This window comes from Planomicrobium sp. MB-3u-38 (assembly GCF_002836425.1).
Taxonomy (GTDB): Bacteria; Bacillota; Bacilli; order Bacillales_A; family Planococcaceae; genus Planococcus; species Planococcus okeanokoites.
Genome location: NZ_PJBO01000004.1, coordinates 1 through 57,671, shown reverse-complemented (window position 1 = coordinate 57,671; position 57,671 = coordinate 1). Strand labels below are relative to the sequence as shown.

At 44.3% G+C, this 57,671-nt stretch carries 55 protein-coding genes and 1 tRNA gene (1 of these 56 running past the window's edge); 13 read left to right on the top strand and 43 right to left on the bottom strand.

Going from position 1 to position 57,671, the window contains the following annotated elements; all coding sequences use genetic code 11:
* The 8 genes from CXF70_RS03025 to fadH all read right to left on the bottom strand — a co-directional run.
* On the bottom strand, positions 1 to 336 hold the start of the coding sequence (locus CXF70_RS03025) for an ABC transporter ATP-binding protein (protein ID WP_101801488.1). The gene continues 600 nt to the left of window position 1, outside the view; 336 of the gene's 936 nt are visible here — the first part of the coding sequence; it begins with the start codon at positions 334 to 336; its stop codon lies beyond the left edge, outside the window.
* On the bottom strand, positions 333 to 2,696 hold the full coding sequence (locus tag CXF70_RS03020; RefSeq protein ID WP_101801487.1) for a hypothetical protein: 2,364 nt from the start codon (positions 2,694 to 2,696) through the stop codon (positions 333 to 335). The genes CXF70_RS03025 and CXF70_RS03020 overlap by 4 nt, the downstream gene beginning before the upstream one ends.
* Before the next feature lie 101 nt (positions 2,697 to 2,797).
* The gene (locus CXF70_RS03015) at positions 2,798 to 3,913 is read right to left on the bottom strand and encodes an N-acetyldiaminopimelate deacetylase (RefSeq protein WP_101801486.1); all 1,116 of its coding nucleotides are present in this window, start codon (positions 3,911 to 3,913) and stop codon (positions 2,798 to 2,800) included.
* Between the two features lie 10 nt (positions 3,914 to 3,923).
* The gene (gene dapD, locus CXF70_RS03010) at positions 3,924 to 4,637 is read right to left on the bottom strand and encodes a 2,3,4,5-tetrahydropyridine-2,6-dicarboxylate N-acetyltransferase (RefSeq protein ID WP_101801485.1); all 714 of its coding nucleotides are present in this window, start codon (positions 4,635 to 4,637) and stop codon (positions 3,924 to 3,926) included.
* Positions 4,638 to 4,703: 66 nt separating this feature from the next.
* The gene (locus CXF70_RS03005) at positions 4,704 to 5,579 is read right to left on the bottom strand and encodes a transcriptional regulator CcpC (protein WP_084244837.1); all 876 of its coding nucleotides are present in this window, start codon (positions 5,577 to 5,579) and stop codon (positions 4,704 to 4,706) included.
* A complete protein-coding gene (locus CXF70_RS03000) occupies positions 5,569 to 7,047 on the bottom strand; it encodes an MDR family MFS transporter (protein ID WP_101801484.1) in 1,479 nt (492 codons plus the stop codon). The genes CXF70_RS03005 and CXF70_RS03000 overlap by 11 nt, the downstream gene beginning before the upstream one ends.
* Positions 7,048 to 7,109: 62 nt before the next feature.
* On the bottom strand, positions 7,110 to 7,559 hold the full coding sequence (cbpB, locus tag CXF70_RS02995) for a cyclic-di-AMP-binding protein CbpB (RefSeq protein ID WP_084244833.1): 450 nt from the start codon (positions 7,557 to 7,559) through the stop codon (positions 7,110 to 7,112).
* Positions 7,560 to 7,659: 100 nt separating this feature from the next.
* Positions 7,660 to 8,427, bottom strand: a complete 768-nt coding sequence (gene fadH, locus CXF70_RS02990) for a 2,4-dienoyl-CoA reductase (RefSeq protein WP_101801483.1) — start codon at positions 8,425 to 8,427, stop codon at positions 7,660 to 7,662.
* Positions 8,428 to 8,596: 169 nt separating this feature from the next.
* Here fadH and CXF70_RS02985 point away from each other — a divergent pair, with 169 nt between their 5' ends.
* The gene (locus tag CXF70_RS02985) at positions 8,597 to 9,058 is read left to right on the top strand and encodes a YkyB family protein (RefSeq protein ID WP_084244828.1); all 462 of its coding nucleotides are present in this window, start codon (positions 8,597 to 8,599) and stop codon (positions 9,056 to 9,058) included.
* Positions 9,059 to 9,073: 15 nt separating this feature from the next.
* Here CXF70_RS02985 and CXF70_RS02980 read toward each other — a convergent pair whose 3' ends face one another.
* The 5 genes from CXF70_RS02980 to CXF70_RS02960 form a co-directional block, all read right to left on the bottom strand.
* Positions 9,074 to 9,961 carry an NAD(P)-dependent oxidoreductase gene (locus CXF70_RS02980; RefSeq protein WP_101801482.1) on the bottom strand — a complete coding sequence of 296 codons (888 nt, stop codon included), beginning with the start codon at positions 9,959 to 9,961 and terminating at the stop codon, positions 9,074 to 9,076.
* Positions 9,962 to 10,392: 431 nt separating this feature from the next.
* Positions 10,393 to 11,604, bottom strand: coding sequence for a hypothetical protein (locus CXF70_RS02975; protein ID WP_101801481.1), 1,212 nt, complete (start codon positions 11,602 to 11,604; stop codon positions 10,393 to 10,395).
* On the bottom strand, positions 11,601 to 12,755 hold the full coding sequence (locus tag CXF70_RS02970) for a DUF58 domain-containing protein (protein ID WP_101801480.1): 1,155 nt from the start codon (positions 12,753 to 12,755) through the stop codon (positions 11,601 to 11,603). The genes CXF70_RS02975 and CXF70_RS02970 overlap by 4 nt, the downstream gene beginning before the upstream one ends.
* A gap of 1 nt (position 12,756) precedes the next feature.
* On the bottom strand, positions 12,757 to 13,692 hold the full coding sequence (locus CXF70_RS02965) for an AAA family ATPase (RefSeq protein WP_101801479.1): 936 nt from the start codon (positions 13,690 to 13,692) through the stop codon (positions 12,757 to 12,759).
* A 31-nt stretch (positions 13,693 to 13,723) separates the two neighbouring features.
* Positions 13,724 to 13,912: a type 2 periplasmic-binding domain-containing protein gene (locus CXF70_RS02960; RefSeq protein WP_101801478.1), complete on the bottom strand. Its 189-nt coding sequence runs from the start codon at positions 13,910 to 13,912 to the stop codon at positions 13,724 to 13,726.
* A gap of 185 nt (positions 13,913 to 14,097) precedes the next feature.
* Between CXF70_RS02960 and CXF70_RS02955 the strand changes: the two genes are divergently transcribed.
* Both CXF70_RS02955 and CXF70_RS02950 read left to right on the top strand, forming a co-directional pair.
* Positions 14,098 to 14,706 (top strand): CPBP family intramembrane glutamic endopeptidase, encoded by a 609-nt coding sequence (locus tag CXF70_RS02955; RefSeq protein ID WP_101801477.1) that lies wholly within the window; start codon positions 14,098 to 14,100, stop codon positions 14,704 to 14,706.
* 279 nt (positions 14,707 to 14,985) lie between these two features.
* A complete protein-coding gene (locus CXF70_RS02950; protein WP_101801476.1) occupies positions 14,986 to 15,669 on the top strand; it encodes a hypothetical protein in 684 nt (227 codons plus the stop codon).
* 81 nt (positions 15,670 to 15,750) lie between these two features.
* Here the strand turns inward: CXF70_RS02950 and CXF70_RS02945 are convergent, their stop codons facing one another.
* The 10 genes from CXF70_RS02945 to CXF70_RS02900 form a co-directional block, all read right to left on the bottom strand.
* Positions 15,751 to 16,194: a MarR family winged helix-turn-helix transcriptional regulator gene (locus CXF70_RS02945; protein WP_084244812.1), complete on the bottom strand. Its 444-nt coding sequence runs from the start codon at positions 16,192 to 16,194 to the stop codon at positions 15,751 to 15,753.
* A gap of 90 nt (positions 16,195 to 16,284) precedes the next feature.
* On the bottom strand, positions 16,285 to 17,634 hold the full coding sequence (locus tag CXF70_RS02940) for a TrkH family potassium uptake protein (RefSeq protein ID WP_101801475.1): 1,350 nt from the start codon (positions 17,632 to 17,634) through the stop codon (positions 16,285 to 16,287).
* Positions 17,635 to 17,765: 131 nt separating this feature from the next.
* Positions 17,766 to 18,989 (bottom strand): anti-sigma-I factor RsgI family protein, encoded by a 1,224-nt coding sequence (locus CXF70_RS02935; RefSeq protein ID WP_101801474.1) that lies wholly within the window; start codon positions 18,987 to 18,989, stop codon positions 17,766 to 17,768.
* On the bottom strand, positions 18,989 to 19,738 hold the full coding sequence (gene sigI / locus CXF70_RS02930) for an RNA polymerase sigma-I factor (protein WP_101801473.1): 750 nt from the start codon (positions 19,736 to 19,738) through the stop codon (positions 18,989 to 18,991). The genes CXF70_RS02935 and sigI overlap by 1 nt, the downstream gene beginning before the upstream one ends.
* A 218-nt stretch (positions 19,739 to 19,956) precedes the next feature.
* Positions 19,957 to 20,730 (bottom strand): TerC family protein, encoded by a 774-nt coding sequence (locus tag CXF70_RS02925; protein ID WP_101801472.1) that lies wholly within the window; start codon positions 20,728 to 20,730, stop codon positions 19,957 to 19,959.
* Between the two features lie 216 nt (positions 20,731 to 20,946).
* Positions 20,947 to 22,032 (bottom strand): SDR family oxidoreductase, encoded by a 1,086-nt coding sequence (locus tag CXF70_RS02920; protein ID WP_101801471.1) that lies wholly within the window; start codon positions 22,030 to 22,032, stop codon positions 20,947 to 20,949.
* A 137-nt stretch (positions 22,033 to 22,169) separates the two neighbouring features.
* Positions 22,170 to 25,229 (bottom strand): efflux RND transporter permease subunit, encoded by a 3,060-nt coding sequence (locus tag CXF70_RS02915; RefSeq protein ID WP_101801470.1) that lies wholly within the window; start codon positions 25,227 to 25,229, stop codon positions 22,170 to 22,172.
* Positions 25,230 to 25,436: 207 nt separating this feature from the next.
* Positions 25,437 to 27,005 carry a peptide chain release factor 3 gene (locus tag CXF70_RS02910; protein WP_084244798.1) on the bottom strand — a complete coding sequence of 523 codons (1,569 nt, stop codon included), beginning with the start codon at positions 27,003 to 27,005 and terminating at the stop codon, positions 25,437 to 25,439.
* A 106-nt stretch (positions 27,006 to 27,111) separates the two neighbouring features.
* Entirely contained in the window at positions 27,112 to 28,572 is a 1,461-nt protein-coding gene (locus tag CXF70_RS02905) for a UDP-N-acetylmuramoyl-L-alanyl-D-glutamate--2,6-diaminopimelate ligase (protein ID WP_101801469.1), read from the bottom strand.
* A 14-nt stretch (positions 28,573 to 28,586) separates the two neighbouring features.
* Positions 28,587 to 29,639, bottom strand: coding sequence for a M42 family metallopeptidase (locus CXF70_RS02900; RefSeq protein ID WP_101801468.1), 1,053 nt, complete (start codon positions 29,637 to 29,639; stop codon positions 28,587 to 28,589).
* A 103-nt stretch (positions 29,640 to 29,742) separates the two neighbouring features.
* Here CXF70_RS02900 and CXF70_RS02895 point away from each other — a divergent pair, with 103 nt between their 5' ends.
* A complete protein-coding gene (locus tag CXF70_RS02895) occupies positions 29,743 to 31,311 on the top strand; it encodes an ATP-binding protein (protein ID WP_101801467.1) in 1,569 nt (522 codons plus the stop codon).
* A gap of 39 nt (positions 31,312 to 31,350) precedes the next feature.
* Here CXF70_RS02895 and CXF70_RS02890 read toward each other — a convergent pair whose 3' ends face one another.
* From CXF70_RS02890 to CXF70_RS02860, 6 genes are all read right to left on the bottom strand, one after another.
* A complete protein-coding gene (locus CXF70_RS02890; RefSeq protein ID WP_101801466.1) occupies positions 31,351 to 31,995 on the bottom strand; it encodes a PepSY domain-containing protein in 645 nt (214 codons plus the stop codon).
* A gap of 449 nt (positions 31,996 to 32,444) precedes the next feature.
* Positions 32,445 to 33,158: a PepSY domain-containing protein gene (locus tag CXF70_RS02880; RefSeq protein ID WP_101801464.1), complete on the bottom strand. Its 714-nt coding sequence runs from the start codon at positions 33,156 to 33,158 to the stop codon at positions 32,445 to 32,447.
* On the bottom strand, positions 33,155 to 34,528 hold the full coding sequence (locus CXF70_RS02875; protein ID WP_101801463.1) for a sensor histidine kinase: 1,374 nt from the start codon (positions 34,526 to 34,528) through the stop codon (positions 33,155 to 33,157). The genes CXF70_RS02880 and CXF70_RS02875 overlap by 4 nt, the downstream gene beginning before the upstream one ends.
* A complete protein-coding gene (locus tag CXF70_RS02870) occupies positions 34,512 to 35,207 on the bottom strand; it encodes a response regulator transcription factor (RefSeq protein ID WP_101801462.1) in 696 nt (231 codons plus the stop codon). The genes CXF70_RS02875 and CXF70_RS02870 overlap by 17 nt, the downstream gene beginning before the upstream one ends.
* A gap of 62 nt (positions 35,208 to 35,269) precedes the next feature.
* Positions 35,270 to 36,658 (bottom strand): aldehyde dehydrogenase, encoded by a 1,389-nt coding sequence (locus CXF70_RS02865; RefSeq protein ID WP_101801461.1) that lies wholly within the window; start codon positions 36,656 to 36,658, stop codon positions 35,270 to 35,272.
* 25 nt (positions 36,659 to 36,683) lie between these two features.
* The gene (locus tag CXF70_RS02860; RefSeq protein WP_101801460.1) at positions 36,684 to 37,607 is read right to left on the bottom strand and encodes a Gfo/Idh/MocA family protein; all 924 of its coding nucleotides are present in this window, start codon (positions 37,605 to 37,607) and stop codon (positions 36,684 to 36,686) included.
* A gap of 122 nt (positions 37,608 to 37,729) precedes the next feature.
* Here CXF70_RS02860 and CXF70_RS18305 point away from each other — a divergent pair, with 122 nt between their 5' ends.
* Together CXF70_RS18305 and CXF70_RS02855 are read left to right on the top strand one after the other, a co-directional pair.
* The gene (locus CXF70_RS18305; RefSeq protein ID WP_199172780.1) at positions 37,730 to 37,867 is read left to right on the top strand and encodes a hypothetical protein; all 138 of its coding nucleotides are present in this window, start codon (positions 37,730 to 37,732) and stop codon (positions 37,865 to 37,867) included.
* Positions 37,868 to 38,069: 202 nt separating this feature from the next.
* Entirely contained in the window at positions 38,070 to 38,786 is a 717-nt protein-coding gene (locus tag CXF70_RS02855) for a thermonuclease family protein (RefSeq protein ID WP_101801459.1), read from the top strand.
* Positions 38,787 to 38,910: 124 nt separating this feature from the next.
* Here the strand turns inward: CXF70_RS02855 and CXF70_RS02850 are convergent.
* The 5 genes from CXF70_RS02850 to CXF70_RS02830 form a co-directional block, all read right to left on the bottom strand.
* Positions 38,911 to 38,983: transfer RNA gene (locus CXF70_RS02850), tRNA-Val, on the bottom strand.
* A gap of 127 nt (positions 38,984 to 39,110) precedes the next feature.
* Positions 39,111 to 41,144 (bottom strand): TRAP transporter permease, encoded by a 2,034-nt coding sequence (locus CXF70_RS02845; protein WP_101801458.1) that lies wholly within the window; start codon positions 41,142 to 41,144, stop codon positions 39,111 to 39,113.
* Positions 41,134 to 41,658, bottom strand: coding sequence for a DUF1850 domain-containing protein (locus CXF70_RS02840; RefSeq protein ID WP_101801457.1), 525 nt, complete (start codon positions 41,656 to 41,658; stop codon positions 41,134 to 41,136). The genes CXF70_RS02845 and CXF70_RS02840 overlap by 11 nt, the downstream gene beginning before the upstream one ends.
* A 77-nt stretch (positions 41,659 to 41,735) precedes the next feature.
* Complete coding sequence (locus CXF70_RS02835) at positions 41,736 to 42,728, bottom strand: TAXI family TRAP transporter solute-binding subunit (RefSeq protein WP_101801456.1); 993 nt, start codon at positions 42,726 to 42,728, stop codon at positions 41,736 to 41,738.
* Between the two features lie 121 nt (positions 42,729 to 42,849).
* Entirely contained in the window at positions 42,850 to 43,443 is a 594-nt protein-coding gene (locus CXF70_RS02830) for a phosphatidylglycerophosphatase A family protein (protein WP_101801455.1), read from the bottom strand.
* Between the two features lie 103 nt (positions 43,444 to 43,546).
* Between CXF70_RS02830 and CXF70_RS02825 the strand changes: the two genes are divergently transcribed.
* The 3 genes from CXF70_RS02825 (at position 43,547) to CXF70_RS02815 (ending at position 45,300) form a co-directional block, all read left to right on the top strand.
* Positions 43,547 to 44,269, top strand: a complete 723-nt coding sequence (locus tag CXF70_RS02825) for an alpha/beta hydrolase (protein ID WP_101801454.1) — start codon at positions 43,547 to 43,549, stop codon at positions 44,267 to 44,269.
* A 77-nt stretch (positions 44,270 to 44,346) separates the two neighbouring features.
* Positions 44,347 to 44,865: a YjcG family protein gene (locus CXF70_RS02820; protein WP_084244763.1), complete on the top strand. Its 519-nt coding sequence runs from the start codon at positions 44,347 to 44,349 to the stop codon at positions 44,863 to 44,865.
* Entirely contained in the window at positions 44,866 to 45,300 is a 435-nt protein-coding gene (locus tag CXF70_RS02815) for a GNAT family N-acetyltransferase (protein ID WP_101801453.1), read from the top strand.
* Positions 45,301 to 45,365: 65 nt separating this feature from the next.
* Here CXF70_RS02815 and fabI read toward each other — a convergent pair whose 3' ends face one another.
* Positions 45,366 to 46,136: an enoyl-ACP reductase FabI gene (fabI, locus tag CXF70_RS02810; protein WP_101801452.1), complete on the bottom strand. Its 771-nt coding sequence runs from the start codon at positions 46,134 to 46,136 to the stop codon at positions 45,366 to 45,368.
* A 77-nt stretch (positions 46,137 to 46,213) separates the two neighbouring features.
* Entirely contained in the window at positions 46,214 to 47,584 is a 1,371-nt protein-coding gene (gene mgtE, locus CXF70_RS02805; RefSeq protein WP_084244756.1) for a magnesium transporter, read from the bottom strand.
* 100 nt (positions 47,585 to 47,684) lie between these two features.
* Here mgtE and prpE point away from each other — a divergent pair, with 100 nt between their 5' ends.
* Complete coding sequence (gene prpE, locus CXF70_RS02800; protein ID WP_101801451.1) at positions 47,685 to 48,422, top strand: bis(5'-nucleosyl)-tetraphosphatase PrpE; 738 nt, start codon at positions 47,685 to 47,687, stop codon at positions 48,420 to 48,422.
* Here prpE and CXF70_RS02795 read toward each other — a convergent pair.
* From CXF70_RS02795 to yjbM, 3 genes are read right to left on the bottom strand one after another with little or no spacing between them, the layout of a single operon-like run.
* Positions 48,415 to 49,293, bottom strand: a complete 879-nt coding sequence (locus tag CXF70_RS02795) for an RluA family pseudouridine synthase (protein WP_101801450.1) — start codon at positions 49,291 to 49,293, stop codon at positions 48,415 to 48,417. The two genes, prpE and CXF70_RS02795, sit on opposite strands and share 8 nt — an antisense overlap.
* On the bottom strand, positions 49,290 to 50,096 hold the full coding sequence (locus CXF70_RS02790; protein WP_101801449.1) for an NAD kinase: 807 nt from the start codon (positions 50,094 to 50,096) through the stop codon (positions 49,290 to 49,292). The genes CXF70_RS02795 and CXF70_RS02790 overlap by 4 nt, the downstream gene beginning before the upstream one ends.
* Positions 50,093 to 50,770, bottom strand: coding sequence for a GTP diphosphokinase (gene yjbM, locus CXF70_RS02785; protein WP_084244748.1), 678 nt, complete (start codon positions 50,768 to 50,770; stop codon positions 50,093 to 50,095). The genes CXF70_RS02790 and yjbM overlap by 4 nt, the downstream gene beginning before the upstream one ends.
* 155 nt (positions 50,771 to 50,925) lie before the next feature.
* Here yjbM and CXF70_RS02780 point away from each other — a divergent pair, with 155 nt between their 5' ends.
* From CXF70_RS02780 to CXF70_RS02770, 3 genes are all read left to right on the top strand, one after another.
* Positions 50,926 to 51,504, top strand: coding sequence for a CYTH domain-containing protein (locus tag CXF70_RS02780; protein WP_101801448.1), 579 nt, complete (start codon positions 50,926 to 50,928; stop codon positions 51,502 to 51,504).
* Between the two features lie 128 nt (positions 51,505 to 51,632).
* Entirely contained in the window at positions 51,633 to 52,031 is a 399-nt protein-coding gene (locus CXF70_RS02775) for a globin domain-containing protein (RefSeq protein ID WP_084244744.1), read from the top strand.
* Complete coding sequence (locus tag CXF70_RS02770; protein WP_101801447.1) at positions 52,028 to 52,825, top strand: ClpXP adapter SpxH family protein; 798 nt, start codon at positions 52,028 to 52,030, stop codon at positions 52,823 to 52,825. The genes CXF70_RS02775 and CXF70_RS02770 overlap by 4 nt, the downstream gene beginning before the upstream one ends.
* 302 nt (positions 52,826 to 53,127) lie before the next feature.
* Here the strand turns inward: CXF70_RS02770 and pepF are convergent, their stop codons facing one another.
* From pepF to spxA, 4 genes are all read right to left on the bottom strand, one after another.
* Entirely contained in the window at positions 53,128 to 54,936 is a 1,809-nt protein-coding gene (gene pepF, locus CXF70_RS02765; protein WP_084244740.1) for an oligoendopeptidase F, read from the bottom strand.
* Positions 54,937 to 54,996: 60 nt separating this feature from the next.
* Positions 54,997 to 56,085 (bottom strand): competence protein CoiA, encoded by a 1,089-nt coding sequence (locus tag CXF70_RS02760; RefSeq protein ID WP_101801446.1) that lies wholly within the window; start codon positions 56,083 to 56,085, stop codon positions 54,997 to 54,999.
* 146 nt (positions 56,086 to 56,231) lie between these two features.
* Positions 56,232 to 56,891 carry an adaptor protein MecA gene (gene mecA / locus CXF70_RS02755; RefSeq protein WP_101801445.1) on the bottom strand — a complete coding sequence of 220 codons (660 nt, stop codon included), beginning with the start codon at positions 56,889 to 56,891 and terminating at the stop codon, positions 56,232 to 56,234.
* A gap of 257 nt (positions 56,892 to 57,148) precedes the next feature.
* Positions 57,149 to 57,544: a transcriptional regulator SpxA gene (spxA, locus tag CXF70_RS02750; protein WP_008429739.1), complete on the bottom strand. Its 396-nt coding sequence runs from the start codon at positions 57,542 to 57,544 to the stop codon at positions 57,149 to 57,151.
* Positions 57,545 to 57,671: the final 127 nt, after the last annotated feature.

Sequence of the window (57,671 nt, the reverse complement as noted above, 5' to 3'; positions counted from 1 at the left end):
CAATACTGCTCTTTGCGCAGCGTCCAAGCCATAGCTCGCCCCATAAAAATCGAGGTATTCTTCTGTCTTAAGCTGATCATAAACTCCAAAGAAATCCGGCATATAGCCGATTTGCTTCCGTACTTCATGAGGATGAAGTGAAATGTTGATGCCATTGATCCAAGCTTCTCCGGAAGTAGGCTGCAGCAGGGTCGCCAAAATTGAAAAAGTTGTGGATTTTCCTGCGCCATTGGCGCCTACAAAACCGAACACAGTTCCTTCTTCGATTGACAGATTCAAATCTTTCAGCGCATAGAAGGAGCCATATTTTTTAGTCAATCCCTTTATTTCGATCATTGGCCGATCACTCCTTCCAGTTCAATTTTCGGTACAGTGATTTCCGAGTAACCGGTCAGCTCATTTTTGATAATCCGTATTTCAATGTTTCCATCCGCTGAAATATATTCACCGCTGTTTTCTGATAAATCATTGGCACCTGCAGCCAAAGATTCATATTCTCCGGTATCTGTCCGTAAAATTGAAAATTCCACATCTGTCGCACTTGATTGCGTTACGAAACGTGACCATTCAGCATCCTGTTCGGCTAAAGCATCCGGCAACTTGTATAAAACCCGATATTCCCCGGGTTCCAAGCCATAAAAATGAGGATTATCCGGATATTTTTCTACATGTCCCATTGTGCTTTGAGGCTGAACGTCAATTCGGAAATTATCAGAACTGATTGCAACTTCGCCACCAAAATTCATTTTCGGTTCAAAACTCTGCGCAAGCAGATGGACCGCAGATATGTTCGCCTCCTGATCTTCCAAGCTCACGGGGGCAATTGCCGTGTCAGCATAAGCGATTAAATATGGTGTAGAAGCGTCTTTGCCAAAATGCTCGTATGACATCGCCAAAGCACTCTGTTTTCTCGCTTCGATCAATTCTTCTCCGCTTCCGGAGATGTTTTGCGGCATCTGATATTGGGCAATCGGTGAAATGGGCTGCAGTAATTCTGACTGGATGGTTTCAGCAATCTGCTTTTCTTCATCAGGATTGAAATCACCTAATGAGATCAGTCTCGTGCCCGTCCAGACCGCTGCATCTTTAACAGAGAAAGGGAATGAATTTTTTATCGTGCCAGTCAGATTTCCGTTTTCCATTGCCAACTGGATATCGAACTGACCGCTTCCGCTTATATAGGATTCTCCTAATACTGATGCCACCGACCAATATCGCATATCTCTTACCGTCAAGGTGGAGGCGGCCGCCCCTTTTTCCAAAATCGCATTTTGATGGGTGTTGGCCGATGAAAATTGGTCACCGGTTGTAGCAGTCATTGTCGTATTGGCGGGTGCGGTGAATCGGTAATCTCCGCTGCGGTTCGATAATAAAGTGCTCATGTAATATCCATTCAGACCGCCATCGCCATCCACTTCAAAAAATCCGGTTTGCTGGATTTGCGGATTTGCGATTCTGTCTTTGGCGCCTGCTGCAAAAATCCCTATTGACGCAAGAACAGCGATCACCGGGATTGCCAGCCAAGCATATTCCCTTTTGTCTTTTTTAATAAGAAAGATATATAGTACTGGAACAACTATAATGATATACAAAAGAATAATCAGGAACATCGCCGTTTTTGATACAGCGAAACTTTCAAATAACTCATTGACCATTCCGATTTCATAAGACATTCTTTCTTTGATCGACTGATCCTGCTGAAATGCAGATGAATTCTGGCCAGCGTCAACTAAATTCACCAGTACCCCTTCATATCCATCCTGTGAGACGACTGGCTCATCACCCAGTGAAAATGCAGTTTGAATAATCGCTCCTGCACCAACATCTTTTTTTACTGCCAGAATCTGCCCATCACCCTCAAGCAACACACGGGCATCCTCGTCGACTTCGGCCTGATAAACCGGAATGGGATTCTTGAATCCTGGAACGTCCGTCTCTTCTGACGAATTGAGCTGCATTGGCAACAGTTCAGTTAAATTGCCTGCAGCAGCCGTTAAATTGCTGTCAGCGCCTACAAGGATTTCTCCTCCCTGCTCGAGCCACACCATAACGGCTTGCTGCGTTTCTGCGGAAAGATCACTATACGGAAATTCATCAATGATTAAATAATCCAAGGTGTCCAAGGCAAGCGGGTCAGAAGGCAGAGTATTTTCACCATCCGAGTTAAAATGGAATACTTGTGCATCCGCACCGTTCACCGGTAAATATTCACCTATGCCGCGCAACCGGTCAGCGTTTTCAGTCAATGTTGCGACAAATGGGATCTCCGGCATGAAATAATTGGGACGCAAGGACTTACTTCCCTGAAAATCGATTGCGTCCCCTTTTTCCCAGCCGCCTTCATAAACATAGATAGTTTGATTTGTCACTCCGCCGGAATAACTGTTGTCCATCATACCCGGCAGCGACAGGCTGAATGTTTTGGTTTCCCCAGCCGCTAAATCAAGGGGCACAGTTAATCCTGCTCCAATGTTATAGCTTTCGGAATAATCAATGACAAGGTCTCCTGAAAACGCCGTGCCGTTATTGGAAGCTGTTATCTGCAACGGGACGCCCCTGTTGTATTTAACTTTATTTTCGAATCCTGCTTCCGCATCAATCGTAATATCAGCTTCGGCCGATGCGAGTGTCGGATAAGCGCTGAACAGCAACCATGCAGATAAAATCATGAATGAAATTGATATTGGTCTTTTCATTCCGTCCCCCCTTTTCTCTCTATTAATTAGTACGCATCAACTGTAAAATAGTTCCTTAGTCTGGAAAAAGAAAAAGCGGACAGCATAATGCTGTCCGCTTTCTACTGTTCACTGAAATAACGGTGTATGAAACCAGGCATGAAATCAAGGATTTTTTCATCAGGATTAATTTTTGAATGATGAAGCCCGAATTCCGAATTCACTCCCGCCCAAAACATCAAACCTGGTATCTGCTCAGTGAAATAGCCAAAATCTTCCCCGGTCATCGCGGCATCTGCGCGGACAGCTGTGATGCCATCGGCCGATGAGGCAAACTCCAGAAATTGTTCAGCCAATCGCCCGTAATTATCAACTTCCCGATAAGAAGCTCCGTAATCAATTGAAATATGGCAATTATAACCCGTTTCCATCGCTTTACAAATGGCTTCTATGCGTTCTTTCATTTTCAGCATAGATGTATTATTCAACGTTCTGATAGTGCCTTCCAATCGTGCATTTTCAGCGATGATATTCTGGACGGTGCCGGCTGTGAATTTGCCGACCGTCAAAACCGCCGAATCCATCGGGTTGATATTGCGGCTGACAATCGTCTGGAGCTGCATTAACAGTGATGCGCCCGCCACTGCCATATCTTCCGTCAAATGCGGAAATGCTGCATGGCCGCCTTTCCCATGTAAATCTATAAAAAGTTCAGATGTATTGGCGAATAACATTCCCGGTTTTGTTGAAACCGTCCCCACAGGCAGTTCAGGTGCGATATGCATCGCGTAGATTTCATCCGGCCACAAATCCGGCCGCTCGTTTTTCAGCCATTCCCTGAAAGGCAAAGCACCGCCCGGCCCTTCCTCCGCTGGCTGGAAAAGCACAAGCACATCCTGCTTTATCGGGTCTTCGATAAGCCGCTTAAGCAAACCGATTGCATTCGCCATATGGATATCATGGCCACAGGCATGCATATAGCCTTCATGTGTGGAACGGAAGTCAAGCCCCGTATTTTCTTCTATCGGCAAGCCATCGATATCAGTTCGCCACGCGATGAGCTTGTCTGCATCCAGTCCGTTCACTTTCACTGCAATGCCTGTTTGCCATTCGGTAATTTCCATTCTATCTTGTGGCATTGAACGAATTTGTTCGAGCAGGTATTGCTGCGTTTTAAATTCACGGAAACCGATTTCCGGTATTTTATGCAAATCTCTTCTGATTTGTATAAGATCCATATCCAGATCCTTATAATTGACGTAGTTCTTGTTTGATTTCCGTTTTCGAGCGCGTCTTCTCATCCATCAATTTCAATACCCGGGCCGGCGTGCCGCCAACTACTGAATTTTCCGGAACGTCTTCGATAACAATTGCCCCAGCGGCAACCACCGCACCTTGTCCGATTCGAACGCCTTCCAGAACTACTGCGTTCGCGCCGATCATTACATTGTCTTCCACAATTACCGGAGTGGCGGAAGCCGGTTCGATCACCCCTGCAAGCACAGCGCCTGCGCCGATGTGGCAATTCTTGCCGACAGTAGCACGGCCGCCCATGATAACGCCCATATCGATCATCGTGCCATCGCCGATTACCGATCCGATATTGATGACTGCACCCATCATGATGATGCAATTATTGCCAATTTCCACATTTTCACGGATAAATGCGCCTGGTTCGATGCGGCTGTTGATGTTTTTCAAGTCCAGCATCGGAATTGCCGAGTTGCGGCGATCATTCTCAACCACATAATCTTCAATTGCCCCTTCGTGTTCCGCTAAAGCTTTTTCAATATCTGACCACTCACCGAATACAGTCGCATGCCCGCCTTCACCGAAAACTTTCGCAGACTCTCCATAATTCAGCGAAGCCACGTTTTTACCCTTAACATAAACTTTCACAGGTGTTGATTTTTTTGCATTCTGTATGTACGAAATAATTTCATTGGCATCCATTTGTTTCATCGATAAAAACCTCTTTCTATAGTTAATGGTGTAATTATAACGGAAAATGCAAGATAATTCATCATTCTAGTCCAATAAAGCGGCGTGTTTTTGCACAATTTCAACAAAAGCTGAAACCTGACGCAATTCAAAAGCGGAATCATAGCCGATAAGCCATGTATCCCGGGTCAATTCGAGCTCTTCCGCGTTGCTTGCCAATGCGACCGTGTGCACATCTTCCGTTCCGTTTAATGTTATTGAAGGAAGGATGGCGTAGCCGATCCCATTCACCGCCATCTGCTTGCATGTCTCGATTTGGTCCACTGTAATCTGCCTTTTCGGATTGGAAGCAAAGTGTTTCTGCCACCATTGCTGAATTTCTTCGTAATAATTGGAATCGCTTTTAAATTGGATGAAAGGCCGTTCCGTCTCCATCACCTGCTCGAGAGAATCGATTTCTTTATCGACCAGATACAAGGTATCCCGGAACAAATGAATTTTCTTCCCTTTCCAATCTGTGTGCCCCCTCACAATGCCAATGTGGGCTTCTCCTTCATATAATGCTCTTGTGATTTCTGAACTCCAACCCGTAATCAGCTGGATTTTAGCCTGCGGATACAGAGTTACAAAATCCTTCAGGACTTTCGGCAGCCAATTCTGACCGATGATGGATGCACAGGCTATCTTCAAAGTGCCATGCACTTTTGACGTCAGCGTATGCAGCACTTCAAATACTTCTTCCTTGCGCTGCAGCATTTCATTGGCGTAGCTGATGACCAGTTCACCTGCAGGCGTTGGAGTCAGCCCTTTCTGCGAACGGATGAATAATTGCTGGCCCCATTCTTTTTCTATGGATTGCAGTCTTTGAGATAAAGCTGGCTGAGAAAGGAAGAGGCGTTCCGACGCTTTTCTCATATTGCCTTCTTCAGCCAGTATTTTGATGATCATTTCTTCATTCGACATTTTTCTTCACTCCTTTATCCCTCGGCAGACCGAAGATCAGCAACAGGCTGACAACGGCAAAAACAGCCATAAAAGCATAGACATTCTGAAGCGCCAGGGATAATCCCCCTTGCAGGAAACGCAGTTCTTCTAGCGGCATATCCGCCCTGCTGTCCACCGTAAGCAATGAATTAATTGAATCCAGACCATAATTTTTATTACTGGACTCAAAATATTTCAGCAGCGATGTATTAAGTACAGTACCGAGCAGCGCCACCCCGATCGTACTTCCGAGATTACGCATGAACATATTGGATGCTGTCGCAACTCCCCGCTTTTCGTAAGTGACAGCACTTTGGATCGAGACGATAAACGCAGTGCTCGTCAACCCCATACCGATGCCGATGACAAAGCTCGATAATGCAGCCCACCACGGACCTGCCTCTGGCCGCATAAGGACAAACAACAAAGCACCGGCCACCAAAAATAATCCTCCCGCAAGCGACGTCCGGAAATAACCGATTCTGATCAATAGCCTTCCGGACAAAGTCGAAGCAATCGGCCAGCCGATCGACATGGCAGTCAGGGTAAAACCGGCGATGGCGGCAGGCTGTTCCATGACACCCGTCACATAGGTCGGCAGATAACTTGAAACAGAGATTAAAATGATGCCCGTTGTAAGAGAAACAAGATTAGCATATAAGATTGTTTTATTTCTCCATATTTCAAACGGCATGATGGGTTCTTTCACTTTTCGTTCAACCAGGACGAATAAGATGAACGCCGTTGCTGACAGTGAAATGAGTAATGCCGCAGTAGCGGAAAACCACTCAAAACCGACCCCGCCTTCAACCAGGACATATAATAAACTCACTAAACCGATGGTCAATAAAATCGCTCCGGCATAGTCGATGGAAGGTTTGCCGGTTCTTTTAGGTTCCTGCAGGAAAATCAGTACACCTGCAAGCGCCAGGATGCCTAATGGGATATTCACCCAAAATACATACTCCCAACCTACAGTTGCAACCAGGATCCCTCCGATAGCAGGCCCTGAAACTGCGGAAATGCCCCAGACGCTCGAAAGGTAACCCTGTATTTTCGCACGTTCTTCTGCGGAATAGATATCACCGACGATGGTAGTGGCAATCGGCAATACCGCTCCTGCTCCCATCCCTTGAATCAGCCTGTAGAGAATTAATTGATCCATTGAGTCGGCAAGACCGCACATAAGTGAACCGAACAGGAACAACAGTATGCCGAAAGTGAAAATCGGTTTACGTCCGAAAATATCCGATAATTTACCGTAAATCAGGACTGTTACAGTATTCATCAGAAGATAGGCGGAAAACACCCAGCTGTATTTAGCAAAGCCACCCAAGTCCGCCGCAATACTCGGCATTGCCGTAGCAACGATGGTAGCCTCCACCGCTCCAACAAACATCGCCAGCATCACCGAGATCAAAACAAGTGGACGATTTGTCGTCTTCATATCTCTGAGCCCTCATTTCAAATTGAACAACAAAAAAGGCCTCTTACTTCGAGGCCCTCCATTCATTGATTATTTCGGATTTGATAAATCTGTTTCTTCAATTGTTTCAATACGACCCGTCTTGTCAAAATACCCATGAACAATCCGTCGTCATCAACCACACAAAGGAAATTCTGATCAATCAGCAGGTCCAGCGCCTTTTGAAAACGTTCAGTTATTTTGATCAATGGAATATCCGTCTGCATAATTTCCTGCACTTTGATTTCCGGTAATTTTTCATATTCAATATGGTCCAGACCGAGTATGGATTCCGTAATACGCTGAGTATTGATCAGCCCCTGGAAACGGTATTTCATATCCAGGACAGGGATTGCCGAGTAACCCGTTTTCGTCAGAACCAGCAATGCATGTTCTGCGCTATTGCCCAGTTGAACGTGGGCGACTTTTTCAGATGAAATAATATAATCTTCTATTTGAGTTTCAAGAAAGTCTTTGCTTGGTAATGAAATCATGCGCTCTACTCCTTTTGCATCATAAACTGATGCTAATCACTCCGATTTCATCATAACACATCACCAAACATGAAACTATTTAAAAGAGAGTATTATTTACTTAAAAAGGAAATTTATTCAGCCATTGTCCGCCATCCAGCGTCACAATCTCCCCATTCATATAGGAAGCTTTATCCGACATGATGAAAGCAGCCAATTCCGCAATTTCTTCCGGTTTGCCCAATCGGCCGAGAGGAATCGATTCCAGTGTGCGTTTCGCCGCTTTTTCTGATTCCCATAGTTTATCAGCGCCGCCAGTACGTTCAATAGGTCCCGGTGCAATGCCATTTACACGGATTCCGAACTGAGTTCCCCACTCTACAGCAAGCGTGCGTGTCAGCGACATGACTCCCGCTTTTGCTGCAGCTGAATGCGCCACACCTGCTCCGGCATTCCACGCATAAGTAGCGAGCATATTCAGGATATTTCCTTTTGTTTCATTTTCAATCCAATAATTTCCGACCGCGTGGGAACAGAAAAATGTACCATTCAATACGATATCCACAACTGATTTCCATCCGTTCGGAGATAGTTTTTCCGCATGGACAATGAAATTACCGGCTGCATTATTTACCAGTCCATCAATACGGCCGAATTTTTCATGGGCAAATTTAACCATCGCTTTTGCATGTTCCGGCTCCCTGACATCCATTTGAAAAACTTCAACGGTGCCTTTAGCGTCTGCCATATTTTTAACGGCATCGTTCAATTTTTCCATATCACGTCCTGTAATGACGACGTTTGCTCCCTCAGCAGCAAATCTTTCCGCCATATGGTATCCCATCCCGCTTGAACCACCAGTAATAATAATTGTCTGATCTTGAAACATATCAAATTCCTCCTTTTGGCCTCATATGATTTTGTATGTAAAAATGACAAATTACGCCTATTTCCTCAAATGAACCAATATTCCTGATACTTGTTATACACATTGCAAGAAAATTTTGATATAATGAAGTTGTTTTTAGAATATAATCCTCTTAGAAAGGAATGAGCCTATGTCTAACTCCCGAATGGATTCTGAAATTGCCCAGGCTATTTTCACAGTCAACAGGCACGCAAAGACCGCTTCAGATAATCACTATTTATATGCCTTGAAAAAAGAGGCGTTAAATAAAATGATTCTCCAGGATCGCGCTCAGAAAATAGGGCTGCACTTCAGTAAAAACCCCCGTAAAAGCCAACAGCAATCTTCTGTCCTCGTAAAATGTGGAGACTATTATTTTCACATGCTGCCGAAAAAAGAAGACTTTGAGAATCTTGAACACCTCGGCCACCTCGATGAGTCTTATCGGAATCCCGCAAGCAGGATGAACTTGCGTTCTGCCAAAGAGATCCTGAGTGAGCTGACCGGCCTGCAGCCGGTGAAAAAGGACACAGCCGCAGCAAATCCCGGAAAAGCTTATCAGCCGAGGGAAATGAACAGATTCTATTCACCTAAAAAATCATATTTCGATTGATGAAGAGAGCCGGGACTAAATTGTCTTCGGCTCTTTATTATTAGTATCTTCATATTGGACAATCAATGCCTGAGTCCCTTTATCCTGATAGCCTTTTTCAGCCAGATTCTCGAAGAGGCGGAGCGACAGGCGGAGGGCAGGAAGATCAAGTCCCATCAAATCCGCTTCTTCCAATGCAATCTTCATATCTTTGATGAAGTGTTTGATATAGAATCCGGGTTCGAAATTACGTGAAATCATTTTTGGCGCTAGGTTCGATAAAGACCAGGAGCCCGCTGCACCTGAAGAAATGGACAGAAGTACAGTTTCCGGATCAAGATCCGCTTTCAGCGCATAAATCAACGATTCGCTCACTCCCATCATATTGGAAGCAATGATAATCTGATTGCACATTTTTGTATGCTGCCCTGAACCAGCCGGCCCTTGATAAACAATATTTCCGCCAAAGAGATCCAGCAAAGGCTGCACCTGCTTAAAACTGCTTTCTTCCCCACCGACCATAATCGACAATAAACCATTTCTCGCACCGATGTCTCCACCCGAAACAGGTGCATCCAAAGCTGAAAGGCCCTTCTGGAGTGCGGCTTTAAAAATTTCACGGGCAAGTTCCGGTTTTGATGTAGTCATATCGACCAGCACAGTTCCTTCTTTGGCATTGTTGATGATGCCTTCTTCCCCGAAATAAATTTCTTCGACATCTGAAGGGTAGCCGACCATCGTAAAAATAACTTCGGCATCCATTGCCACCATTTTCGGAGATTCCTGCCATTCAGCCCCAGCTTCCACTAAATTCTGAGCTTTAGAGGCCGTTCGTGTATAGACGGAAACTTCGTGCCCTTCATCGAGAAGGTGCTTCACCAGGCTGTTTCCCATGACTCCCGTTCCGATAAATCCTACCTTCATATGTATCCTCCTTTTTCAAGCTATCTTCAGTTTAGCAAAAATCTTCTGTATATTCATTAAATAGTGTAGAAAAGCGGAAACGGCCGTTCAGCTCCGGCAGGATTAAGATGAACTTCCGAAGCGGCGCTCTTTGCCGCACAGGAAGGGCAGCTTAAGACCGAGGAGTTGGCCGTTGGAGTCTGGACAGTAGAAAAGCGGAAGTGCCTGACCAGCTCTGAAAGGTATAAGGCGAATCAGCGTAGTGGCGTCCTTTGCCACGCAGCTGGTTTGACTTATATCCCGAAGAGCTAGGCACTGGAGTCTGGACAATAGAAAAGCGAGTGGGGGAAATGGGCAAAAAAAAGAAGCCGATCCAGTTAAGGACCGACCACAAAAGGGGGAAATGAGAATGTTGCTGTGTTCTTTATTAGTATGCCCAGATAAATGTGGCTTTAAACATTTTCCCTAAAAAAATTTTCATTTATTTTTTCCAGCTCTTCTACAAAAGGAGAAGCTTCCCTGTTTTCTATAAGTCCGTTGCTGTATCGCACTTTATCGTACGTTTTAAAAAAGGATTCAGTAAACGGCAATGCTTCACGATTCGCCCATTCCCTGACGGTTTCATGTTCCAACCGTCCCTTTTCGGCAATAAGCGCTTTTTGTTCAAATTCCCTGAAGGCTTTTCGGATTTCGTGGATATTGACCAGATTATACCCTCTGGCTGGTTCAGGTTCTTCTAATTTTTCGGCAATCTCAGAGAAACGGCTGATTTCAGCCACGGATTCCTCTTTTTGATTGGCAACATCAGGCTTGATCTTCCGAATCAGCAGAATTCCGATGATTACCGCAAGCACAATGCCAACACCTGCAATGATTGTATAATCAAATTCCAGCCCTCCCGAATAAGGAAGGTCTTCCGGCTGCTCTGCTTGTTCTTCCATATTGCTCAGATTATCCAGCTTCTCTTCCTCAGTGGAAAGTCCATTTATAAAATTCACCAGCCAATTCAGCACACCGGCGAACGGCCATAAGACAATGGTCAGGATTCCACCCAGAACGGAACCAGCCAAATGCCGTATTTCATCGGCAAGTATATGGAAGATGAATGCAGCCGAACTGGCTATTGCGATGATGCCGGTTGAAGCGGCAATTGCCTGCCATAGTTTTGCGCCTTCCTTCCGTGCATTCAGGTAGCGGTAAAATAATCGCGACACGGTGTAAAATATAATCGCAGCTGCCGCTGTCGGAAACAACAGAAGCTGTGAACTGCCCAGCGGATTAAATATACTTAAAACCAGTGAGATGGTGAAGATCACCAAAAACATGATTAAAAAGAAACTTTCTCCGCTGTTTTTATCTTCGAGCTCAGAAAACCTTGCATGCAGCCGGTACAAGGAAATTATTGTTAAGACAATGAAAGTTCCGGCAGTCACACCGGCAAGCAGCGCTAATGCCATAACCAAACTTGCGGCAATCAGCACAGGGGTCGGATTGTAAGGTTTCCGCCAGCTGACAGCTGCTGCTGTCAGGGCTGTAGCCATAGCCAATCCCAGCCAGATTAATACCAAAGGGAACCTGGCACCGGCATCGATAAACAGAAATACAAACGAGATGAGGAAAGCGTCCTGAATATATGCGGTGACTGATGAAAATCTGGCAGTCATGCAATCACCCGCCCTTCGCTTGTGCGCAGAATTTTCAATTCTGTTTTCCTGCTCCACTTCGGAATATACTTGCGGATACTCTCAACATTGTCTGTCATAAGATAAGTCGTGTAAGGCAGCTCCGTATGAAGGTCGAGATGTGCAATCATCGAAGCGAATGGCATGGTTGAATTGTTTTTTGAGATAACCGACAGAAGCTCCAGGGCATGCTGCCTTTGCCTGCCGCCTTCCCCCGGCGCTAAATAAAGATAAGGGATCTTGCCTGCGGACCGTACATTTATCGCAATGGCATAAGGCACCCCTTCGCTGAAGCAATTTTCGATATAAGAAGCCAACTCTTCTATTCTTTCTTCCAGATTGGAAATTGCCGCATAGCGGTCGGCGACATTCAACACAAAAAGCATCGCTTCATTCGCTACGTGATTATAGACCTTCGTTTGGTAGGTCTGCATCCTGGCGCTTGCTTTCCAGTGGATTTGATTGAATTGGTCTGTCGGGACATAGTCCCTTGTGCCGATCGGCTGGAATAAATCTTCGAAAAGCGAATGCTTCAAATTGAATTGCCCGGGTTTCTGTTTTGATGGCGCGTATCGAAATTGATATTTGCGGAGTTTCGGGTAAACAAGCTGTTCCTGCAGGATCATCCCCCCATATTCGAGCATCAGGCTGCCCTGACCGAATGGATGCGGAATCGATAGCTCCATTTTCTTAATGCGGGACAACCCCCGGCGTTTGCCTGTTACCGGAACTTTTAAAACCACCGATTCTTTATGACCTGCCGTAAAAGGGATATCGAGCTCAACCAGTTCTGTATAGCTGCCGGCTTCCTGCCCTGCCGGAACGACTGTATCGATGAACCAGATTTTCAGGTTCCCTCCCCAAATTGGCAGCCCTTTATTTTCAAAAGACAACTCCCAATTCGAGTCTCCGCCATTCAATACTCTTTTTCTGATTTTAGGATTATTGAAAATAAGCTTGTCTCCCAGCTTTGAAAAATAAGCCAATTGCAGTGCTACAATAAATCCGATGAATGCCGTAATGGCAGCAGCTGTAAATTGAAGAAATACCATAGACATAAAGAACAGGACGATTATGAAGCCAAAAGCCCATTTAGTGTTTTTTATACCGTAATCATGGCGGATCCAAGTCATTTCAATAAGCCTCGACCGGCGATGCCACTGATGAGGAAATTTCTTTCAGCAATGTCTCCGGATCCTGGACAAGCATTCCTTCAACAGTCAAAAGAAGCCGATGGACAGCAACTGGTTCAAGTATGTATTTGACGTCATCAGGTGTTACGAAATCGCGTCCATCCAAATACGCTTTACCTTGGGCAGCGTGGACCAGGGCAAGCGCCGCTCTGGAACTTAGCCCCAGTTCGATTGAAGGATGTTCACGGGTTGCACGCACCAAATTCAAAATGTATTTTTCAATATCCTCATGGACACTGACTTCACTTGCGCCATTAGACCATGCTGCCACATCATCCACCGATGCAATGCTCATTATTTCTTTTTTATGGGAAACATTGTCGCGGAAGTTTCGGATGATCGACATTTCTTCATCGTAATCGGGATATCCAATTTCCAGACGGAAAAGGAAACGGTCCAATTGAGCGGCCGGCAATGGGAAAGTGCCTTGCTGGGATTCTACTGGATTCTGTGTAGCAATGACCATGAATGGCTGTGGCAGCTGCAAAGTTTCCCCGTCGATTGTCGCTTGTTTCTCTTCCATTGATTCCAGCAGACTTGACTGTGTGCGAGGAGTTGCCCGATTTATTTCATCAGCCAATAAGATATTGGCCATTACGGCGCCGGGACGAAGCTCGAACTCCTGATTTTTCGGATTGAAGAAACGGATGCCCGTCACGTCTGAAGGCAACACATCCGGGGTAAATTGAAGACGGCGGAACAAGCCGCTGAAAGATCCCGCAAAAGCTTTCGCCATCCATGTCTTACCCGAACCCGGTACACTTTCGAGCAATACATGACCTTGCTGGATCAGAGCAATCAGCATAAAATCGATCTCTTTTTCGCGACCCACAACCAAATCATTCAAATGCTCTTTTACTCGTTTTAAATTCCCCATTCAACGCACCCCTTTTGTTTTATGTAAATTATTATTTACTCGGTTCCTGTGTGTATTTATAAACTGTCTTGCCGTGATGAAACGCTTCGCCTCGAAAATGCTTGAAGTCCTGTCGGGCAATCAATACGGTGCGGAAATTGAGAAAGTCTTCTTTTTCAACTGTAATGGATTCGATTTCACCGGATTTCAGCCGGTCTAATAATTCATTGTAATCTGTCATTTTTTAATTCTCCTTTTTCATTATTTCCTGTGCTTCAAGTCTGTTATAATACATAGCGGACAAAGAGTTTGCCTGAGTTCGGCAACAGCTCTTCCATTTATTATACAACAAGGACTGTTTCCGGACAGTGTTAGTTTTACCATAAAACGGCAAAACTTGTCTTTTAGATTATAGGAGGATATTTTATGCTGCGCTTTTTAACAAAACACAAATTATTGTACATACTTCCCATCGCTTATGGTTTATACAACCTGGCCTTCGATGATATTTCCATTTTTTGGTATATGTATACTTTCGCTTTACTGATTTTAATGTCCGTTGCTGTTTTATTCGGTGAAATCCATGAAGAAATGCGTACATGGAAGTCATTTGCTTATGGAATTTCAGCAGCAGCAGCAATGTATCTGATCCTGTTTGCGGGTTACCATCTGCTCCAGCTGCTGGGTGTCGGTTCAGTTGCTTCCACTGCTGACTTCCTCGCAATATTCACGCCAGCATCAATTTGGCATCTGCTCTTATTGATGTTTATAGTTGTTCCTGGCGAAGAACTATTCTGGCGCGGATTTGTTCAGCATCAGCTTAAGCAATATGTGCCGGCATACGCTGTTGTGCCGATAGCTGCCGTCCTTTTCGGCTTGACCCTATGGCTGGCGGATTTTTGGCCGGGAATATTTGCAGGAACCGCAGTCGGTTTAATCCTTGGCTATCTTTATGAAAAGAAAAAAAGCATGCCGGCGCTTATCATAGCCCACCTTCTGTTAATGGTGTTGATTTTTATTGTTTTCCCTTTTTAGAAAGAAAAGCGGAAAAGCCCGTTTAGCCCTGACAAGCGCTGGAAGCCTTGACGATAATGGCGTTCTTTGCCATTAATGGCATGGCTGAAGCGACTCGAGGGGCTGGGCGCTGGAGTCTGGACAATTAGAAAAGCGGAAACGCAGATCGGGAAACAATTTAACAAAGCATTTTTTTAAATTCTTTGTTACAATCAAAAGGCAATATTTACTTATTTTTTTTATTAATAGTGAAACGATTTCCAGATTCATGCGTCTACTTTACAAAAGGAGTGAAATTATATGAGTAAAAAATTATTCTTTGCAGCATCAGTATTGGCACTTAGTGGTTTAATGGCCGCTTGTGGTTCGGACGAATCGACCGAAGAGACAAACGGTACTGCAACCACTAATACCGAACAAAATGAAACAACAACTTCAGAGGAAACTGCAACAGAAGAAGATGCTGAAGAAACAACAGAAGAAACTGCAGAAGAAGCGGATGAGTCAGCTGAAGAAGAACCAGCTGAAGAAAGTACAGAAGCTCAGGAAGAAAACCCTGCAGCCAGTGAAGGTACACCTACAGTAAGCGAATCGCAAGCCTACGAAATTCACTTGCTTCCGGGATATGAGCTTACTGCTGAAGAGCCAAACAAAGATGTTGTCTTTTCCAGTGAAAATGATGAATTATTCATGCGTGTAGAGACTTTCAAACCGGAGGAAGCGGATTTTGCTTTTGCGGATGATTCCATCCAACAAATATTGAAAGCATCCAACGAAGATGCTGAATTGACAGAGCTGCCGGCTTTTGAAGACTCTAAGTTCACAAACTCCGCTGTTTATGAAATTCCGACGGATAACGGTAAAGTGACTGGTGCAGTCTTTGAGAAAGAAGGATTGATTGTTAAACTTACAATATTCGATCTGACAGATGCTGGAGTCACTGAAGAATTTTTAAACATGGGCAAGACGATCACACCCAAATAAGCGAGCGGTTCTCCAGCTCCATTGCAATAATAATCAAAAAAGAGGCTATCCTGAATTTTCAGGATAGCCTCTTTTTTTCCATCAGTAGGACAAATCCTTAATGGAAAGTCCCAGTTTTTTCATCAATTCAATTGCAGTGTCTTTTTCTTCAGGTGACAGTGCATCCGTCAGCTCATGAAGATTTTTTTCATGTTCAGGAAAAATGCGCGCCATGAACTCTTTTCCTTCTTCGGAAATTTCAGCATAGGTCACACGGCGGTCAGTTGGACAATTAACCCGTGTAATATAGCCGCGTTTTTCCAACTTATCGATTACATACGTAATGGAGCCACTAGCCAGAAGAATTTTTCCGCCTATTTTCTGAAGCGGCTGTTTTCCTTTATGATAGAGCAATTCCATTACGGCAAATTCGGTCGGATTGACGCCATTGGCCTGAAAAAACTGATTGGCTTGTTCAGAAATCGCTTTATGTGCCCGCGACATGACAATAAATAATTTTAAAGATCTTCGTATTTCTTCATTCATACTATCCACTCTTTTCCACTTATTAAACACTATAAATAAGATTATAGCCTTTTTCCATGAAAATGGCATCCCTTGTTGTCTAATCAGATATTATCCGATAATCACACGTTCCTTTGGATAGTGGAATTTCGTCGGATCGGTTTTTCCGCCGATTGTAAACAGGAATGAAATAAGTCCGACACGCCCGATGAACATCAGGACCATGATCGTCAACTTCCCGAAAGAAGACAAATCATCCGTTATTCCCAGGGACATCCCACAAGTACCGAATGCACTTGTGATCTCAAAAATGATTTCTATAGCTGAAGCTTCCGGTTCCGTTATGAACAGGATCATTGTAGAAACAATGACCATGAACATCGCCAGGATAATAACGGCATATGAACGAAATACGTCGATCAACTGGATTTCCCTTTTGAATATCTGTATCGTGTTTTTGCCCCGAGCGAAATTGATGAGGAAAAGGATAGCTATCGCCAGGGTTGTCGTCCGGATGCCTCCGCCAGCGGAACTGGGGGAAGCTCCGATAAACATGAGAACACTCATGAATACATTTGTCGCTTCATCGAATTGGGTGATATCAAACGTAACAAGTCCGCCTGACCTTGAAGATACGGAATGGAAGATAGCCGCGAATAATGTCTCATGCCATGACATATCTTTGAATGCTTTAAATGACTCAAGCGCAAGTATACCCAACGTACCGATTGCAAGCAGAATCCCGAATGTGCTCACTGTTATTTTTGTGAATAAGGAAAAACGGAAATTCTTATCTCTATTCGATAAGAATTCTTTCAGTTCGATCAGCACCGGGAAACCGATTGCGCCAAGTATAATCAGGATCATATTGATGACTTGGACAAAATAATCATTGAAATAAGGAACCAATGATGCACCGGTGATATCAAAACCGCCATTGGTTGTTGCTGTTACTGAGGCGAAGACACCCTGCAGCAACGCTTCGCTGAAGGTATCGTAATACTGCAGAAAATATAAAGTAAGGATGATTGCCCCAATCAATTCAATCAATAAAAGAATCGAAATGATATTTCGGATCAATTTGACTACCCCTGCCATGCTTAACTGGTTATGGTCGACCATTATCAATTGCCGCTCACGCAGGCCGATGCGCTTCCCCAACAGCAGCCAGAAAAATGTACCGATGGACATGATGCCGATGCCGCCTAGTTGAAGGATCACCATCAGCAGCACGATGCCGAAAACCGTGTAAGTTTCAGAGATATTGATAACTGTCAGGCCAGTGACACTCACAGCACTTATAGCTGTAAAAAGGGTATCGATCAATGGGATGCTGACGCCCTCCTGATGAACCCCCGGCAGCCTGAGCAGCAGAAAGGACATAGCGATGGCTGCAAAATAATAGGCCGCAATTGCCTGTGCTGGTGTTAGATTGCGAATTCTTTGGAACGATTTATTCATATGCTGGAAATCCTTTCGACTTCGGTTATCTCCTTATTCTAAGTAAAGTATAAAAAAAAAGAAAGGGAAATCGGAAATTCACCCGTTTCCATCTAAAAAACAGCAGAAAAATACTTTCTGCTGTTTCCGTCCTATTCATTCTTGTTCTTACTCGTATTGCCTTTGCCATTTGTGCTGCTGGGATTGGACTTGCCGCTCTTTTCAAGTGGCTGTTTCAGATTATTTTTTTCTATTGAACTTTGAGGCCCTGATACATCCGGCTTGGATTTATCCGGTGCATTTTTTGCTTTTGAAGATTTTTCATTTTCATTTGGCGATTTACCTTTTTCTTGCTCCGGTCCTTTATTTTCTTTACTTTTTTGCTGGCCGGGAGCTTGTTCTTTTTTTCCGCCAGGCTCATCGGTTTTGATGTTATCATCTTTTTTGATTTGGCCGGGTGCTTGGTTGCGTTTTTCCTGACCTGGCGGATTAGGATTTCCTTTTTCCACAGCAGGAGTTTCTTTGCGCTTTTCCTGGCCAGGCGGTACATCTTTTTCTTTTTCAGAAGGATGATTCTTGGTTTCCGCTTTATTTTTATCTTGTTTCTTCTCAGCTTTTTCTGCTGCTTTCAATTCTTTCTCTTGTTGCTTATCGGCAGTTGCCGGCTTATCCTTCACTTTCAATGGCTGATCATTTTTCTTATCAACTGGTTTCCCATCAGCTCTGTCATTCTTCAGATTTTGTGAGCTATTGATCAACTGCCCCACTGGCACACTCTTTTCGACTGAAGTTCTCCATTGAGTCTTGGAAGCTTCCTTCAATTTTACGGTAACATTTTTTGCCATCGCTTTTGCGGATATAGCCAGCACGGATTCCACAACTTCTTCATCCGCAACTTGATCCTGGTCGTCAGCTACTGTCGTAATGACAATTTCATCAGTAGTCGAATTCATCGACAGCACAATTACTTCATCAAGAACTTCTTCAAGTGGGTGGTGCTTCCACTCGTCAAGTTGCCCTATTAATTCTAGGCCGTCTGAATTCAATCCCCTGATGGATACCACTTCATAATCATCATCGATTCCCAGCTCAACTCCCGGATTCACCTGGACTTGAACATAGGCAAATGCTTCCTGCTCCGGCAGGAGGACAGAGAGGAATAATACTGCAACGGCTGCTGCGGCTGCTATAGGGGCCCATACCGGTTTTACGGCTCTGCGTTTTTGCACAGCCAAGACCTGTTCAGGATAATAAAAGCTCTCTTCTCCCACAGCAGCTTTCCCTACTGGCTTGCCATGCACAAATTCACCGCTGTGTCCGATGAATACAGATAGCTCGTCATTCAATTCTATACACAGTCCCTTTTGCATTCTCATCACCGCAACCGCTCCTTTAAATAATCCTTCAAATAATGCAAATCACTCATCAACAATAAAGCAACTGCAATTATGTACTTCCGATTGCGCTCAATCGTCTTTCTTGAAACTTCCACCAGTTTTTCTATCTCTTTGACCGGCAATCTCTTTTTTTGCTGCAGATAATTCTGATACTCTTCCGTTTCAGCAACCAATTGAGCAATTTGAATTGCAGTGACCCTGGCATCTTCATGAGCAGGAGATGCTTTCACCAAGTCCTGGAAGGTCATGCCGTATCCGGAAAGCAATTTTTCGTATTCAGCGATTTCCTCTTTGCGGGCAGCAGCTTGCTGCTGCTCCGTATAATCTTTTATCGAAGCCGAAGTATCAATAGCGCTCCTGAATTCATCCGCATCCGATAAACCGTGAAAGTCATGTGCAAAATCCTTTCTGCCGGCTTCTTTTCGGATGTAATCTATAACTCTTCTTCGGATGACCATGTGGGCAAAAGTTAAAAAAGAAGCATTTTTTTCCTGATTAAAACCATTGACCGCTTCATGGAAAGCCGAAAGGGCTATCGTGTATTCTTCATCATGATCATTGATGAACCGCTTGCAGACCTGGCCAGCAGTTTTTTTCATAAAGGGTGAATAGGACAACAGCAAGTTTTCCATTGCCTCTGGGTCTCCATTTTGTGCTTGTACTGCCAACACTTCGGCATTGTTTTTCTCACCGCGGCCGAAATATCCAGCCAATACTGACAGCAGCATCCGGTTCACCTCTTTCATTCTTCTCATTAATATTGATTGTAACGAGAATTGGAAAAAATGAAAAGAATGAACAGAATGAATAATTTTTCCTTCTATAATAAAAATTCGGTGCAGTACCCCTTTTTGTGAGGGTATAAACAATAAAATTTATTTTTGCTGAAATTATTCAATTGAACGAAAAAAAGACACCTTCTGTCGAAGATGCCTTTTAAGCGAAATTAATGATTTTCGATTTCTTTATTCTTTTTCAAACCTACAAGCGCACCAACAACTACGATTCCTACAAGTACAATCCAGAATGTGATTGTCCACGGAGTGGAATGCGGGAAGTCATGCGGCAAAACGCCCAGCTTCTCATGAGACAAAGTCATGACGAGCAATTTCACACCTACCCAGCCGACAACAACAAAAGCGGCTGTTTCCAATTGCGGATATTTTTCCAGCAATTGCACGAATTTATGTGCTGCAAAACGCATGATAATGACACCGATCAAACCACCGGCAAGCATTACTGTAAACTGGCCGGAGTTGATGCCGCCGATGTCTTCCAGACCAAACAGATTAAGATGCGGCAACGTCACTGCCAGTGCGACAGCAGCCAGCATTGAGTCGATGGCAAACGCAATATCCGCCAATTCGATTTTCAGCACTGTCATCCAGAAACCAGAGCCTTTTGTCGCTTCCGGTTCTATCGAATGATCTTCGCCTTTTCGCTGATCATAAATATGCTTAGCTGAAATAAACAATAAATATGCTGCACCAAGTGCTTGGATCTGCCAAATATTAACCAATAAAGTGATCATAAACAATGCGGCGAAACGGAAAACGAATGCCCCCGCCAAGCCATAGAATAAAGCTTTCTTTTGTTGCGCTTTCGGCAGATGTTTTACCATTACCGCCATTACCACTGCGTTATCCGCAGCAAGTAAGCCTTCCAGACCGATCAGGACCAGCAGGACCCAGGCATACTCCAATAATATTGTACTATCCATTTCCTATTCCTCCTATTTTTTGCCAGCAAAAAAGACCCTCGCCTAATAAAAGGCAAAGGTCTCGCTAAGCAATTAAAATCGCTATCACAACCGATGGCTGTTAACCATGTACTGACGACTGTGAAATAGGTTTCCCTACAGCTACTCCCCTTTGACATCTGTCAAAGTAAATTTAGTTGTACTATGAGTATATCATCTTTTTATATAATGTAAATATTATTGGATTGGAATTTGAAAGCTTTTGTCATTTTTATGCAATTCATAAAAAGCGACCATTTCCGGCATGGTTTCCAGGAAATCTGCACATTGAATGCCGCTGCCTTTCAGCAATCGCTCTGCTCCTGTCGTATCAAAAGACGCTGGCCAATCCATATAATCCAGAGTCTCCATTTCGACTCCAAGCAATTTTCTGACCCCTTTATTCTTAAGCCCTGCTGCAGCCACTTTTTTTGGCAGGCGGCCTTTCGGCGTTTTTCCGGTCAGGTGGACTACCATGGAACGATAAACTTCTTCGACAGGATGCGGATCGGGATCCGTCAAATGGACCGTTTCGCCTTCGGCAGCTGACAATCTGCTCAAATATACAGAAGCTTCAAGTATATAATCCACCGGGACGACATTAATATAAGAAGAAGATTTTCCAACGTAAGGTATGATCGGCATTTTACGGATCCGATCGATCATATTCAAGAAAAAGTAAGGGCCGTCGAATTTGATGGTTTCACCTGTTTTTGAATGGCCGCGCACAATTCCGGGACGAATAATCGTGACTGGATAATTTTCTTTCATGTCCTCGACAAGCACTTCCGCTTCAAATTTAGTTTCCTCATAAAAATTCTTGAACTTTTCCGGCCGCACCAATTCATCTTCCATCAGCACGCCTTCACGATTTCCTGCCACATAAGCCGTACTGAAATACATATACCTTTCAAGACCTGAAAGTCCGGACACAAATTCATTTACATTTTTTGTTCCATCAACATTCACTTTCCAGGCCAAATCCCTTTGCACAGCTAAATCGTAGATTGCAGCCAGCTGCCAAAAAATGATTTTTTTCTGTTCCAGGAAGGACCGATCTTCCGGTTTGAGTCCGAGCCCTTCTTTAGTGATGTCCCCATCTATGATGCGAATTGGTCTGCAGCCGGTCTCTTCTTCAATACGCTTCGCTTCTTTTTCGGCTTTTTCTCTTTCAGACGCCAATATAATAGCAGTAACCCCCAAATCCGAATCCTGATTGATGGATGTGCGGATGAGTTGGCTTGCTATGAAACCTGGAAATCCTGTAAAAACTGCTTCTGTCATGTCAATTCCCCCTTTTCTAATTCTCTTTTATTTCATCAAGCCTCTTTTCCATCCAATGAAAGCCGTTTGCATCTTCATTTCCAATTATACTAAATATTCCAATAAAAAATACAAAAATAAAAAGCAAGCCCATTGGCTCACTTTTTATTCATCGATCTTGTTTCTTTATCGAAAAGACTGTAGACAATCGGCACCACATACAATGTAAGGAAAGTCGAACTGATCAAACCGCCGATTACTGCGATTCCCATCGGCTGGTTGATTTCTGTTCCTTCCCCTATGCCTACGGCAAGAGGGGCAAGCCCTAATATTGTCGTCAATGCCGTCATGAGAATCGGCCGCATCCGGTCACGCACGGATGTGATGATGGCATCATAGGATTCCAATCCGCTTTCTTTGCGTTTATTGATGTAATCGACTAACACAATCCCGTTATTGACGACAATCCCTACCAGAACCAGTATACCGATGACTGCGGTTATACTGATAGGTGTCTGCGTCACAAACATGGCGATTGCCACACCAATAACCATGAGCGGTACAGTGAACATGATAACAAAAGGATATTTGAACGATTCAAATTGCGCCGCCATTACCATATAAACAAGTACAACTGCCAACAGGACAGCCATTATCATATCATTGATGGCGTTATCGAACAGTTCACGGTCTCCGCCAAACGTTATCATGGTTCCATCGTCCAGATTCAGGTCTTCGAGCGCCGCGTCCACTTCATCCGACATATCACCCATTGTGACATCAGATTGATGCTGCAAAGTGAAAGATACGCTTCCTGCCTGGTCAACGCGCTGAATGCTGACCGGTCCCTGGGCAATTTCTATTTCAGCAAGGTCCTGTAATTCCACAAATGTTCCGGAAGGCGTCCGGAGACTCAACTCCTGCAGTTTTTGGTAACTGTCCCGGTCTTCTTCCTTGATTTCAACAAATACTGCGAGAACTTCTTCCTGCTCATTTATCACTTGGGTAGCCTGCACACCACGGGTGATATTATTCACAGCCTGAGCGATCTGGGCAGGTGCCATGCCATATTCAGTTGCAGTTTCACGGTCTATTGTAATTTGAATTTCATCGATTGTTTCATCGCGGTCATTCGTCAATTCAGTAACCGTCGACAAACTGCTCAATGATTCACTGATCCTTTCAACAGCTTCATCAAGTCTGACAGGATCTGTATCCGTTACAGTAAAGGATAATGTGTTGGGTGTGGATCCGGCTGCAGTCTGCAGATTGAATCCGACTTCAGCCCGTTCTCCCACTTTATCCAGAATTTGAGGCTGGACATCATCCACAAATTCGAATACAGACCGCTCACGGTCATCCAGCGGAACCAGCTTGATATAGATTTCAGCTTCATTGGATTCCGATGAACCTTGAGCCTGGCCCTGCTGGGTGGTTCCTACGAGACTGACGTAAACATCCACATCTTCTTCCGCTTCCAGTTCTTCTTCGATCATCGTCACTACTTCATCAGTCGCTGATCGGGCAGAGCCGTTTTCAAGTTCGACTGAGACGCTGACAAAACCTTCATCAGTAGCCGGCAAGAATTCGGTACCTACCTGCGAAACGCCGAATGCCCCTATTACCAGAAATACTAAAGTAATCAACAGGACAAGTATGCGGTGGCGCAATGCCCAGCGGATTGAGCGTTCAAAGTTCTTAAGCCCTTTTGATCTTCTTTTCCTGGCTTCGACATTGCCTTTCGGCTTCGTAAGCATTCTTGAAGCAAGCATTGGAACAACCGTCAATGCGACTGCTAATGAAGCAAATAAACTGAAGGAAATCGTCAGCGCAAATTCGAAGAATATTTCACCGATCAGCCCTGAAATGAAAATTACAGGAACAAAAACTGCAACCGTAGTCAATGTGGAGGCGGTAATGGCACCAGAAACTTCCTTCGCCCCATCTGAAGCCGCCTTCTTCGATGGTTTGCCCATCGCCAGATGCCGCTCGATATTTTCAATGACGACAATCGCATTATCGACCAGCATACCTATTCCCAGGGCCAATGCCCCGAGTGTCATGATATTCAAGGCAAAATCTGCGAAATACATCAACACAAAAGTAACGATGACGGAATATGGAATTGCAATACCGATAATGACCGGACTTTTCACTCCACGCAGGAAGAAAAACAGGACCAGCATTGCAAAAATGCCTCCGAAGATTAAGGTCTGTCCGATATTTCCGACGGCCAGTTTAACATAATCCCCTTGGTCAAAAAGAATATCGGCTTCAACAGCACTGAATCGTTCCTCTTCCAGGAGTTCATCCAGACGTTCTTGAAAAGCGGTTGAAACATCCGCAGTGTTTGCGCCGGATTCCTGCAAGGCCGCAAGTAAAACAGCCGGCTCCTGGTTCGCGCGCGTTTCGCTGTTGCGGTCGCGTTCGGCCAGTGAAACATCAGCCACATCCCCGATTATCAGGTTCTCGCCATCAAGCGGATCCACTGTTACAACCAGGTCTGCTATTTCTTCTGCACTTGTCAGGGTGCTGATCACCCGGGTAGTTAAATTCCGCCCATCTTCACTCTCGATCGGTTCTCCCGGCATGGAAACGTTGCTTCCCTGAATGACTTGCACAATATCGGATTGCTGCAAGCCATTTTCTTCCAATAATTCCTGGTCGAGCGAAATCAGGATATCTTCTATAAGAGTCCCTGAAATATTGACGTTTGCTACGCCTTCAGTCTGCAGCAATTCCGTTTCCAATTCCTCTGCCAGAACTCTTATATCCACATCCGATTCGGTTGCGCGCAAAGAGAGCTGCAAAATCGGAAACTGTGAGGGGTCGAATTTCAGGAATTGAGGCGTTCCCGCATCATCCGGCAGGAATGTTTGGTCGATGCGCTGAAGGATATCGCTTTGCACGTCATCAATTTCAGTGGACCAGTCAAACTCGAGAAGGATGAAATTCGATCCTTCCTGTGAAGTCGACTGGATCGATTCGATACCCGGCAAAGTTGAAAGGTTCGCCTCGAGAGGCTTTGTCACTTTTTCATTGACTTCTGTCGGACTGGCACCATTATAAGTAGTCACCACTACACCTATAGGTGGATTTAATTCTGGTATTAAAGTCACCGGAATCCGTAAAAAGGACACCGCCCCCAAAATAATGACCAAAAGCATGGTGACAGTGGTCAAAACCGGTCTCCGTATCGAAAAATCACTTAGTTTCATTGTGTCAAACCCTCTCTGTTACTTCGTTCTTTTATCATAAGAAAAACTGCCGGCCACCGCAAACTTAAACCTTTGGAATGAATTTGGATATATCAAAATTGTGAACAAAACATACTTATTTGGAATCATAAAAGAACCTGCCTTCCGGCAGGTTCTGGTGCTTCATAGGAAGCAGATTGGCAGCTCCCTGTGATGTAAATATATTTTTTATAACAAGCTGTAAAGCCTGATTCCCGGATTTTTGTCCTGGAACCAGCGTGTCGCAAATTCGTTTTCAAACAGGAAAACAAAATTATCAAACCGATCCTTCACTAACATCGAACGGCTGCTGGACATCGATTCTTTCACATCTTCTTCGTTTTCGATCCAGCGGGCGATTTTGGAACCGATCGGCTCCATCCGAACTTCCACATTGTATTCATTTTTCATGCGGTGTTCAAAAACTTCAAACTGCAATTGGCCCACTGCCCCCAGAATCACTTCTTCCATGTGCAGCGTTTTGTAGTATTGGATGGCACCTTCTTGAACCAGCTGAAGAATCCCTTTATGGAAATGCTTTTGTTTCATTACGTTTTTCGCAGTTACTTTAACGAATAATTCCGGCGTGAATTGTGGAAGGTTTTCAAATTGAAACTTCTTGCCGCTGGTGATGGTGTCACCGATCTGATAATTTCCGACATCATGCAAACCGATGATATCTCCCGCAACTGCTTCTGCCACCATTTCACGGTCATCCGCCAAAAACTGGGTTGTCTGGGACAAGCGGAATGATTTTCCTGTACGAGCCAGTGTCACATTCATCCCTTTTTCGAATTTTCCAGAAACAATGCGGACAAATGCAATACGGTCCCGGTGTGCCGGATTCATGTTTGCCTGGATTTTGAAGACAAAACCGGAAAACGGTGTGTCTACAGGATCTACAATGTCTTCTTCCTGTGTCATTCTTGGCTGCGGTGACGGTGCAAATTGAAGATAAGTCTCCAAAAATGTCTGAACGCCGAAATTTGCTAAAGCACTTCCGAAGAAGACAGGAGTCAATTCACCTTTTTTAACGCGGTCGAATGAAAATTCATTTCCTGCTTCATCAAGCAGTTGAATATCTTCCATTGCCTGGGTGTAATAAGAAGAATTTTTCATATCGTGATCGACAGCCAATTCGCCATCTTCATCGATCGGCAGGAATCTGTCGCCTTCCGAACGGAAAGGCTCGACACGCTTGTTGAACCGGTCGTAAATTCCGAGAAATTCTTTCCCCATGCCGATCGGCCAGTTCATCGCATATGACTGGATTCCCAATACTTCTTCAAGCTCTTCCATCAGTTCCAGCGGTTCTTTCCCCTGGCGATCCATTTTGTTGATGAATGTAAAAATCGGTATTCCGCGCATTTTACAAACTTTGAACAACTTGACTGTCTGTGCTTCGATCCCTTTTGCTACATCAATGATCATAACGGCGCTGTCCACCGCCATTAAAGTACGGTAGGTATCTTCACTGAAATCCTGGTGTCCAGGTGTATCAAGAATGTTGACTCGGTTGCCGTCATAATCAAATTGCATAACAGATGATGTAACGGAAATCCCCCGCTGTTTCTCGATTTCCATCCAGTCGGATGTGGCAAACTTACCACTTTTCTTCCCTTTGACTGTACCCGCGTCGCGGATGGCACCGCCGAACAGCAAAAGTTTTTCGGTTAAAGTGGTTTTCCCGGCATCCGGGTGGGAAATGATGGCGAATGTTCTTCTATTTTCAATTTCATTTTTAATTTGGGCTGACATGTTTTACGCTCCTTTAATCTACTCTCTTCATATTAGAGAAGGAAATGTGAAAAAACAAGAATTAATAATTCGTACCATAAAAAAAGAAGCCGTTGAGGGCCTCTTTTCAGCTATATTTGGTCAACGCTTCCTGTTTCGCAATTTCTTTGTCGCTATGTGGAAATTTCGTGGTCCCGATAATTTGATAATCTTCATGGCCTTTTCCGGCAAGGATTATGATATCTCCGGGTTCCGATTGCTGAATCGCATGTTTTACCGCTTCTTCACGGTCGCCGATACATGCATAATTAGGATGTGCCATTCCAATTTCCAAATCTTTCAGGATACTGTCGTATGCTTCATCCCTCGGATCATCTGTTGTCAAAACGACGTAATCCGCAACCGACGCTTTTTTGGCCATATCCGGCCTTTTCGTTTTATCCCGGTTGCCGCCAGTCCCTACAAGGAAAATGATTTTATTCTTTTTGAAGCCTGACACAGCCGCCAGTGCTTTTTCAATCGCATCAGGTGTATGTGCATAATCCACATAGACTGTTACTGGAGCATCAATCGACACTTTCTGCATCCGGCCTTCGACTGGATCGATTGCAGCCAGTGCTTCCAATATATTATCCAGCCTGAAACCTTCGGCATATAAAGCGGTTATGGCTGCCAACGCATTCGACACATTAAAATGGCCGAGCAATTTCATGGAAACCTGAAATTCTCCTTCAGGGCACGTCAGACGGAAAGATGTGCCGGATTGGTCCATTGAGATTTCATCAGCCCGGAATTGTGCCTGTTTTTCCACTCCGTAAGTGAAAATCGGATGGGAAGTCATCTTTTTGAATTGTTCAGACCAAGGATCATCCGCATTCAATACTGCCCGTTTTCTTTCACTCAGATCCTGTCCCAGTTGAGCGAACAGCAGTCCTTTGGCATGTCCATATTCTTCCATTGTTCCATGGAAATCAAGGTGGTCATGCGTGAGATTGGTGAAAATGGCAGTGTTAAATTCGACGCCTGCGAGCCTGCCAAGCACCAATCCGTGTGAGGAGACTTCCATTGTCATATGTGAACAGCCAGCCTCTTTTGCTTTCGCGATCATTTTTTGTGTCGTTAAGGCATCACTGGTCGTATTGGCGGAAGGATGCATCTCACCATTAAGATTAAAGCCGATTGTTCCGGTCAAGGCCGATTTTTCACCTAACTTCATCAGCATCGAATGAAGCATGCCGGCAACGCTCGTTTTCCCGTTCGTTCCCGTGACTCCGATCATCTGGATGTCTTTGGAAGGATACTTATAAAACTTTGAAGCCAGTTGGCCCAGCGCGCGGACTGTGTCTTCCACAATCAGCACCGCTGAACCTTCAACTTCAACCGGTTTTTCGGAAAGAATGAGTGTAGCTCCGCATTTAGTCGCTTGTTCGGCAAAATCGTGGCCGTCGACAGTATAACCTTCAATACATACGAATAGAGATCCAGGCACAGCGTCCCTTGAATCCATCGTAATGTGTTCAATTTTTTCAGGCAGCTCGCCTGAAAGCAGTTTATAAGGAATATTTTCGAGTAACTCCCTGCTATTCATGAAAATCCTCCTAATCAGGAAACCAACGGTGACATTACATAAGCATAAAGCAATGCAGCCGAGGCTTTCAGTGAATCTGTATGTGTCCGTTCATAGGAATGTGATGCTTCTATTCCCGGACCGAATAATGCGTGTTTTACATCATAACCCGCACTGATCGCCGCTGATGCGTCTGATCCATAGTATGGATAAATATCCACTTTATAATTGATATTATTCTCTTTGGCTAAGGAAACGAGATGGCGTGTCAACCCGTAATGATATGGCCCGCTGGAATCCTTAGCACAAATTGAAACGGTGTATTCATCAGAAGATTGACCATCTCCGATCGCTCCCATATCCACCGCAATATATTCTTCTGTCCGATCAGGAATATTTGAATTTCCGCCATAACCGATTTCTTCATTATTGGAAATATAGAAATGTGTTGTATAAGGCAGTTTTTCAGAAGCTTGACTCAGATGCTTCACCAATTCGAGCAATAAAGCTGTGCTGGCCTTATCATCCAAATGGCGGGATTTTATAAATCCGGAATCTGTGGCGGCAAACCTGGGGTCGAACGACACAAAATCGCCCACCTCAATACCAAGTTCCCTAACCCCATCTTCTGAAAACACTTTTTCATCAATTCGTACTTCCATATTATCTGCATTGCGCTCAGCAGTCCCGGCGTCTTTATAAACATGGACTGTCGTCTGATGAAGCAGGATGGTACCTGAAACAGTTTTCCCAGAAGTTGTATGTATCAGACAATTCTCGCCTTCAACCGCATTGAATTTAAAACCGCCGACCAGTGAAAGCTTCAAACGTCCGGATGGTTTAATTTCCTTCACCATGGCGCCAAGCGTATCCACATGTGCTGTCAGTAATCTGTGGCGTTCATCATTGTCACCTTTGACAGTGGCTATGACTCCGCCTTTATTGGTTGTAGTATAATGGACATTCCAGCTGTCCATCATTTTTTTAATCTTATCCATTATTTCCATTGTATAGCCGGAAGGACTCGGAATCGATGTCAATTCACCCAAAAGTCCAATCGTTTCTTTCGAATTCCATTGATGTGTCATGCGTGACGCCCCCTTAATAGCTTAATCATATCAAAATCAGCCGTTTTCGCACAGTCCTGACTGTAGTATTATTAATGAATCGACGTGAATCCTGAGGTGAAAGATGAAACTAACCAATTCAACCAGCCAGAAAAACTTATTATTCCTTCATATTTTCGGCTTTGCCAGTATTTTGCATATAATACTTAATATCATTTTCAGTTTCAATGCAGCCGTTTTTGCACCGATTAGCGGTCTGGTCATCTATATTACTCTGTTATTTTTAAAGGCACGGCTGTCGGAGCATTTGCTCCGCTCACTGTTATTGTACGCAATGAATATATATTTATTCATTTTGAATATCGAATCATTATCAGCTGTAACACTTGTCTATTTTGCTGTACCACTCCTGGTGGCCGCTTTATCGGACGAGCTTAGAGCCATTTCTGTTCTGAGCGCCGCCACTGTATTGGAAGTGATCGTGCTGATCTTTTTTTTCGGGCAATTGGAGAGAACGCCCAGTTTTCAATATAACCACCTTTCAATTCTCACTTTTCTGCTCATCATAATGCTGCTCACATTTTTCCATACTTTTTACTTCAGCCGCTTATGGCAGCAAATGCAGGAACGAAATAAGTCGATGGAAGAAGCGCTTATTTCCCGCGAAGGCTATCTTCAATTATTTTTCGAAACCGCCAAGGATGCAATGGCCGTTTTTGATACTGACAACCGCGTCATTGCTATTAATCCTGCATTTGAAAAATTATATGGCTGGTCAGCGGAAGAATCCTATGGAAAAAAAATCAAGCCCTATCCGCAAGAAAAAGAAGAGCTTGCAGATCTGCAGGCTCTGGAATTATTAAAAGGCAAAAGTTTCAATTTGCTCGACACGGTGGATATGAAAAAAGACGGTACCAAATTCCATACTCAAATTACTTTATCGCCTATTTTTGACAAAAAAGGAAACGTAATTGCCACATCGGTGATTTCCCGTGACATCACGTACCAGAAAGAATCCGAACAGTTAATCCTGCAAAGCGAAAAATTGAAGCTTGCAGGCGAAATTGCAGCAGGCGTTGCCCATGAAATCAGGAATCCGATGACTGTCATTTCGGGATTCGTTCAATTGATGCAGCAGGATCACAACCATCCATACAAGCAATATACCGAGCTCATCCATTCAGAACTGGAACGGATCGATTTGATCATCAGCGAATTCCTGGTCCTTGCAAAACCACAGGCCCCATCAATCAAACAAATCAGTTTGCGAAAGCTGATAGATAATATCACTTTATTGTTCAGTTCTGAATTCAATTTGAAGGGAATTGTCTATACGGAAGTTTGGAGTGATGAGCCGGATTATATCCTAAACGGTGAACAGCATTCATTGAAACAGGTTTTTATCAATCTGTTCAAGAACGCTGTAGAATCTATCGATAGGACTGGAAAAGTCCATTTAACCGTCTCTCTCACAGATGAGAAGGTATCCATCCGAATCACGGATAACGGAAGCGGCATGCCTCCAGAAAATCTTAAGAGAATTTATGAACCTTTCTATACAACTAAGGAGAATGGCACGGGACTCGGTCTTCTCATTTCACAAAAAATCATACAGGACCACGGCGGCGCTCTGAACATCACCAGTGAATCAGGTAAAGGCACTTCCGCCGAAGTGGTACTGCCGAAAAAATAAAAGGAGCCGATTGGCTCCTTTTATTTTTGGATGAAATGATTAATCGTCATCCCTTTCATCGTCATCGTCGTCATCATCGCTGTCATCTTCATCGTTCCGGTCATCCCGCTCTAATTTAAGGACTTTTCCATCGGCCGCGTTGATTTCAAGTTCGAACTCTTCATTGCCAGCCACGATTTCAATGTCGTAATGGGAGACGCCATCATCGCTGTCCAGATCCAGTTCCACAACTTGTCCCGCTCCGGCTTCCTTCAACGCAATTTCCTGAGCTTGATCAGCAGAAATCATGTTTTCTGCAGCGGCTTGTGTGCCGTTGCTGTTTACAAGGTTCACTTCACGGTCATCATCGTCATCGAGACGATCGCGATCCTGCTCCAGCACTTCGCCAGTCAACGCATCGATTTCATAATCGTATTCATATTCTGTGTCTTGGATTTCCACTTCATATTGCTGTCTTCCGTCGTCTTCATCCAACTCAGCGCGGATCACTTTCCCATCTGAAAGCTCCAGTGCAATCGATGAGGCTTCGTCAAAACCGATCAGTTTCTCTGAAACAGAGTTTTGAGTTTTCGCTGGACTGTTGTTTTCTTCTACTGATACATTTGTTGAATCAGTGTTAGCCAGAACGATTCCTCCAAACGCCAATACACCTGCAGCTGCTGGGAATAAAATAAATTTCTTCATAATTTCTTTCTCCTCCTCAATTTGTTATACCTTTATCATATCCGCTGCTTCTGAGCGTATCCTTAAGGCAAGATGAGAATTTGATGAGAAGTCCATGAAGATTTTCTAATTGTCGGAGGCCCGCACGATGCGGGTCAGCTAACCGTTGCGACAGGCTGTCGCGTTCTTAGGTTAGCAACTGCAATTGGCCGTTTCCGCTTTTCGGTGTCCAGACTCCAACGGCCAACTCCTCGAGTCGTAAGCCACTTTGGCTGCGCGGCTGAAAAGATGCCGCTTCGCCAAATCGTCTTACGCTTGTCGGAGCTGAGCGGCCGTTTACGCTTTTCGGTGTCCAGACTCCGGCGACCCAGCTCTTCGGGTCATAAGCCAGATCAGCTGCGTAGCTAAAGCCACTACGCTGATCTGTCTTATGCCTTTCAGAGCTTAACAGGTGCCGTCGCTTTTCGATATCAATCATCCCATTCCACAGATAGCGTCTCTCCCCGGATGGCATGGATCTGGATGGTGGCTTCCTGTTCCGTTTCCTCGTTTTCAATTTCTACCATGTAATAACCGCCGTCCTGTGTTTGGGTAAATTCCACTTCCTGCACTTCGCCTTCCAATGTTTCCTTGGCAATTGCTTCCGCCTCGGCACTGGTGATGATACGTTCAGGTTCCGGTGGAATTTCAGCTTCCGGCTGTTCCGAGTCCGACTGAGGAATTTCCTCATTAGCAATTTTACGGATTTCGCCGGTTTCCGCTGACAAGGAAATAATGGAAACTTCCTTTTCGCCCATGATTGTTACTGCAAACTCATTTTGTCCTTTTGAATAATTGATTTCTTCAATTTCACCCTGCACTTCCCCAAGCGCTATTTCTTCCGCCTGTTCTACAGTCAATGCTTTTGATGGGCCTGTCTTTTCAATCAGCTCAACTGCAGTCACCCTGCCGGATTCACGGTCAACTTGCGCGCTGTATAATCCTTCATCTGTCTGAAACTCGACCGAAAAGTCATTTCCGTTAAGTTCAGCCGCATTTACTGATCCCCCATACAATTGGGTGACTTTTGCCGCGGCTTCAGTTTCATTCAGCATTTTAACATCATCCGCAGAATTGAGCAGGAAGAAAACAATGGCGCTCCCTAAAATGATACACGCTGCTAAGATTGGAATCCATTTTTTCATGATGATCCCTCCTCCTTCAATTGTACTTCGGCAACATTAAAATTTGATGAGAATATGACAGAAACTGTGGTTCCCAAGTCTTCAATGCTTTCGATTTCCAATCGAAGATCCAGCAATTCGGCCAAATGTGCAGCCAGCGACAACCCTAGGCCAACCCCTCCTGTCTCTCTTGTCCGGGCTTTGTCGACCCGGTAGAAACGGTCAAAAACATACGGCAAAGAATCTTTCGGTATGCCATATCCATAATCTTTGATTTGAATTATAGTGGTCCCTTCCGCTTTCACAATCACTTCAATGCGGTCCGAACTGTATTTGCGGGCATTATCAAGAAGAATATAGAGCAATTGTTTGAGCTTTACCGCATCAGTCAGTACGATCAACGGTTCCTTCTCGACTTCCAGCAGGAAATCCCGTTCATATGATTGGTTAAAAGCCGAAATCGTCTCATTCAAAAACGAGCCCAGCTCCACTTTTTTGATTTCAGGCGCAGTCTGATTTCTGCGGGCAATCAGCAACAGCTGTTCAATCATCTCTTTCATTCTGTCAGTCTCTGCGCGGATGGCTGCAATACTTTCTTTTGCTACGGCTTCGTCATCCAATCCCTGCCGTTCCAATAGCCTCGCATAGCTGCCGATAATGGTCAGTGGCGTCTTTAATTCGTGGGAAGCGTTGGATACGAACTCTTCCTGTTTCGAGTAATTCTCTTCCAATAAAGCCATCATGTCATTGAAGGTGAGTCCCATCTGTTTCAATTCATCATTGGATTGTTCAGCGACCGGCAGCTTCTGAAAATTACCGCTTCGCTGAATGCTTCTCATTGTATTGGTCAACGCGGCAATCGGCTTGGTAACAATGCCGGCGAGCACCGCTCCTGAAATAATCACCGGAATCATCGCAAGCAGGACAGCTGCAGCCAATACTAAACGCAAATTCTCCAGATTGCCTGAAACTTCGCTCAGCGATTTTGCTATCAAAAGATCTGCTATTGTTCCGTCAGACCAGATAACCGGAGCTGTCGTGAAGGCAAAACGTTCCCCTTCAACCACCATCGTGCCGGACTCTTCTTCAATTTCACCAGGAAAGTGAGTCGTTACGTTCGGGGATTGCACCGATTTTAAGGTCCGGCCATCCTGATCAGTGACTTTGATCAATCCTGATACTGGCAGATATGCGCGTAAAATTTCATCAGGATCGACGGTTGCATTAGCGTTGAAAGTGCTCAGCAGCGCTTCGCTCACAGAATCAAGTTCATCGACTTCTGTCGAATAAGCGAGCGAACTGAATGCGTAGTAAATAACTGCGGTGAGTATGGTTAAAATCACCAGCATCAGCAATGTCGAATAAAGATGGATTCTATTTCGCAGTTTCATTTGGCTGCTCCTTTAGCACATAACCGACTCCCCGCACAGTCTGGATGTAGGTCGAGTTCTCTCCGGCATCCACTTTTTTCCGCAAATAGCGGATGTAGACGTCGATTACATTGGTATCACCGTAATAATCATATCCCCATACGGCATTCAGCACCTGTTCGCGGGTCAGCACCTGTTTCGGATGTTTTATCAGAAACAACAATAAATCGAACTCCCGTGGAGTCAATTCAATATCCCGGCCATTCCTGCTGACTGCCCGGGATATTTCATCCATTTCAAGCTCATTGAATCGATGGATTTCCGAATTTCCATTGCCGTTAGTGCGGAGATTGGCTCGGATCCTTGCAAGCAATTCTTCAATTTCAAACGGTTTTGTGACGTAATCGTTTGCACCCAGATCAAGTCCAGCAACTTTATCTTTCACTTCATTTTTTGCAGTCAACAGAATCACCGGCAAGTTTTCATCCGCCGATCTAATTCTTTTCAGCACATCCAGGCCATGGATTTCTGGGAGCATCAAATCCAGCAGCACAAGATTCCAGTCCTGCTCCCTGAATTTGATCAGCCCCTCAGAACCCGAATGCGCCACGCCGGTTTCATAGCCTTCGAATTTCAATTCCAGCTCCAATACCCTGGCGATGTTCTTTTCATCTTCTATTATTAAAATGCGGTCGGCCATTCGAATCACCTCTTGAACTTATATTATCAGTTCCCAAAAGAAAAAAGCGACCCGCAGGCCGCTTATTTCAGTACTCCTCTGATATACTTCGCTTTATTTTTATAGGGCGGGAACAAAACATTGGTCGAAATTTTCGTCGATTTTTTCAATATCGATTTCGCGTGGGTAAAATTCTCGAAACTTGTTTTGCCGTGGTAGGAATTCATGCCTGATGGCCCGACGCCGCCAAACGGCAAGTACGCACTTCCTACGTGAGAAACGGTATCATTGATACAGCCGCCTCCGAAAGGCAATTCTTCCAGGAAGAAATTGATGGCACGCTCATTTTCCGAGAACATATAAGCTGACAGCGGCTTCGGCAACTGGCGGATTTGTCTCAATAGCAGCGGCAGGTCCTGGTAAGTGATGATCGGCAAAATCGGCCCAAAGATTTCATCTTCCATGGCTGGGCTGTTCCAACTGATATTATCCAAAACGGTCGGTTCGATATAACGGTTGGCCCGATCTGTTTTACCACCATAAATAATATTGCCGGATTCCGCTTCGATCAATTCAGCAAGTCTGTCAAAATGTGATGTGGAAACGATTCGTCCGTAATCCGGACTCGCTTGAGCATTTTTGCCATAAAAACCGCTGATGGCTTTCGTCAACTTCTTGATGAACTCATCTTTCACGGATTCATGGACACAGACATAGTCAGGCGCCACACAGGTTTGACCCGTATTCATCAATTTACCCCAAGCAATCCGTTTGGCGGCTAAATCGATGTCCGCAGTCTGGTCGACGATTGCCGGACTTTTGCCGCCAAGTTCCAGTGTAATCGGCGTCAACCTCTCTGAAGCTGCCTTCATGACGACTTTTCCGACTTTGACACTTCCCGTGAAGAAAATATAATCAAATGAAGCATGGATTAAATTAGTGACTTCTTCACGTTCCCCTTCCACAACCCGTACATAATAAGACGGAAATGCTTCTTCGAGAACGATCCGGATCGCGCGCGCCACATGCGGCGTTGTTTCCGACGGTTTAACGATTGAACAGTTACCGCCGATAATCGAACCGATCAAGGGCTCCATCACCAATTGGAAGGGATAATTGAAAGGTCCGATAATCAGAACGGAACCGTATGGCTCACGGATTACAAAACTTTTTGAAGGCTGAAGGTGAAGTGGTGTCTTCACTTTTTCAGGTTCCATCCATTCATCGAGATTTTTCTGCATATAGCCGATACTGTCGAGCACGAATCCGATTTCTGTCGCATAAGCTTCGAATTCGCCTTTTCCTAAATCATGCTCCAATGCTTGTGTAATAATTTCTTCATTAGCCAGAATGGCCTGTTTCAAATTTTCCAATTGAGCTTTCCGGAAATCCGCTGAGCGGGTTGCGCCTGTATAAAAGAAATTGCGTTGCTCCCCAATCATGCGTTCCACGTCATTAGCCGTAAAATTCATGTAAGTTCCTCCTCTTAAAGTTTTACTATTCAGCTGTGAGCTGATCAATATAACGCTGTATAACCAAGCCTTCTTCGAACGGAACAAGTGCAGTAGACATCGCTTTCATTTCTTCAAATAAACCGGTCACTTTTTCGAACCCGGTTAATTGTATACGTTCCCGCCCTTTTTCAGCCAAATAAAGCTGAGACCAATTTTCCAGGGTCAGAACGCCTTTGGTGCCATAGATTTTAAATTGAAGAAGTTCTTCTTGGCCAACGCCGCTTAGACCTGTTAACAACAAGGGTGTGCTGCCGTTCACCAGTCCATATGCAATCAACCCTGTTTCGCAAAGATCAGGCTGATCAGGGTAATTGACATGGTGTTCCGCAAAGGCAATGTCGCCAAAAATACGATGGATCAACTGCAGGTAATGAGGGAATACTTCCCTGATAAAACCGCCCTCAAGCCTGGAGCCGATCCATGGAGTCTGCTGCCATGCCCTCGGCCACTCAGGAAAGAAAGTCTGAAGTTCGATTCTGATGATTTCACCGATACTGCCATTTTTCGAGCGTTTGGCCATCTCGTGCACCGCGGGACTGTACATCAACGGGAAATGCATCGCAGAACGGACACGATTTTCTGTTATTGCCGCCACCATCTGTTCTCCGGCTTCCGCGTTATGCGCAAGCGGTTTTTCACTGAGAACATTCAATCCCGCATCGGCTGCCTGTTTAGCGATTGCTGCATGCGAAGCCGGCGGGGTTCCAATATAAACCCAATCCGCTTTCGAATAAAAAATTTCGTCAAGGCTGGCAGCCAAAGGCACATCATACATTTGTTTCAAAGTTTGAAGACGTTCGGAATTTTCATCGAACACGCCTATGATTTCAACTCCGTTTTCCTGCTGGATTTGCTTAATGATCCTCTCGCCAACTATACCGGCGCCGATAATTCCAATCGAAATCATGAAATCCCTCTCTCTAAGGCCAAAAGGCTTATTTTCGTTTCCTCTGTTTATTAGTGTAACCTTTAAGGGTATGGAATAGTCAAACAATTAAACCAGTAATCTTCTAAAGGAGGAAGTTAACGATGAATGAAAACACAAATTGGTGGGAACCTGTATTCAGCGGTGAATTGGAAATCGGCTTAAATAAGGAAAAACTTGAAAATGTCGATGAGGAAGCTTTTCTTTACTATGGGCAGCATAACCAGGAAATGGAGTCGTAAATATAATTGTCAGTGTCTAACGCATCCCGTCACAAGCCTACATAAAAACGCCTTTTTCAATATTCAATTGAGAAAGGCGTTTTGCTTTGGCCAATGTAAGATGCTTCCTCCCTATAATGATTACATAAAGGAAAGATGTTCTTTTGATTGAAAGCCTTGCCGGTTCAAAATATAATGAGTTAACGAAAGAGGCGATGCCAATATGAAAAAACTGATTGTTTTGCTGTCCATTCTGGTAATGGCCGGCTGCGGGCTGACCGATTCCATCGATACTGGTGGAAGCAGCAGCCGGATGCCTGTTGAAGTCGTTTCCGTTATTGACGGTGACACTATCCGGATAATGTATGAAGGAAAAGAAACCACGGTGCGTTATTTACTTATTGATACACCTGAAACCAATCACCCCCGGTTAGGTGAACAGCCTCTTGGCACAGAAGCGACTCAAGAAAACCGCCGGCTGATCGAATCAGGGGAGGTCAGCATTGAATTCGATGTGGGTGACCGCCTGGATGATTATGGCCGTCTGCTCGCTTATTTGTATGTCGACGGCGAAAGTGTCCAGCAACAGCTTCTCGAAACTGGCCATGCCCGTGTAGCTTATGTATTCCCGCCGAATACACGCTATCTTGAAGAATTTAAAGAAGCTGAACAAATGGCTAAAGAACAGGAAATTGGCATCTGGGAATATGAAAATTATGCAACGGATCGTGGCTTTGACAGCGATGCAGTTTTCGAAAACGAGAAAACGGATACTGGACAGGATGCACGGGAATGTGAAATAAAAGGGAATATTAATAGTAAAGGCGCTAAAATCTATCATATGCCTGGCAGTTCCTCTTATGAACAGACAAATCCTGAAGAATGGTTCTGTTCAGAACAGGAAGCCATCGACAGTGGATTCCGCGGCAGTGGACAATAAATGCATGAAGTTTCAATACAGCAAAAACTATTTTTAGATAATAAAATAAAAAGCCGCCACCCGAAGGTGACGGCTTTTTCAAGCAGATTCTGTTCCTAAAACCTGCTGCGGGTTTGGCACCCAATGATTCCTACTGGGCTCGAACCAGCGACCTCTACCCTGTCAAGGTAGCGCTCTCCCAGCTGAGCTAAGGAATCGCAATTTCAAGGACATTTTTAATTATATCGCCATCTCATAAAATGTCAATACTCTAGCGATAAATCTTATTAGCAAAGTGAAACCCCCCGTAAGGCTCTGTTCATTCAGAGCTTTACGGGGGTTAGTTTATGCTTCAGTTGTTTTTGGTTCTTTTTTATCGCGTGCAAGCCATTGGATAGCGAACATGATAACAAAAATGACTGCTCCGATTGTGTCTGATAATCCTTCCGGATAAATCAAAGCGAGACCTGTTGCAAATATAATGATCCGTTCAAACCAATATAGTTTGCGGTACCAGTATCCGATCAAGCCAGCACCGATAGCGATCATGCCAGTGATGGCGGTGATAAGCACCCATATCAGTTCCGGCCAGGTCGTATCGATCATCAACAGGGATGGAGACAGAACGAACATATATGGAATGATGAACGCGGCAATTGCCAGCTTGGCTGCCACAAATCCCGTCCGGATCGGTTCTCCCCCTGATATGCCGGATGCGGCAAATGCCGCTAATGCTACCGGTGGGGTGATGTCGGCGATAATGCCGAAATAGAATACGAACAAGTGGGCAGATAAAGCTACCACTAATGGTGTCGTTGCGCCTTCCGGATATTCAAGCATCAGCAATGTGATGATTGCCGGAGCTGCAATTGTGGATGTAATAACATAGTTGGCCGTGGTCGGTGAACCCATCCCCAGTACAATTGCGGCAAGCATCGTGAAGAATAACGTCAACAGGACGTTACCGCCTGAAGCTGAAACAAGACCATTGGCAAGACTTAATCCGAGGCCAGTCTTAACAACAACCCCGACAATAATACCAGCCGCCGCCGTAGCAGCTGCTACAGCCAGCGCCGTCCGGGCCCCATCGACCAGGGCATGTATCATATCTTTGAAATTCAAACGTGTCTCTTTATCAAAAGCACTGACGACAATTGTTAAAACAATACCCCATAATGCAGCTTGCATTGTCGGAATACCGATCAACAGGAAAATGATGATGGCAAAGATCGGTGTCAGCAAATAGATTTTCTTCAAAACTTCTTTGCGATCCGGCATCTCTTCTTTTGATAAGCCTTTCAAGCCGATTCGTTTCGCTTCGAAATGGGTCATGATCCAGACACCAGTGAAATAAAGAAGCGCGGGAATCGCTGCCGCTTTGGCAATTTCCCAATATGTTACGCCTCCGATAAACTCAACCATCAGGAAGGCTGCAGCCCCCATAATCGGCGGCATCAATTGTCCGCCTGTCGAAGCTGCCGCTTCAACCCCGCCTGCAAATTCCTTTTTATACCCCAATTTTTTCATCATGGGAATTGTATAAGAACCGGAAGTTACAACGTTGGCTACGGAGCTTCCTGAAATCGTCCCTTGCAAAGCACTGGAGAAGATGGCCACTTTTGCGGGTCCACCGGTTAAATTACCGGCAAAAGATACAGCCAGGTCATTGAAGTACTGGCCTACTCCTGTTTTGACCAGGAATGAGCCGAATAGCAGGAACGTGAATATGAATGTAGCGGAAACACCGATCGGCGTTCCAAGAATTCCATCTGTCGTATAGAACATCAATTGGATCAAGGACTCCAGGTCCTGGCCTCTGTGCCGCAGGAATCCAGGGAAATAAGGACCGAAAAAGGCATATGTCAGGAATAACCCCGAAATAATAGTAATTGGCATACCTACGGCTCTTCGTGTAGCCTCAAGCACCAGCAGGACAGCCAGGACCCCAACGATGAAATCGAGTTCCGTAACCCGTCCGATACGGAATACCAAGTCTTCATACATGATCGGCCAATATGCACCGACTCCAAGGGACAATAAGGCAAGAACGTAATCATACCACGAAACTTTATGGCGGACCCCTTTGCGTTTCCGTGCAGGAAACAGGATGAAGATCAAGGAAAGCGCGAATCCTAAGTGGACTGAACGCTGGATATAAGCTGTGTATTGGCCGAAAATCGCCGTATATAACTGAAACAGCGCAAAAGCCAATAGCCCGTAGAAGACAACATGTTTCATAATGCCTGATAAATCACGTGTATTGGATTCAGGGTCGTATTTCTGCAGAATTTCTTTCTGTTTTTCTTCTGAAATATATGTATCATCTTCAGGCGGCAATTTTTGCTCTTCTCTTTCTTCCGGCGGTAATTTATTGGTCATCAATATTCACTCCTTTTAATTGCTGGAAAAATGACAGCCGCTGAATACGGAACGTATACGTCTTTCCTCTGACGAGTGTCTTTTTCAAATCATACTCTTTTCCTTTTTTGATCAAAGACAGGCCAGCATCGACATCACCGATCAGGATACTGAATTCCGGTAACCGCCTGTCCATATTTTTGATGAAATACTTACCGTCTTTTTCGACAAATACTTCCCCTTCTCCTGCATTGGAAGGCATTCCAATATTAAAATCTTCATATTCCAGCTCAGTCAATTTCATCGTGTTATCCGGAAGGGCTATGAAAGTTTCAATTACATCTGATAAATGGATGGAATGTGTATATTTTATCTGAAAACGGGGCTGAGTCAATAGCGAATAGGCCGTGAGTTTATCTGTTTCGTTATTGATGAACACTATGCTTCTTTTTAGTGGGATGAATAAGAAAGCGGAGCTGATTAAGATGAGGACTATCAGAATCAGAAGAAAACGCTGCTTGTTATTTACTCGCATAATTCATTCTCCTCCGTTGTTCAAAACAAATAACGACGATAAAGCTTTCGCTTTATCGTCAATTATTCAACAAATTCTTATTGATTTACTTCATCAAAGTACTTCTGTGCACCTGGATGGATATCGATTCCGATTCCATCAAGAGCCGTTTCAGATTTGATGAATTCAGCTTTTGCGTGCTGGATTTTATCTGTGTTTTCATAGATCGCTTTTGTGATGTTATAAACCGTATCTTCCGATAAGTCGTTTTGTGCCACCAACATAGCCAAAACCGATACAGTCGGCACTTCTTCCGTCAAACCGTAGACACCTGATGGTACAGTATCATGTGCATAGTACGGATATTTTTCAATCAGTTCGTTCGCTTTGTCTTCAGCAACCGGTACGATCACTACATCAGCAGTTGCGCTTAAGCTTTCAACAGCTCCAGTAGGTGTACCTGCTGTGATGAACGCAGCGTCGATCTGGCCCGATTGAAGGCTTTCCTGGGATTCACCGAAGTCAAGGTTCTGAGCATCGATATCATCCATTGTCATGCCGTGGATTTCGAGTAATTGCTCAGCATTGATGTAAGTACCTGATCCAGGTGCCCCGACTGAAACCGATTTCCCTGCCAAATCTTCAAATGAAGCAATTCCTGAGTCAGCAGTTGTTACCAACTGGATTGTTTCAGGATACAAAGCGCCGATTGCAGAAACTGAATCAATCACTTCGCCGTCGAACATATTCGTACCTTCAGAAGCATAGAAAGCTGTATCCGTTTGAACGAATGCAATTTCCCCTGTGCCGTCTTTAAGTGAAGTCATGTTGGCTGCAGATGCCTGTGAAACTTCGGCAGTCGTGTCAATGCCTGTTTCGTCTTCGATGATCTGAGCCATTGCTCCGCCAAGCGGATAGTAAGTTCCCGTTGTTCCGCCAGTTAGGATACTGATGAATTCAGGATCTGATGAACCGCCGCTTTCTCCGCCGTTTTCCGTATCCGTGTCTGCAGAATCATCTCCACAGCCAGCAAGGAATACAGATCCAGCCAAAGCGATTCCCGCGAATAAACCAAATTTCTTGTTTACCATAATTTGACCTCCCCTTAATAATTTTTATATGTTCCTATCATCATAATACCATGACTTTATATCCAAATGTCAATGAAATTAAGATTGCGCAACCGCTTTCATCCCTTAGCCTTTAGAGCCATTATGTCTCTGCGCCATCCACATGCATCTCCGGAGCAGTTTCATCCGGTGAAATATCTTTGAAATCTTTGCCTTTTTCCTCGAGGTCGCGCTGTCTGTGTGCAATTCTGGCACTGGCACAGCCTGCAATACTTGAGACGAGATCATCCAGGAACGTGTGGACTTGCCCACCCGCTTTTGTATCCAGCTCGCGTATGACGCCGATTTTATTGCGGTCGAGATGCCCGAATGTTGTGACTGCTATACTGCCATATGTCAATACCGCACCAAGGCCGATCATTTCATCCACGCCGAACAGCCCTTCATCCGAATCGACGATCTGCTGTAACGGGCGGGACAGCTTTCTTTGCTCAGCAAGCTCATCCATTTCAATGCCGACAAGAAGCGCGTGCTGTATTTCCCTTTTCAGCAGGACACTTTCTACAGATTCAATGCAATGCGACAATTGAAGCCCTTCGTTGAAAGGTTCCTGCATTTCAAATACGATTTTAGCAATTTCTTCAATTGAGACTCCCCGTCTTTCCAGCGCTTCATGTGCCGCTTTCGTCACTTCGTCAGAATGTACACGGAATTTACCGCCATCCAATCCTTCCATATCAAAAACCCCACTCTCTGTATTTGCTGCTTGCTCCCCCATTATACCTTGCAGTCCGAATATGATACAATTTTTATACAAAACCCATCAAGGAGGCTTCTTCATGAATACAGGAAAAGTTGAAGACATCACTATCTACAGTGAGGAATTGAAGGAAGACATGCAGTTGCTGGTATATCTCCCTTATAATTATTCACCTTTATACAAATACAGCCTGGTCATCGCATCAGACGGCAAAGATTATTTCCAGTTGGGCAGAGTGCCCCGTGTCGTGGATGAGTTATTGGAAAAACGTGAAATTGAAAACATCATTTTTGTGGGTATTCCTTATAAGAGCGTCGATGACCGCAATAAAAAATATGAGCCTTCCGGAGAACAGCATGCCGCTTATTTAAGGTTTTTGGCGCATGAACTCGTGCCTTTCCTGGATGAAAAGTATCCGACTTACCAGGTGGGGATGGGCCGGACGTTGATCGGTGATTCCCTTGCGGCCACCGTCAGTATGATGGCCGCATTGAAATATCCGAATATTTTCGGGCGTGTAATCCTTCAATCCCCTAAAGTCGGCCCGGAACTGATGGACACGGTGTCCAACTTCAATTCTGCCCACGCCTTCACCGTCTATCATGTAATCGGCAAGGGCGAAACCGAAGTGAAATTAACCAACGGCGAGACAGCCGATTTCCTAAAACCTAACCAGGAGCTGCATCAATTATTGAAAGAAAAGTCTTTCCCTCTTTTTTATGATGAATTCGACGGAGAGCATACCTGGAAATACTGGCAGCCGGATCTTAAGCGGGCCTTGATCCAAAACTTCGGTGTATAACATGGATTCGCAATTTATAAGATTCTTTTGTTATACTGTAATAAGATAAGATCTTTAACCTACGAGGAGGCATATTTATGAAATATGGTGTTGCAGCATTTCCGTCAAAACAATTACAGGACATCGCCAATTCTTACCGCAAACGGTATGATCCCCACTATGAGTTGATCACCCCTCATATCACATTGAAGGAACCGTTTGAAGCGGACGGCACAGAAATTAAAAAAGTTGCAGAAGAAATGGCGAAAATCGCCAAACGCCAAAAGCCTTTCAAATTGCATGCAACCCGCGTAAGTTCTTTTTCGCCGGTCACAAACACACTTTATTTCAAAGTTGAACCAAATCAAGACCTGCTCGCTTTGCATGAAGACCTGCATTCCGATTTCTTTGGAGGCATGCCGCATTATTCATTCGTGCCGCACATCACCATTGCCCAAAAACTGTCTGATTCCGAGCATTCGGACATCTTCGGACAGCTGAAAATGGCAGGCATCGACCATGAGGAAACAATCGACCGATTCCATCTCCTATACAAACTTGAAGACGGGTCGTGGACAGTCTACGACACATTCAGATTGACTGGAGATGAAGAGTAATTGCAGAAAGTCAAAATAGCTGAAACCGAACTGGAAAAAGAACAGGCTTTCGAGATCCGCCGCAAGGTTTTCGTGGATGAGCAGCAAGTGCCTCTGCATATCGAAATGGACGAATATGACGACGAAGCGACACATTTTGTCGGCTACAATCTCCAACAGCCGATTGCAGCTGGACGCATCCGCGAAATCGAAAGCGGCATCGGTAAAGTTGAGCGGGTATCAGTATTACCGGAATTCCGTGGACAGCATGTCGGTGTCCTGATGATGGAAGCGATGGAAAAATACGCCCGCTCCGCTGGAATGTCTAGCCTGAAACTCAACTCGCAATCTTATGCCATCCCTTTTTATGAAAAATTGAGTTACACCGTGACTTCTCCGGAATTCCTCGACGCAGGAATCCCGCACAGAACAATGGAAAAGAATCTTCACGCATAAAAAATCCAGCCCTCTATTAATAGAGAGGCTGGATTTTTTTGTAGCATTGGACTCAATGAAAAATTTTAAAGAACATGATACCCGCTATCCACGTGGATCGTTTCACCTGTAATCCCCCGGGACATGTCACTGAACAGGAATACAGCTGTATCGCCCACTTCTTCCGGTGTTGTATTGCGATGAAGCGGCGATTTCTCTTCGATTTCATGAAGAATCGAATTGAAATCGCTGACGCCTTTGGACGACAACGTACGGATCGGTCCGGAAGAAATGGCATTTACACGAATTCCCTGTTTACCAAGATCTGCAGCCAAGTAGCGTACTGACATTTCCAATGCGGCTTTAGCGACACCCATGACATTGTAATTCGGCAATACCCGTTCACCGCCGATATAAGTCAGCGCAACGATGCTGCCGCCTTCAGCCATCAACGGTTTGGCATATTTGGAGATGATGGTAAGTGAATAGGAACTGATATTTTGTGCAAGTAAGTAGCCTTCCCTTGACGTTTCAGAAAAATCACCAGCAAGCTCTTCCGTTTTAGCGAAAGCGATGCAATGGGCTAGGCCATCAATTTTACCGGCTTGCTCTTTGATAGCACTGAAACATCTTTCAACATCTTCATCACTTGTAACATCACATGGCAAGATGATTTCATGCTTCCCTTCAAGTGTTGCAACCAGATCGCGGACTGATTTCTCAAACCGCTCCCCTGCATATGTAAAAATCAAATTAGCACCCGATTGGTCAAGCGATCGGGCGATACCCCAAGCGATACTGCGTTTGTTGGCCACTCCCATGATGACGAAAGTTTTGCCTTTCAATGATATGGACATTGTCATTCCTCCTGAACTCGTTTATTACCTGGTACTAATATTACATCATAAAAAAGAAAAGTGCAATTTACACTTTTCTAAAGGTTGCTCAGGAATGTGGTCGCCAATCCCAAATAAATCAAAATGGAAATAATGTCGTTCAACGTGGTTATAAATGGCCCAGATGCGACAGCCGGGTCAATATTCAAACGATGGATCAATAACGGGATGAACGAGCCTGCGAGTGTAGCGACAAAAATGGACCCCGCCACGGCTGTTCCGACCAGCAGTCCGATCAGCAGCTCGCCTTTCCAGAAATAGACCAGCCCTACGACTACCACGCCACAAACCAGTCCGGTGATTAGACCCGTACCCGCTTCGCGGAAGAGCAGCTTCATCTTGCTTTCTTCTTCTATATCCCCTGTTGCAATGCCTCGGACAGCTACAGCCAGCGCTTGTGTACCGCTGTTTCCTGCCATACCGGCAATCAATGGTATAAATACTGCCAAAAGCGCAACTTGATCCAGGGTTGACTCAAACATCCCCATCAAATTTGCGGTCAGCATCCCTAAAAATGTTAAAAGGATCAGCCAAGGCAGCCGCTTTTTAGCAGCACTGAAAGGCCCTCTGTCGAAATTATCCATATCCGAGACAGCCGCCAGTTTGGAGTAATCGTCTGAAGCTTCTTCATCAAGGACGTCGATAATGTCATCGACAGTGATGATGCCGAGCAGGTGGTCCTGAAAATCCACAACAGGCATTGCCAGGAAATCATAATCCTTGATCATGCGGGCAACTTCTTCCTGATCCTCTCCGACAGATACGCTGACCACCCGTTCATTCATGATGGATTCGATCAGTGTATCTTCTTCAGCAATGATCAAATCCCGCAATGTGACAATTCCGGCAAGCCGTTTTCCTTCATCTATAACAAAAACGTAATAGATCGTTTCCGCGTTCGGTGCGGCATTCCGCAAGATATTCATTGCAGACCGCACAGTGGAGTTTTTGGGGATGGCAACAAATTCGGTCGTCATGATGGAGCCGGCTGTGTACTCTTCATAATGAAGAAGATCTTTAATTTCCCTCGCCGAATCTTTAGGCATGATGGTCAGGTAGCTTGCCACCTGGTTTTTATTGAGATTATTCAATACGTCTACCGCATCATCCCGGTACATGAAGGACAGCAGATCTGCAGCATACATGGAATTCATTTCTTTGAAGAGATTTTCGTATTCGTCGTCATCCAGTTCAATCGCTTCGAATATATCCGCCATTTCCTTAGGAGAGAGATACTCATACAGCTTTTGACGGATTTCAACCTCCGCCTTTTCATAAAATCCTGCCTGGTCATAAGGATGGTGGGACAGGAATTCTTCCCTGAATTTCTCCAAATCCCCTTCTTCCATCAATTGCATCAGCATTTCTTCATTCAACTCTTCGTCACGCACTGTTTTTTCTTCCAGCATCATGGCTCCCTCCTTTCGAATTTGCGACTCTCCGCTTTAGTAGTCTATACGTTACACTATAAGTATGTATAGTGTAATTTTCAGCAATGAGGTGTATTTTATGAAATTTGACATTATCGGTGATATCCACGGCTGCTATGATGAGCTGATGGATTTGCTTGAAAAGCTGGGATATCGGTTTGATGACGATATCCATATCCATCCCGATGGCAGGATGCCTGCATTTGTCGGGGATGCCATGGACAGAGGTCCTGATTCACTGAAGGTCATGGAATTGCTTTTTGCAAGACAGGACCGCGGCATTCTCCATTATTCCCCGGGCAACCATTGCAATAAACTCTACCGCTTCATGAAAGGAAATCAAGTCCAGCTGGCACACGGCCTTGAAATTACAATTGCGGATTGGCAGTCCATGCCAAAAAAAGAACAGCAGAATTTCCGCGAAAGATATATCAGGTTTTACGAAGAGCTGCCTCAATACCTGGTGTTGCGCGATGATTTGATCGTGGCGCATGCCGGATTGAAACAGGAAATGATCGGCGAACCCGTCAACAGGAAAATAGCGGTGTTTACGCTTTATGGAGACATAACAGGCAAATTCCATGCCGATGGCCGGCCGGTCCGGAGGGATTGGGCAAAATCCTATAAAGGCGGACCATGGATCGTCTATGGCCATACACCTACCGAGGAACCTTATCTTATAAATAAAACCGCCAATATCGATACAGGCTGTGTTTTCGGGGGTTCCTTGACTGCATTCCGTTTTCCTGAAAAGGAATTGGTGGCTGTCCCTTCCAGTCAGCCTTACCAGCCTGACCGCTTTCACCGCTTTATTTAATAAGTGACAGCATGTCTTCCCTGTTAGCCGATTTAAACTTGAGCGCCTCACCTGTTACCGGATGGATCATTTCCAGTTCCCGGCAATGAAGAGCCTGTCGGCTGATCAGTTCCCTGCTGCCACCGTATAAATCGTCGCCTACAAGCGGGTGATTGATATGAGCCAGATGCACCCGTATCTGGTGGGTGCGTCCCGTATTTAATTTGAGTTGGACATGGCTGAAATCCGAAAAAACTTTTAGCAACCGGACTTCAGTTTCCGCGAATTGGCCATCTGCCCGAACTTCCCTTTCAATAATACTGGAATTTTTCCGGCCGATCGGTGCTGTAATCGTAAACCGTTCATGGTCCACTCGACCATGAACCAGCGCTTCGTAACGTCTGGTCATCTTTTTTTCCTGCTGCTGAATCGACAGCATATGATGAATGTGGCGGTTTTTCGCAATGCATACGAGTCCACTGGTATCACGGTCCAATCTAGTTGCGATATGCAAAGTTGCCGGAATTTCATTTTCCTCAAAATGTTTCGCTACTATATTGGCCAGGCTGCCGGATGGGTGTTCACGGGAAGGGATCGTATTTTGCAATGGAGGTTTGTCTACAATCAGGAGAGAGTCGTCTTCAAAAACAATCTTTAAATCCCCTTTTTCTGCCTGAAGGCCTTTCCCCAGCTCTTCCAACGGAAAAACAACGGTCACAGCATCTCCTGGTTCCAGGGGATGCCTGACCGTCACTTCTTTGCCGTTTACTGTTATCTGTCCGCCTCCGTACTTTACAGAAGCCAGTGTCCGCTTTGAAATCCCCCAATTGTGCAAGGCTTCGCGAAGCAGCCCTTGTTGTCCGGCAACATATTTCAATTCGAACGGTTTCATCGGGCTTCCTCGCTGTCGATGAAGGAATCATGCACCCTTCTCCAGAACGGGAATGGACGGAAACGGGCAAATCTCACTTTTTGATCGGCTACTCTGTATTCAATCGAACGAACATCTTTATGAAGCAATTGCAGGTGATCGACTGTCACCATGAAATCCGGCGCTTTAACTGGACGGAGTGCGCAGCGATGATGCGATGGCAAAATCAGGGGAGAACCGACGGTACGGAAAACCCGATTATTGATTGACGCCATTTCAGTCAATTGCATCGCTTCCAGTGAGGGATGGATGATCGCGCCGCCAAGCGCTTTATTATACGCAGTGCTTCCTGATGGCGTCGACATGCACAGTCCGTCTCCCCGGAACCGTTCAAAATGGCTTTCGTTCAATAAGACATCCATGACCAGCGTTACGTCAGGTGATTTCACCGTCGATTCATTCATTGCCAGATATACGGCAGGTTCTTCTTTATTGCGGTAATGGATACTCGTTTCAAGCAGTGGATATTCAATGACTTCGTATTCTTTCTTAGCGATCGACAGCACCAATTTTTCAATTTCAATCGGTTTCCAGTCAGCATAAAAGCCTAAATGCCCCGTATGTATTCCGACAAAGGCCACCGAAGATAATTGGTCCGAGTATTTGTGGAAGGCATGCAGCATAGTACCGTCTCCACCTATTGAAAGAACGATATCAGGCTCCTCTTCGTTCCACTCCATACCGAAATCAGTCAGATAAGCACGTGCTTTGTCCATCAATTCATTCGATAAATCGTCACTTCTCGACATTATGAAATACTTCATCTCTTTGTTCTGCCTCCTTCTTGGCCATCTGGAAAGTGGGTTCTTGGCGAATCTTTGAATTCAGTGAAATATGCCTGCGCTTCCTGGATTTCGTCCCGGATCTGCGACATTTCCTCATCCAGCTGAAAAGCCGCTTCCGCCGCCCGCTGCAGACGCAGCTTTATTTCATCCGGAAAGACCCCTTTGTATTTATAGTTCAATGAATGCTCGATGGATGCCCAGAAATTCATCGCCAGCGTCCGGATCTGAATTTCTGCCAATATCCATATTTCCCCGTTGATAGTTTGAACAGGGTACTCGACAATCACGTGATATGATCTGTAGCCGCTTTGTTTCTCCCTGGAAATATAATCTTTCTCTTCTACGATGCGCAGGTCGTTTCGATTGCGAAGTAAATCGACAACTGTTTCAATATCACCGACAAATTGGCACATCATCCGAATTCCAGCTATATCCTGTAATTCACGTGCAAGTTCTTCTGACGGTTCAAAAGGCAACCCTTTTTCAAGCGATTTGTCATATATACTGGCTATCGGTTTGACCCGCCCCGTTACAAACTCGATCGGCGAGTTGATATTATCGGTTTCATATTGTCTGCGCATGCCTTTGAATTTTATCTTCAATTCATCGACTGCCTGTTTATAAGGCGCTAAAAATCGATCCCATTGTCCCATAGCCAGTCCCCCACTTCTGTCTCCGTTAACGTGCTGATTATTCTGTCAGTTTACTTAGGAATTTTTCATTATCTAGTGATATTTTAACACAGCACTGTCATTCGTTGCAGTTTGACTGGAATTATCCCATAATAAAATCAAGTGAGGTGCAGAAAATGACAAAAGAACTTGAGATTGAATTCAAGAATTTATTGACCCGTGAAGAATACATAAATTTATTGGAACGCTTCGGATATAAAGAACATGATGCCGTCACTCAAACCAATCATTATTTTGATACAACAGATTATATATTACGGAACCAAAAATCCGCCCTTCGCATACGGGAAAAAGGCCAGCAGATGGAGTGCACGTTAAAGACTCCGGCAGAAAATGGCTATTATGAAATTACGGACAAACTTAATCCGCCCCAGGCGAGAGATATAATTGAAAACCGCGGATTTGCTGCATCGGAAGTTAAAGAAGCACTGGCAGAAATGGATGTATTCCCTGAAAACCTTATCAGACTTGGAAGTCTAACGACCCATCGCATCGAATTTCCCTACAAGAAAGGACTGCTGGTGCTCGATCACTCTGAATACCACGGTACAGAAGATTTTGAACTCGAGTATGAAGTGGAGGATTATGATACCGGCAAGCAGATTTTCAAAGACCTATTGGACGGTGCCGGCATACCCGCCAGAAGCACCGATAAGAAAATCGCCCGTTTCATGAGTTCCGCAAAAAAACGTTAAAAGAACTTAAAATTATTCAATAAAAACATTCTCCAGACATAATTTGTAAATCGAATAAGCGATTTATTTGAGATATTCCTATTCCGTTGTTAGAATGAATTTACAGCTACAGCAAGGGAGACATAATGATGACTGGAAAACCTATACTTCCGTACGATGAAATCGGCGCGGAAAGACTGTCTCAATTAGTGGACGCATTCTATGCCCGCGTTGCTATGCATCCAAAGCTAAAGCCTATATTTCCTGATGATTTAACAGAAACCGCCAGAAAACAGAAACAGTTTATGACACAATATCTTGGCGGGCCAAATATATATTCGGAAGAGCATGGACATCCCAGACTAAAAGCTAGACACAATCCTTTTCCAATAACACCTGAGCGTGCCCAGGCATGGCTCGAATGTATGAGTGAAGCGATGGATGAAATCGGATTGACCGGGAAATTCCGTGAAACCTTCTATAATCGGCTGGTCTTGACTGCTCACCATATGGTCAATGAACCGGACAGTGAGGAGGAAATGGTTTGAATAACCTGGACTTGGCAAAAGAGATCTATGACAACCCGAACCCTGTAAAGCCTATGGAACTGTATGTTTTCTTAGATCCTCTCAATTCGGAATGCTGGGAACTCCAATCCGTGATGAGGAAGCTCCAGATCGAATATGGCCATTATTTTTCAATGCGTGTAGTTCTGAGCACAAAATTATTCAGCTTGAACAGCCATCAAAAAACGTCTTCTATTGCTACAGACAGCCTAGCTCATCCTGTTCTGGCATCTGTGGCCGTCAAAGCGGCGGAATTGCAGGGAAAACGCGCAGGCAATCAATTCCTGCACAAGCTGCAGGAACAGCTTTTTCTAAAAACCAAAGACGTCTCTTCCTATCAGGTGCTTCTTGAAATCGCCGAAGATGCTAATCTCGATCAGGAGGAATTCAAAAAAGACTTCCATTCCGTCCATACTGCAAAAGCTTTCCAATGCGATTTGCAGATTACCAGAGAGATGGAAATCACTGAGGTCCCAAGCATTGTATTCTTCAATGAATGCATTGAAGATGAGGGATTGAAAATTTCAGGATTGCATTCATATGATACTTATATCACGATCCTTCAGGAGATGCTCGGCACTGACACACTGAACAGACAGGGGCCGCCACCACTTGAACAGCTTTTCACAAAATATACTACGATAGCGACAAGAGAAATCGCTTCGATCTATAATATTTCTGCAGAGACTGCAGAACGGGAAATGAAAAAACAGATGCTTCAGCAGAAAGTTGAACGCATCTGCCTTCCCGACGAAACTCTTTGGAAAATAAAATAAGCACGGCGCCTCATAGGCGCCGTGCTTATTTTTGTCCAAAAGAAAAACGCCTGCCACGTCCGGCAGGCGTTTCTCATTACACAAAGGGGATGGGAGAAATGTTCACGCTCAAACAAAGGGGTGTATGTTTGTATGTGATTTATTTCACAACCTAACTTTATCACGGAATAATTGTTTATGCAATAATTCACAAGCAAATTCACAAATTTGTCATATTGGTAAGCAGAACGAGAAATTTTTAATTATATTAATATACTTAAAAAATAAAGAACCCCTTGATTTGGGGCTCCTTTTTAGCCAAACTATTTTTTCAGCAATAATTTTTCCAGTTCAATCAGTTTTTCTTCAAACACTTTACATGCTTCTTCTACCGGAGATGACGACGTCATGTCGACGCCCGCTTTTTTGAGAACTTCAATCGGGTAATCCGAACTTCCCGCTTTCAGGAATTCATTGATAAAACGATCGACAGCCGGCTGCCCTTCTTCAAGGATGCCTTTGCTTAATGCTGTCGCGGCACTAAACCCAGTGGCATATTGGAAAACGTAGTAATTATAGTAGAAATGAGGGATTCTCGCCCATTCCATACCGATTTCTTCGTCCACTGCCACATCTTCACCAAAGTATTTTTTATTCAGCTCATAGTAGACTTCCGTCAGACGGTCAGCTGTCAAGGCTTCGCCTTCCTGATCCATCTTATGGATAGTATGTTCAAATTCCGCAAACATCGTCTGGCGGAATACAGTGCCACGGAAACCATCAAGCCAGTGGTTCAGAAGGTAGATGCGTTCCTGGTCATCATCAGTGGCTTTCACCATGTACTCATTCAGCAATGCTTCGTTTGTAGTGGAAGCAACTTCAGCGACGAAAATGGAATAATCGCCATAGACATAAGGCTGGGACGCGCGAGTATAATGGCTGTGCACACTGTGGCCGAATTCATGCGCCAAAGTGAACAGATTATCGACGTTATCCTGCCAGTTCATCAGGATATACGGATTTGTTCCATACGCACCAGAAGAATATGCGCCGCTCCGCTTGCCTTTGTTCTCCAGAACGTCCACCCATCTGTTCTTGATGCCTTCCGCTACAATTCCTGTATATTCCTCACCAAGTGCGGACAAACCCTTCAGCATGATGTCTGTCGCTTTTTCATAAGGAATTTCCATCTTCACTTCTTTAACAAGCGGCGTGTGCATATCCCACATGTGCACTTTATCGATGCCAAGGACTTCTTTGCGCAGAGCCGCATAGCGATGCAATAAATGGAGATTATTATTTACAGTTTCCACAAGATTGTCATATACACTCTCTGGAATATGATCGTCCGATAAAGCGGCATGTCTTGCCGAATCGTATTTGCGTACTCGGGCATTTACGTTATCGCGTTTCACTGTGCCAGCTAATGTCGAGGCAAAAGTATTAAGGAATTTGCCGTAAGTAGCGTATACGGCTCTGAATGCATCTTCCCGGACGCGCCGGTCTTTACTTTCAAGGAATCGGATATAATTGCCGTGTGTAATCTGAACTGTTTCACCGTTTTCATCTTTTATCTCGGGAAATTCCAGATCCGCGTTATTCAGCATACCGAATGTTTCCGAAGAAGCGCTGACAACTTCAGATAATTGGGCAAGCAATGATTCCTGCTCTGCCGGCAAAACATGCGGACGCATCGAGTTCAATTCTTCCAGCGCATGCCGATAAAGTTTAAGCCCTTCGTGTTCTTCCACAAATTTATTTAAAACATCTTCATCAAGCTCTAAAATTTCAGGCGTCAAAAATGATAAGCCCGCAGAAATTTTTGCGTATAAAGCTTTGATCCGGCTATCCATCGCCTGATATTTCGAATTGGTCGTGTCCTGATCGTAACGCATATGGGAATATGTATACAATCTTCTCAAACGTTCGGACAATTCATCTTTATAAGTCAAAACTTCGAATAGGGATTCAGCTCCCTCTTTCAATTTCCCTTCATATGAACCTGCTTTTTCAGCTAAGGAAGCTACTTCTTTAAACTCACTTTCCCAAGACTCATCTGTCGAAAATATATCTTCCAGTTTCCACGTCAGTTCAACCGGTACTTCTTCACGTTTCAGTATTTTATTGGCCATTTTATTTCCTCCTTTGTCCTTCTCTTTCGGGAGTCGAACTACATCTTATTTTCTCAATTTTCATACGCTTTTGCAATAGATATCATATAACACGTCCCTTTGCTTGGCCGACATCCATTCTCCAGCTTCCATTTCATCCAGAAAATCTGCATAGTCTTTTAAAACCCTTAATGCCTTATCTGTATCTTGCTGCTTCTGTAATTTTATTTTGCCGGAAGAAAGCAGGTTTTCATAGGAGATGCCAAGGCGCTTAGCCCGAGCCAGCTGCAATTGCCATATAACAGCATTCCCTGCCACACTTTCGGCTCCTCTGATCGGTACACCGATTATTTGCGGCAGATTCCGCATATCCAGCCCCAGTTCATAGCAGAGAATCCAGAAAGGGTTCTGATATCTTTTCTTAGCGAAAAACTGTGACCTGATGAAATCATTCCTGGCTTTCAAAAACACCGCACAAACAGAGTCAAAATCATTTCTCGATATTAGCCTAGGCATCGCAAAAGGATAGCTTTGCAGGTCCATAGATATTGACGCCACTTTTCCTATCCATCTGCTGCCACTGATATGGAAGAGATTAGAATAGTATTGGAATTGTTTCATTGCAGGATTCAGGAGCAGTAAATAGCTCAGATGATCTTGACGAAGAATCATTTCCCTCTGATATTCCTTAATATTCAAAATCTGAATTTTGTTCTCACGGGATTCTTTTATCCCGACTATCCAGGTGAAATGAAGACCAAGCCGGGAATAAGCTGCAGATCGCCTGACAACATCAGTTGAAGCGATGGGACTGCACTGAAATTCAATGACTGATTTCCGCTCGACAAGTACATCAGCCCTTTGTCGAATTTCCGGTAAATAAGTTTCCAGTTCAGCTGATATTCTTTTATCTGCAAAGAATTGATGTAAAAGCATTTTTCCCTGGAGATGCAGTGAAGATTCCGGCTCTCCATTGCCACATAAAGCTGTTGATTTATGGGCAAAATGCGGGATTTTGATTTCCCCGATTTTCAGAAGAACTTTACTGCCGCAATCAGGGCAAAAGAACTGATGAACTGCCTTTAAACCTATCAATTCTTTAGCGCTGTAAGGATTAGTCAAATAAATTAGGTTTCCTGCCTCAGTCCTGGCGACTAATATTTCTTCCACTCTCCTTTTTCTATATTATAGAAGGAAGGCTGGATTTAAACAATTTTAATTTTCAGTTTTTTAACTTTTCATTTTACCCAAATAAAAAGACCTGTAAGAATAAGCTGAGCTTAAACTTTCAGGTCTTCTTACAATAGATTTAATATTTAGCCAAAATAATGAAGCACGTTTGATAATGCATCTTTATTGAATATTTCCTTGCCGTATTCTTCCAGACGATGGATCGTCACAGGAGAACCTTGAAGATATTCTGTAAATACACTCACATGGTCTTTAATATCGTCATCTGAGTGCAGGATTTCATCAAAGCTGACATGAAGGAAGTACTTCCCTTCAAAATGATAGAGCGCTGTTTCGATTGGTACATATTGTAACCGGCGTGACAATGGAAGCAATTCTTCCACTTCGGATACAACAAAACTGTATTTGAGGTTTTTAGTGTCCGGCTCATTGAAAACAGGTTCAAACTCATCAAATTCAGTAGCAGCCGCTGCTTCATCACTTGAGAACATTTTGCGGCGTTCTTCTATATCATCCGGCATATCAAGTTTTTGGCCGTCTTTAGTAAGTTGGGCACGCGTTACTGTAACTTCCAGTCCTTTGTCCATTGCCTGGACTTGAATCCATAGAGGACCTTCCATAACAAAATCAGCTTCTTCATTGACCTCATCCATCATTTCCCAGAAAAGCTCTTCACTTTTATCTCTGTTGAACCATATTTCGTCACGGCTGAACCCACGTTCTTCAACGTCGAGATAGGAAATGTAAAATTTGACTGTATTATCATTAATGCGTTCTATTTCCATTTTACACCTCTCCTTTCGAATTGGACCAAGAGGATCTTCCTCATAAGCCGTGCGGTGTTGCTTTACTTATTATATCGCGTTTTTAACTATATGAGAAAGTTAATGCCTGTATTCATAAGTCCGGCGACGGATAATTAGTTAAGAGTTTATGCTAATTAGCAAGGAAATGCAAGATTTATAACTGAAATAAATATAGAAAAGCTGTCCAAAGATCCATTATGAATTGACATAAAGGCCGGACAGCTTTTAGCTTATTTTCAGTTCACCATTCGTTGAGCTTCAAGCAATTGATACGCTCTCACTTTACGAGGAAGGAACCGGCGGATTTCATCTTCGTTATAACCGACTTGCAGTCTTTTTTCATCCATGATGATCGGCCGGCGCAATAGGCCAGGGTGTTCTTGGATTAGCTCATATAATCTCTGAAGAGGCAGACTTTCAACATCTACGTTCAATTTTTGGAAAATCTTCGAACGAGTTGAAATAATTTCGTCAGTGCCATCTTCAGTCATGCGTAAAATTTCTTTTATTTCACTGATTGTAAGAGGTTCAGAAAATATATTGCGTTCTGTATATGGAATATCATGCTCTTCCAACCATGCTTTTGCTTTACGGCAAGATGTACAACTTGGGGAAGTAAATAGCGTTACCATCATAATTGAACACTTCCTTTCGGATTCGGGGAATTCATTTCTATTAATTACTAAATTAGAATGAATATAATTTAATAGCTTTACATTCATTATACAATATCAGGCTTCAATTGAATATAGAAATCGC

Coding starts and splice junctions, on each gene's coding strand:
- CXF70_RS18305 (WP_199172780.1), top strand. CDS start 37,730: ATGAATGAAAACACAAATTGGTGGGAACCTGTATTCAGCGGTGAATTG.
- CXF70_RS02910 (WP_084244798.1), bottom strand. CDS start 27,005: ATGTCAGCCCAAATTAAAAATGAAATTGAAAATAGAAGAACATTCGCC.
- CXF70_RS03005 (WP_084244837.1), bottom strand. CDS start 5,579: ATGTCGAATGAAGAAATGATCATCAAAATACTGGCTGAAGAAGGCAAT.
- dapD (WP_101801485.1), bottom strand. CDS start 4,637: ATGAAACAAATGGATGCCAATGAAATTATTTCGTACATACAGAATGCA.
- CXF70_RS02960 (WP_101801478.1), bottom strand. CDS start 13,912: ATGACAGATTACAATGAATTATTAGACCGGCTGAAATCCGGTGAAATC.
- pepF (WP_084244740.1), bottom strand. CDS start 54,936: ATGGCCAATAAAATACTGAAACGTGAAGAAGTACCGGTTGAACTGACG.
- CXF70_RS02945 (WP_084244812.1), bottom strand. CDS start 16,194: ATGAATGAAGAAATACGAAGATCTTTAAAATTATTTATTGTCATGTCG.
- mgtE (WP_084244756.1), bottom strand. CDS start 47,584: ATGCTGGAAGAAAAAACAGTGCGTGACGAAGAGTTGAATGAAGAAATG.
- CXF70_RS02880 (WP_101801464.1), bottom strand. CDS start 33,158: ATGAAAAAATGGATTCCAATCTTAGCAGCGTGTATCATTTTAGGGAGC.
- CXF70_RS02970 (WP_101801480.1), bottom strand. CDS start 12,755: ATGACTTGGATCCGCCATGATTACGGTATAAAAAACACTAAATGGGCT.
- CXF70_RS02845 (WP_101801458.1), bottom strand. CDS start 41,144: ATGACCAATAAATTACCGCCGGAAGAAAGAGAAGAGCAAAAATTGCCG.
- spxA (WP_008429739.1), bottom strand. CDS start 57,544: ATGGTAACGCTATTTACTTCCCCAAGTTGTACATCTTGCCGTAAAGCA.
- CXF70_RS02950 (WP_101801476.1), top strand. CDS start 14,986: ATGAGTAAAAAATTATTCTTTGCAGCATCAGTATTGGCACTTAGTGGT.
- CXF70_RS02895 (WP_101801467.1), top strand. CDS start 29,743: ATGAAACTAACCAATTCAACCAGCCAGAAAAACTTATTATTCCTTCAT.
- CXF70_RS02985 (WP_084244828.1), top strand. CDS start 8,597: ATGTCTAACTCCCGAATGGATTCTGAAATTGCCCAGGCTATTTTCACA.
- mecA (WP_101801445.1), bottom strand. CDS start 56,891: ATGGAAATAGAACGCATTAATGATAATACAGTCAAATTTTACATTTCC.
- CXF70_RS02955 (WP_101801477.1), top strand. CDS start 14,098: ATGCTGCGCTTTTTAACAAAACACAAATTATTGTACATACTTCCCATC.
- CXF70_RS02890 (WP_101801466.1), bottom strand. CDS start 31,995: ATGAAGAAATTTATTTTATTCCCAGCAGCTGCAGGTGTATTGGCGTTT.
- CXF70_RS02965 (WP_101801479.1), bottom strand. CDS start 13,692: ATGGGGAATTTAAAACGAGTAAAAGAGCATTTGAATGATTTGGTTGTG.
- CXF70_RS02860 (WP_101801460.1), bottom strand. CDS start 37,607: ATGATTTCGATTGGAATTATCGGCGCCGGTATAGTTGGCGAGAGGATC.
- CXF70_RS02875 (WP_101801463.1), bottom strand. CDS start 34,528: ATGAAACTGCGAAATAGAATCCATCTTTATTCGACATTGCTGATGCTG.
- CXF70_RS02870 (WP_101801462.1), bottom strand. CDS start 35,207: ATGGCCGACCGCATTTTAATAATAGAAGATGAAAAGAACATCGCCAGG.
- CXF70_RS02835 (WP_101801456.1), bottom strand. CDS start 42,728: ATGGTAAACAAGAAATTTGGTTTATTCGCGGGAATCGCTTTGGCTGGA.
- CXF70_RS02920 (WP_101801471.1), bottom strand. CDS start 22,032: ATGACAGAAGCAGTTTTTACAGGATTTCCAGGTTTCATAGCAAGCCAA.
- CXF70_RS02905 (WP_101801469.1), bottom strand. CDS start 28,572: ATGAATAGCAGGGAGTTACTCGAAAATATTCCTTATAAACTGCTTTCA.
- CXF70_RS02840 (WP_101801457.1), bottom strand. CDS start 41,658: ATGCGAGTAAATAACAAGCAGCGTTTTCTTCTGATTCTGATAGTCCTC.
- CXF70_RS02980 (WP_101801482.1), bottom strand. CDS start 9,961: ATGAAGGTAGGATTTATCGGAACGGGAGTCATGGGAAACAGCCTGGTG.
- yjbM (WP_084244748.1), bottom strand. CDS start 50,770: ATGGGACAATGGGATCGATTTTTAGCGCCTTATAAACAGGCAGTCGAT.
- CXF70_RS02790 (WP_101801449.1), bottom strand. CDS start 50,096: ATGAAGTATTTCATAATGTCGAGAAGTGACGATTTATCGAATGAATTG.
- fabI (WP_101801452.1), bottom strand. CDS start 46,136: ATGTCCATATCATTGAAAGGCAAAACTTTCGTCATCATGGGAGTGGCC.
- CXF70_RS02775 (WP_084244744.1), top strand. CDS start 51,633: ATGACTGGAAAACCTATACTTCCGTACGATGAAATCGGCGCGGAAAGA.
- CXF70_RS03020 (WP_101801487.1), bottom strand. CDS start 2,696: ATGAAAAGACCAATATCAATTTCATTCATGATTTTATCTGCATGGTTG.
- CXF70_RS02820 (WP_084244763.1), top strand. CDS start 44,347: ATGAAATATGGTGTTGCAGCATTTCCGTCAAAACAATTACAGGACATC.
- CXF70_RS02900 (WP_101801468.1), bottom strand. CDS start 29,639: ATGACACATCAATGGAATTCGAAAGAAACGATTGGACTTTTGGGTGAA.
- CXF70_RS02855 (WP_101801459.1), top strand. CDS start 38,070: ATGAAAAAACTGATTGTTTTGCTGTCCATTCTGGTAATGGCCGGCTGC.
- CXF70_RS03000 (WP_101801484.1), bottom strand. CDS start 7,047: ATGAAGACGACAAATCGTCCACTTGTTTTGATCTCGGTGATGCTGGCG.
- CXF70_RS02830 (WP_101801455.1), bottom strand. CDS start 43,443: ATGGAAGGATTGGATGGCGGTAAATTCCGTGTACATTCTGACGAAGTG.
- sigI (WP_101801473.1), bottom strand. CDS start 19,738: ATGCTGCTGTCAGTATTGGCTGGATATTTCGGCCGCGGTGAGAAAAAC.
- fadH (WP_101801483.1), bottom strand. CDS start 8,427: ATGTTTCAAGATCAGACAATTATTATTACTGGTGGTTCAAGCGGGATG.
- CXF70_RS02865 (WP_101801461.1), bottom strand. CDS start 36,658: ATGAATTTTACGGCTAATGACGTGGAACGCATGATTGGGGAGCAACGC.
- CXF70_RS02935 (WP_101801474.1), bottom strand. CDS start 18,989: ATGAGAATGCAAAAGGGACTGTGTATAGAATTGAATGACGAGCTATCT.
- cbpB (WP_084244833.1), bottom strand. CDS start 7,559: ATGATTTCATTACCAAGCAAAGACTTTCTTGAAACTCAAATAGAAGAT.
- CXF70_RS02780 (WP_101801448.1), top strand. CDS start 50,926: ATGACAAAAGAACTTGAGATTGAATTCAAGAATTTATTGACCCGTGAA.
- CXF70_RS02795 (WP_101801450.1), bottom strand. CDS start 49,293: ATGAAACCGTTCGAATTGAAATATGTTGCCGGACAACAAGGGCTGCTT.
- CXF70_RS02825 (WP_101801454.1), top strand. CDS start 43,547: ATGAATACAGGAAAAGTTGAAGACATCACTATCTACAGTGAGGAATTG.
- CXF70_RS02975 (WP_101801481.1), bottom strand. CDS start 11,604: ATGACTGCCAGATTTTCATCAGTCACCGCATATATTCAGGACGCTTTC.
- CXF70_RS02915 (WP_101801470.1), bottom strand. CDS start 25,229: ATGAAACTAAGTGATTTTTCGATACGGAGACCGGTTTTGACCACTGTC.
- CXF70_RS02940 (WP_101801475.1), bottom strand. CDS start 17,634: ATGAATAAATCGTTCCAAAGAATTCGCAATCTAACACCAGCACAGGCA.
- prpE (WP_101801451.1), top strand. CDS start 47,685: ATGAAATTTGACATTATCGGTGATATCCACGGCTGCTATGATGAGCTG.
- CXF70_RS02925 (WP_101801472.1), bottom strand. CDS start 20,730: ATGGATAGTACAATATTATTGGAGTATGCCTGGGTCCTGCTGGTCCTG.
- CXF70_RS03015 (WP_101801486.1), bottom strand. CDS start 3,913: ATGGATCTTATACAAATCAGAAGAGATTTGCATAAAATACCGGAAATC.